General features: G+C 63.3%; 31 protein-coding genes (1 of these 31 cut by a window edge). 18 read left to right on the plus strand and 13 right to left on the minus strand.

All coding sequences use genetic code 11. From position 1 onward, the window contains the following. Nucleotides 1-1,232, plus strand: partial view of a sensor histidine kinase gene (locus tag NA619_RS08700; protein WP_255961451.1) — the 3' portion only. Its footprint begins 184 nt before the window's first position; only the last 1,232 of its 1,416 coding nucleotides appear in the window; its start codon lies beyond the left edge, outside the window; it ends in the stop codon at nucleotides 1,230-1,232. Here NA619_RS08700 and NA619_RS08705 read toward each other — a convergent pair. Both NA619_RS08705 and NA619_RS08710 read right to left on the minus strand, forming a co-directional pair. Then, complete coding sequence (locus NA619_RS08705) at nucleotides 1,221-3,140, minus strand: sensor domain-containing diguanylate cyclase (RefSeq protein WP_423836814.1); 1,920 nt, start codon at nucleotides 3,138-3,140, stop codon at nucleotides 1,221-1,223. The genes NA619_RS08700 and NA619_RS08705 overlap by 12 nt on opposite strands. A gap of 165 nt (nucleotides 3,141-3,305) precedes the next feature. After that, complete coding sequence (locus NA619_RS08710; protein ID WP_255961454.1) at nucleotides 3,306-4,892, minus strand: methyl-accepting chemotaxis protein; 1,587 nt, start codon at nucleotides 4,890-4,892, stop codon at nucleotides 3,306-3,308. A 436-nt stretch (nucleotides 4,893-5,328) separates the two neighbouring features. Between NA619_RS08710 and NA619_RS08715 the strand changes: the two genes are divergently transcribed. Further along, nucleotides 5,329-6,294 (plus strand): TAXI family TRAP transporter solute-binding subunit, encoded by a 966-nt coding sequence (locus NA619_RS08715; protein WP_255961455.1) that lies wholly within the window; start codon nucleotides 5,329-5,331, stop codon nucleotides 6,292-6,294. A 123-nt stretch (nucleotides 6,295-6,417) separates the two neighbouring features. Then, nucleotides 6,418-8,973, plus strand: coding sequence for a TRAP transporter permease (locus NA619_RS08720; protein ID WP_255961456.1), 2,556 nt, complete (start codon nucleotides 6,418-6,420; stop codon nucleotides 8,971-8,973). Nucleotides 8,974-9,075: 102 nt separating this feature from the next. Here NA619_RS08720 and NA619_RS08725 read toward each other — a convergent pair whose 3' ends face one another. Continuing rightward, a complete protein-coding gene (locus tag NA619_RS08725) occupies nucleotides 9,076-10,767 on the minus strand; it encodes a Na/Pi cotransporter family protein (RefSeq protein ID WP_255961457.1) in 1,692 nt (563 codons plus the stop codon). Nucleotides 10,768-10,901: 134 nt separating this feature from the next. Continuing rightward, complete coding sequence (locus NA619_RS08730; RefSeq protein ID WP_255961458.1) at nucleotides 10,902-11,792, minus strand: cache domain-containing protein; 891 nt, start codon at nucleotides 11,790-11,792, stop codon at nucleotides 10,902-10,904. Nucleotides 11,793-12,013: 221 nt separating this feature from the next. On the opposite strand from NA619_RS08730, the gene recC reads away from it, so the two are divergent. The 4 genes from recC to NA619_RS08750 all read left to right on the plus strand — a co-directional run bounded on the left by recC (nucleotide 12,014) and on the right by NA619_RS08750 (nucleotide 21,710). Further along, nucleotides 12,014-15,313: an exodeoxyribonuclease V subunit gamma gene (gene recC / locus NA619_RS08735; RefSeq protein WP_255961493.1), complete on the plus strand. Its 3,300-nt coding sequence runs from the start codon at nucleotides 12,014-12,016 to the stop codon at nucleotides 15,311-15,313. Continuing rightward, a complete protein-coding gene (gene recB / locus NA619_RS08740; RefSeq protein ID WP_255961459.1) occupies nucleotides 15,310-18,858 on the plus strand; it encodes an exodeoxyribonuclease V subunit beta in 3,549 nt (1,182 codons plus the stop codon). The genes recC and recB overlap by 4 nt, the downstream gene beginning before the upstream one ends. Nucleotides 18,859-19,285: 427 nt before the next feature. Continuing rightward, entirely contained in the window at nucleotides 19,286-21,136 is a 1,851-nt protein-coding gene (gene recD, locus NA619_RS08745) for an exodeoxyribonuclease V subunit alpha (protein WP_255961460.1), read from the plus strand. A 130-nt stretch (nucleotides 21,137-21,266) separates the two neighbouring features. Next, nucleotides 21,267-21,710 (plus strand): hypothetical protein, encoded by a 444-nt coding sequence (locus tag NA619_RS08750; protein ID WP_023443983.1) that lies wholly within the window; start codon nucleotides 21,267-21,269, stop codon nucleotides 21,708-21,710. Here the strand turns inward: NA619_RS08750 and NA619_RS08755 are convergent, their stop codons facing one another. Beyond that, entirely contained in the window at nucleotides 21,711-22,619 is a 909-nt protein-coding gene (locus tag NA619_RS08755) for an AEC family transporter (RefSeq protein ID WP_336605447.1), read from the minus strand. Between the two features lie 163 nt (nucleotides 22,620-22,782). Here NA619_RS08755 and NA619_RS08760 point away from each other — a divergent pair, with 163 nt between their 5' ends. Next, complete coding sequence (locus NA619_RS08760; RefSeq protein WP_255961461.1) at nucleotides 22,783-23,964, plus strand: GGDEF domain-containing protein; 1,182 nt, start codon at nucleotides 22,783-22,785, stop codon at nucleotides 23,962-23,964. A gap of 21 nt (nucleotides 23,965-23,985) precedes the next feature. Here NA619_RS08760 and NA619_RS08765 read toward each other — a convergent pair whose 3' ends face one another. Next, nucleotides 23,986-24,387, minus strand: coding sequence for an acyl-CoA thioesterase (locus tag NA619_RS08765; RefSeq protein WP_255961462.1), 402 nt, complete (start codon nucleotides 24,385-24,387; stop codon nucleotides 23,986-23,988). 219 nt (nucleotides 24,388-24,606) lie between these two features. Here NA619_RS08765 and NA619_RS08770 point away from each other — a divergent pair, with 219 nt between their 5' ends. From NA619_RS08770 to phoU, 5 genes are all read left to right on the plus strand, one after another. Further along, nucleotides 24,607-25,575 (plus strand): PstS family phosphate ABC transporter substrate-binding protein, encoded by a 969-nt coding sequence (locus NA619_RS08770; protein ID WP_255961463.1) that lies wholly within the window; start codon nucleotides 24,607-24,609, stop codon nucleotides 25,573-25,575. Between the two features lie 214 nt (nucleotides 25,576-25,789). Further along, entirely contained in the window at nucleotides 25,790-28,066 is a 2,277-nt protein-coding gene (locus NA619_RS08775) for an ABC transporter permease subunit (RefSeq protein ID WP_255961464.1), read from the plus strand. A 72-nt stretch (nucleotides 28,067-28,138) separates the two neighbouring features. Beyond that, a complete protein-coding gene (gene pstA / locus NA619_RS08780; RefSeq protein ID WP_336605448.1) occupies nucleotides 28,139-29,809 on the plus strand; it encodes a phosphate ABC transporter permease PstA in 1,671 nt (556 codons plus the stop codon). 81 nt (nucleotides 29,810-29,890) lie between these two features. Further along, a complete protein-coding gene (pstB, locus tag NA619_RS08785; RefSeq protein WP_255961466.1) occupies nucleotides 29,891-30,721 on the plus strand; it encodes a phosphate ABC transporter ATP-binding protein PstB in 831 nt (276 codons plus the stop codon). Nucleotides 30,722-30,905: 184 nt separating this feature from the next. Continuing rightward, nucleotides 30,906-31,628 carry a phosphate signaling complex protein PhoU gene (gene phoU / locus NA619_RS08790; protein WP_255961467.1) on the plus strand — a complete coding sequence of 241 codons (723 nt, stop codon included), beginning with the start codon at nucleotides 30,906-30,908 and terminating at the stop codon, nucleotides 31,626-31,628. A gap of 170 nt (nucleotides 31,629-31,798) precedes the next feature. On the opposite strand, the gene NA619_RS08795 is transcribed toward phoU, so the two are convergent. Next, nucleotides 31,799-32,713, minus strand: coding sequence for a LysR family transcriptional regulator (locus tag NA619_RS08795; protein ID WP_255961468.1), 915 nt, complete (start codon nucleotides 32,711-32,713; stop codon nucleotides 31,799-31,801). Between the two features lie 89 nt (nucleotides 32,714-32,802). Here NA619_RS08795 and NA619_RS08800 point away from each other — a divergent pair, with 89 nt between their 5' ends. Beyond that, a complete protein-coding gene (locus NA619_RS08800) occupies nucleotides 32,803-33,723 on the plus strand; it encodes a DMT family transporter (protein ID WP_255961495.1) in 921 nt (306 codons plus the stop codon). Here NA619_RS08800 and NA619_RS08805 read toward each other — a convergent pair. After that, the gene (locus NA619_RS08805; RefSeq protein ID WP_255961469.1) at nucleotides 33,720-35,093 is read right to left on the minus strand and encodes a GTPase/DUF3482 domain-containing protein; all 1,374 of its coding nucleotides are present in this window, start codon (nucleotides 35,091-35,093) and stop codon (nucleotides 33,720-33,722) included. The two genes, NA619_RS08800 and NA619_RS08805, sit on opposite strands and share 4 nt — an antisense overlap. A 93-nt stretch (nucleotides 35,094-35,186) precedes the next feature. Beyond that, nucleotides 35,187-36,575, minus strand: a complete 1,389-nt coding sequence (locus NA619_RS08810) for a DUF2868 domain-containing protein (RefSeq protein ID WP_255961470.1) — start codon at nucleotides 36,573-36,575, stop codon at nucleotides 35,187-35,189. 208 nt (nucleotides 36,576-36,783) lie between these two features. Between NA619_RS08810 and NA619_RS08815 the strand changes: the two genes are divergently transcribed. Continuing rightward, nucleotides 36,784-37,029 (plus strand): DUF4282 domain-containing protein, encoded by a 246-nt coding sequence (locus NA619_RS08815; RefSeq protein ID WP_255961471.1) that lies wholly within the window; start codon nucleotides 36,784-36,786, stop codon nucleotides 37,027-37,029. A gap of 58 nt (nucleotides 37,030-37,087) precedes the next feature. Here the strand turns inward: NA619_RS08815 and NA619_RS08820 are convergent, their stop codons facing one another. The 3 genes from NA619_RS08820 to NA619_RS08830 are packed head-to-tail and all read right to left on the minus strand — an operon-like array spanning nucleotide 37,088 to nucleotide 40,072. Beyond that, nucleotides 37,088-38,566 carry a tripartite tricarboxylate transporter permease gene (locus tag NA619_RS08820; protein ID WP_255961472.1) on the minus strand — a complete coding sequence of 493 codons (1,479 nt, stop codon included), beginning with the start codon at nucleotides 38,564-38,566 and terminating at the stop codon, nucleotides 37,088-37,090. Nucleotides 38,567-38,590: 24 nt separating this feature from the next. After that, a complete protein-coding gene (locus NA619_RS08825; RefSeq protein ID WP_255961473.1) occupies nucleotides 38,591-39,082 on the minus strand; it encodes a tripartite tricarboxylate transporter TctB family protein in 492 nt (163 codons plus the stop codon). A 9-nt stretch (nucleotides 39,083-39,091) separates the two neighbouring features. Then, nucleotides 39,092-40,072, minus strand: coding sequence for a Bug family tripartite tricarboxylate transporter substrate binding protein (locus NA619_RS08830; RefSeq protein WP_255961474.1), 981 nt, complete (start codon nucleotides 40,070-40,072; stop codon nucleotides 39,092-39,094). 247 nt (nucleotides 40,073-40,319) lie between these two features. Here NA619_RS08830 and NA619_RS08835 point away from each other — a divergent pair, with 247 nt between their 5' ends. After that, the gene (locus NA619_RS08835) at nucleotides 40,320-41,510 is read left to right on the plus strand and encodes a CaiB/BaiF CoA transferase family protein (RefSeq protein ID WP_255961475.1); all 1,191 of its coding nucleotides are present in this window, start codon (nucleotides 40,320-40,322) and stop codon (nucleotides 41,508-41,510) included. A gap of 64 nt (nucleotides 41,511-41,574) precedes the next feature. Here NA619_RS08835 and NA619_RS08840 read toward each other — a convergent pair whose 3' ends face one another. Beyond that, entirely contained in the window at nucleotides 41,575-42,690 is a 1,116-nt protein-coding gene (locus NA619_RS08840) for a glycerophosphodiester phosphodiesterase (RefSeq protein WP_255961476.1), read from the minus strand. Nucleotides 42,691-42,843: 153 nt separating this feature from the next. On the opposite strand from NA619_RS08840, the gene NA619_RS08845 reads away from it, so the two are divergent. Next, the gene (locus NA619_RS08845; RefSeq protein WP_255961477.1) at nucleotides 42,844-43,359 is read left to right on the plus strand and encodes a dihydrofolate reductase; all 516 of its coding nucleotides are present in this window, start codon (nucleotides 42,844-42,846) and stop codon (nucleotides 43,357-43,359) included. A gap of 146 nt (nucleotides 43,360-43,505) precedes the next feature. Beyond that, a complete protein-coding gene (locus NA619_RS08850; protein WP_255961496.1) occupies nucleotides 43,506-44,159 on the plus strand; it encodes a YitT family protein in 654 nt (217 codons plus the stop codon). Nucleotides 44,160-44,292 lie beyond the last annotated feature (133 nt).

Genomic DNA, 44,292 nt, shown 5'->3' on the forward strand with positions numbered 1-44,292 from the left:
TCGCCAATGACGGCCAGCTGCGTGCCAACGTGCCCTACGTCGCGCTGGACACCTTTGCCTACGACAGCGCTGGACGAATCTACTATCAGGTGCTCGATACCGAAGGCCTGCTTGTCAGCGGCTACGAGGCTCTGCCGGCACCAGGGCCGAAGGTCCTGCGCACCGATGACTATCCGGCGCTGGCGCGCTTCTACGACGGTGAGTTCAAGGGGGAGGGCGTGCGGCTGGTCAGCCTGCTGCAGCCGGTCAGCGAGCCGGAGCTCACTGGCATCGCCGAGATTCGCGTCGCCGAAACGCTGGGCGCGCGTGAACGCATGGCCCGCAGTCTGCTGGTGGATACGCTATGGCGGGTCGGTCTGCTGGCGGTCGCTGCGCTGGTTCTTGTGTGGCTGGCGGTCAGCGCGGCACTGCGGCCCTTGGGCAAGCTCAGCGAGGCGGTCGAGTTGCGCCAGACGGACGATCTTCGTCCGCTGCCAATGGTCACGGTACAGCGCGAACTCAAGCCCCTGGTGGCGGCGCTCAATCACTTCACCGAGCGGCTGCGCGCGCAGTTCGAACGTCAGGCGCAGTTCATTGCCGACGCCGCGCATGAGCTGCGTACGCCACTGGCGGCGCTCAAGGCGCGAATCGAGCTTGGCCTGCGCGAGCAGCAACCGCAGCGCTGGCAGGAAACCCTTGAGGAAGCCGAGGCGCACACCGATCGGGTGATCCATCTGGCCAACCAGCTGTTGTCACTGGCGCGTATCGAAAGTGGCGCGCAGTCGATCGCCGAAGGTGGTGCACAGCGCCTCGACCTCAGCCAGCTGGCCCGCGAGCTGGGCCTGGCCATGGCGGCGCTCGCCTACAAACGGGGTGTTGCGCTGGCGCTCGAAGCAGACGAGCCGGTGTGGATCGACGGCGAACCGACCCTGCTCAGCGAGCTGCTGAGCAATCTGCTGGACAACGCGCTGGCTCACACGCCCAGCGGCGGCAATGTGGTCCTGCGGGTCAGGCAGGAGGGCGTGCTGGAAGTCGAAGACGACGGGCCGGGCATTGCCCCGCAGGAGCGTGAAAAAGTCTTCGCGCGCTTCTACCGGGTGCAGCAGCAAGGGCAGGGTGCGGGGCTCGGCCTCGCCATCGTCGGTGAAATCAGCCGCGCCCATCGGGCTACCATCGAACTCGATCAGGGCGAGTCGGGTGGCTTGCTGGTCAAGGTGCGGTTCCCGGCCTTAGCCGCAAACTCAGCTGTCTGAACGCTCCATGGCCTGAAGTGGCTCGGCAACTACTACCTGGTTACGCCCGTTGTGCTTGGCTTGGTAGAGCGCCGCATCGGCAGCCGCAAGCAGTTGCGCCGGCGTACGTTGGGCCGGCGGCTGCAGGGTCGCCACGCCGATGCTGATGGTCAGCTGAAGCCGGGTTTCACCACAGCGCGGTTGCAGCGCCGCCACGGCGGCGCGGATGCGTTCGGCCTGTTCGGCGGCCTCGGTAGCATCTATGCCCGGCAGCGTGATGACGAACTCTTCACCACCGTAACGGGCCACCACATCGCCGGCGCGCTGGCCATGGTGCTTGAGGGTGTCGGCAACCAGACGCAGGCATTCATCGCCGAACGGATGGCCGTAGGTGTCGTTGACGCGCTTGAAGTGGTCGATGTCCAGCAGCAGCACCGAAAGCGGCATCTCGATACGCTGCGCGCGGCGGATCTCCTCGTCGATCATCACGTCGAAATGACCTCGGTTGGATAATTGCGTCAGGGCGTCGGTAATGCTGAGGCGGGTGAGCTGCTCATTGACCATCTCCAGACCTCGCTTGGCATCCTCCAGCGCCCGGGTGCGTTCGTACACGCGCGCTTCGAGCGCCTCATTGGCCCGCATCTGCACATCGAGGGCCTGCTGCTGCGCCTGCAGTCGCGACTCACGTTCGATGGCCAGCGCCTCGGAGGCGTGCAGCACGCTTTGCTGCGCGAGGATGCGGCGTTCGCGCTCCACGTTGATGCGCTGGGCCAGCGCCATAGAAAGCAGCACGAACTCGGCAAACATGCCAATCAGCTGGCCATACAAAGTCAAGGTATTCAGCGGCAGCACGCCTTCAAGTGCAAGCAGATGTGCGATGGTTGCGATCAGCAGCGTCGACCAGGCGATAGCGAACAAGCGCGCCGAGGGGTTACCCCGGAGCCACAGGCTGATGACCGCCGCCATGGTCAGAACGCAATGAACCAGCGCCATCGTTTCGCTGGCGAGATAACGCGTGAGTGTCGGGGCGAGCAGGATGAGCATGATCGCCGTCGCCCAGTACACCATCAACACCCAGGTCACCAGCCAGACCCAGCCACCATAACGACGGATGCTCAGGAAGCGTGTTGCGAACACCAGTGGAGTAAAGAAACACAGCGCAGCGGAAAGGCCATAGAAGCGCCGGGCGATGAGTGTTTCCGGCCACAAGAACAACTGGCCGAACCCGGTGATCGCCACAACATAAAACAGGGCGCTGAGTAGATAGAGAACGTAGAGCAGATAGCTCAGGTCGCGGGTAAACACGAACAGGCTGCTGTTATAGAGCAGGATCACCAGCATGCCTCCAAAGAACAGGCTGATCATCGCCACGTCCTTGATCTTGCCGGCAACGAAGCCTGGTTCGTCGGATATGACCAGCGGCACCGCCATCATGCCCCAGGTTTGCAGGTGCATGTACACCACTGCGTGTTCGCCGGCCTTCACCTCCAGTGGGAACACCAGATTCAGATCCGCTACGGGCTGTTCACGCATCGGCACGTGATCTCCGGCGCGCATCAATGGCCCCCATTCATCTTCGGCAGGGAAGAACAGCCGTAGCTGCACCTCGTCAAGGACAGGCCACTTCAGGCTCAGGAACCAGCGGTCGTCACCGGTGTTATCGCGATCGACAGCGAAGCGCAACCACACGCCTTCCTTCTGCTTTCCCAGATTCGGTTTTTGCAAGGGTTGCCATGACCAGTTGGCGTTGTGCGCCGTCTCGAAATCGGCGTCACGGTGGCCGGGCACCCATTCGATGGTGCCAGCCTTGAGGGCTGCGCGTCCCTCATGGACCATGCTGGGCGCAATTGCCGCGATCGCCTGATTCGAGATCAAGCCGGCAAGTGCGCTGAGCAGGCAAAAGAGCAGGAGCAGGCGTGATCGCATCAAGCGCAAAGTCTCATCTTGCGACCCCGCCGCTACGCTAGGCGGGCGTGAGGGTCTAGCAGTGGTAATGGCCTTCAAAAGATACGGCTAATGTCGCTTTGATACCACCGCCAGACCTGCCAAAGGCTTGTCCACCTATCGGAACGGACGCAAGAACTATAGCCCCGCCTATCCGCGTCGCCGTGTCCAGAATTGTTGAACCAGCATTTCCATGCTGTCAGCCAACTGAGCAACACCCGTAGCAGTTTCCCGGCCGCGCAGGCCTCGTTCCACATGTTGGTCAGAGCCACTGCGAATGCTCACAATATTCTGATTAATGTTTTCGCTCACGGCACTTTGCTCTTCGACGGCCGATGCGATCTGCAGGCTCATATCACTAATCTCGTTCACCCGATTGTTGATGCCCTGAAGTGAACGAGCTGCTTGCTCGGCCTGCTCGACGCTTTCCATCGCTTGTTCACGACTGCGCTGCATTACCTGCACTGCCTGCCGTGCGCCGCCTTGCAGGGCTGCGATCATCGCATTGATTTCCTGGGTCGACTGCTGGGTGCGCGATGCCAAGCTGCGAACCTCGTCCGCGACCACAGCGAAACCTCGGCCTTGTTCGCCAGCCCGGGCCGCCTCGATGGCGGCGTTGAGTGCCAACAGGTTGGTCTGCTCGGCGATGCCGCGAATGACGTCCAGAACCTTGGTGATGTCTTTGCTGTGTGCCTCCAGTTCGTGAATGACGTCCCCGGCCTGCTGAATGTCCTGAGCCAGTCGGCCGATGGCCACGCCGGTGCGGTTGACTACATCAGTACCCGTCGCCGCTTCGCTATTGGCTCGGCTGGCCGCTTCGGCGGTGCGCTGGGCGTTGCTGGCGACTTCCTGGATGCTCATTGCCATTTGATTGATAGCCGTCGCCACCTGATCGGTTTCGCTCTGCTGGCGGGATGCGCTTTGCGCGCTGCTATCCATGGCACCTACGAGCTCGCGGGCATGCAGGCTCAACTGACGAGAGGCATCCCCGATTCGTCCGACCATAGCCCCCGCTTCGGTTTCGAGCAGCTTCATAGCGAAGCTTATCTGCCCGAACTCATCGCGGCGGCCGGTGTAGACCAGTTGGCCAACCGCATCGTTGCCCACCTGGCGCGCCTGTTCAGCAAGACGCTGCAACGGTGCCAGTGCCATCCAAGCAAGACTGCCGGCGCCTAATGCAGCCGCCGCCGCAGTCGCTAACGTAACCACCAAGCCTGCTCCACCCAACAGCCCGCCCGCGACAACAAAGGGCACGGTGCCCAGCGCCGCGAGCAGGGCCACCCGGCTGCGCACGGTGAAGGGTGCCCGACGCAGTGCAGCGGGAGGGCGTTTTTCCTTCAGTTGCGCGTACAACTTCTCGGCCGCGGCTACCTGAGCGGCCTGAGGTTTGGTCCGTACCGATTGATATTCGACCACTTTTCCGTTGCGGCTGATGGGCGTGACGAAAGCGCTGACCCAGTAGTGGTCGCCATTCTTGCAACGGTTTTTCACCATGCCCATCCACGATTTGCCGGCGCGAACGCTGGACCACAAATCACCGAATGCTTCGGGCGGCATTTCAGGGTGGCGGACTATGTTGTGGTGCTGACCCAGCAGTTCGTTCTCTTCGAAACCGCTGATCTTTATAAAGTCGGGGTTTACGTAGGTGATGTCGCCGTTGAGGTCGGTGGTGGACAGTATGTTGGCTGTCTCACTGAATGAGACGTCGCGTCCGGTAATCGGGAGGTTCAGGCGCATGGTGGGTTTCTCGGGTCTACATGAATGTGTCGCCACGGACGTCTTGACCGATACCCAGGCGGGCGCATCGCGCATTCCCTGCCACTCACCTCGCGATGAATCCACGGACTTCCAAACGGTTCCTATCTTTCTTGGTCGTGTAAAGCCCGTACAAAAAACCGGGTGATGGCTCTGTGCCATGCGCGGATCTTATACGTTAAATCGTGCTTGTACAGTTATTTGTACAGTTTCTGTATAGGTATCCGGGATTTGTTCCCAGCGCGAGTAACACTCAGCCTTCAGATAGGTCTGATCCGGAGAATCACAATCAGATGATGAGCCTCGAGTTGCGGTCCAAGCTGTTACCGACGCAGCGGCCTGCTAGACTCCGGACTTCTCGTCAGGCTCACGAGGTCGGCGGGGCAAATTCCAAAACAACCAATAAAGGAGTGAATCCATGAAAGGCAAATCCTTGGCATGGATATTTTCCGCCGCATTGGCGGGGACTGGTCTGAGCGGTGTGGCTCAGGCGCAAGAGAAATTCGTGACCATCGGTACCGGTGGTCAGACTGGCGTTTACTACGTAGCCGGTCAGTCGATCTGCCGTTTCGTCAACCGTAACGCCGAGGATCTGAAGTGCAACGCTCCGGCAAGCGGCGGCGGCGTGGCGAACGTGAACGGTCTGCGCAGCGGTGAGTTCAACTTCGGCATCATGCAGTCCGATCACCAGTACAAGGCGATGGAAGGTGTGGCTCCTTTCGAGAGCGAAGGCAAAATGGACGACATCCGTGCCGTCTTCTCGCTGCAGAGCGAAGTCTTCACAGTCCTGGCGCGCCGTGACGCCAACATCAAGGGTCTGGATGACCTCAAGGGCAAGCGCGTCAACATCGGCAATCCAGGTTCCGGTCAGCGCGACACCCTCGAAGAAATTATGAAGGAAAAAGGCTGGGACAAGTCGGCCTTCAGCCTCGCTGCTGAACTCAAGCCGGCCGAACAGGCCAGCGCGCTGGGCGACAACAACATCGATGCCATGACCTACTTCGTCGGTCATCCCAATGGCGCGATTCAGGAAGCCACCACCACTGTAGATGCCGTTCTGGTGCCAATCACCGGGCCGGAAATCGACAAGCTGCTGGCCGACAAGACCTATTACACCAAGGCTGAAATCCCTGGCGGTCTGTACAAGGGCAACGACAATGCCACGCAGTCCATCGGTGGCAAGGCGGTTCTGTCGACTACTGCCAAGGTTGATGCCGAAGTGGTCTACCAGCTGGTGAAGTCAGTATTCGAGAACATCGAGCGCTTCCAGCGTCTGCACCCTGCGTTCAAGGACCTGAAGCCGGAAGACATGATCAAGGTAGGTCTGTCGGCCCCGTTGCATGAAGGTGCCGAGCGCTACTACAAGGAACGTGGCTGGATGTAACGGCCAGCTCGCCCGCTCCTCTCGAGTGGCGGGCCTGCCGTCCGCGGCTTTCGTCTGAAAACCCGTGCGCCTCGCGCCACGGGTTTTCGCGGTTCCGTTACCTGAAAAAACAGGCCACATTTCATGCAAGACAAAGAACTGTCCACTGAAGAGCTAATCGCCCAGGACGTTGGCGCACGTACGCCCGTCGGTACGATGTCCGCGGTGATTGCCGGACTCGCCCTGCTCTGGTCGCTGTTCCAGCTGTGGATCGCCTCGCCGCTGCCTTTCGTGTTGGGTTTCGGCGTACTGAATGACACTGAAACACGCTCTATTCACCTGGCTTTTGCGCTGTTGCTGGCGTTTCTGGCCTACCCCGCATTCAAGAAATCACCCAGAGACCGCGTTCCCCTGGTCGATATCGCTCTGGGCCTGGTAGCAGCTTCTACGGCGGCCTATCTCTTCATTGTGTATGAGCAGCTGGCGCAGCGCCCCGGCAACCTGACCACCATGGATCTGGTTACCGCCTGTATCGGTATTCCGCTACTGCTCGAGGCCACGCGTCGCGCGTTGGGCCCGCCACTGGCGATCATCGCGCTGGTGTTCCTGGCATATAGCGTCGCCGGCCCCTGGATGCCTGGGCTGCTGGCTCACCGCGGCGTCAGTTTCACGGCATTGGCCAACCACCAGTGGATCACCACCGAAGGCGTGTTCGGTATTGCCCTGGGTGTTTCCACCAGCTTCGTTTTCCTCTTCGTTCTGTTCGGCGCGCTGCTTGAACGCGCAGGCGCGGGGCACTATTTCATTCAGCTGGCTTTCAGCATGCTCGGGCATTTCCGCGGCGGTCCTGCCAAGGCAGCGGTGGTGGCGTCCGGGATGACCGGCCTGATTTCCGGTTCATCGATTGCCAACGTGGTAACCACCGGTACCTTCACCATCCCGATGATGAAACGCACCGGGTTCTCTGCCGAAAAGGCGGGCGCCGTTGAAGTGGCTTCGTCGGTCAACGGGCAAATCATGCCGCCAGTGATGGGCGCCGCGGCGTTCCTCATGGTCGAGTACGTAGGCATTCCCTACGTCGAGGTGATCAAACACGCTTTTCTGCCAGCACTGATCTCCTATATCGCCTTGCTTTATATCGTCCACCTCGAGTCACTCAAACTCGGTCTCAAGGGATTACCGCGCGCGAATGTGGCCAAGCCATGGATGCAGCGATTGATCGGTTTCGCATTCGGCGCCGCGCTGATTTCCGGCCTGTCGCTGGGTGTCTATTACGGCCTGGGCTGGCTGAAACCGGCGCTCGGTGATGCCGCGTTGTGGGTGATCGGAGCGTTGCTGGCGCTGGTGTATCTGGGCCTGCTGAAGATTGCCGCGAGCAATCCGGTGCTGCCGATGGAAGACCCCGATGCACCGCTTGAGAAGCTGCCAGAAACGCGCCCCGTGCTGCTTTCAGGGCTGCATTTCCTGCTGCCGGTCGTGGTGCTGGTCTGGTGCCTGATGATTGAGCGCCTGTCACCGGGCCTTTCGGCATTCTGGGGCTCGGTGATGCTGGTCATCATCCTGCTTACCCAGCGGCCATTGCTGTCGATGCTGCGCAAGGACGGTACCCATCAGCACGGCACGTTCAAGGACGGCGTTATCGATCTGCGCGAAGGCTTGATCGCCGGCGCGCGCAACATGATAGGCATCGGCATTGCCACCGCGGCTGCGGGCATCATCGTCGGTGCGGTTTCGCAGACGGGTGTTGGCCTTGTACTGGCGGATCTGGTCGAGCTGCTCTCGATGGGCAACCTGCTGCTGATGCTGCTGCTTACCGCGTTCCTCAGCCTGATCCTCGGGATGGGTCTGCCGACCACCGCGAACTACATCGTGGTGTCCAGCTTGCTGGCGCCGGTGATCGTCGCGCTGGGGCAGCAGAACGGCCTGATCGTGCCGTTGATTGCCGTGCACTTGTTCGTCTTTTACTTCGGCATCATGGCCGACGTCACGCCACCGGTGGGGCTCGCGTCCTTTGCCGCGGCGGCCGTGTCCAAGGGCGATCCGATCAAGACCGGTATCACGGCGTTCTACTACAGCCTGCGAACAGCCGCATTGCCGTTCCTCTTCATCTTCAACACCGATCTGTTGTTGATCGACGTGGATTTCTGGCACGGCGTGCTGATCTTCATCGTGGCGACCATTGCCATGCTGATTTTCGCCGCAGGCACCCAGGGCTACTTCCTGGTGCGCAGTCGCTGGTACGAAAGCCTGTTGATGCTGCTGGTGGCCTTCACCCTGTTCCGCCCAGGTTTCTGGATGGACATGGTCCACGACCCGTATCGCGACATCGAGCCGACCGAGCTGGTGCAGGCGCTGGGCGATGTGGAGGAAGACAGCCAACTGCGCTTGCGCGTGATGGGCGAAAACGAAGTTGGCGATACGCGTGAGTTTGTCGTCCTGCTGGCCATTCCGGATGGCGAAAGCGGTGAGGAAAAGCTGGAGAAGATCGGCCTGATGACCTATGAGGAAGGCGGCAAGATCCTGATCGACAGCGTGACCTTTGGCAGCCCTGCTGCCGAGGCGGGCCTTGAGTTCGACCAGGAAATCCTTCGCGTCCGCGCGCCGACGGATCGCTGGCCGAAGGAATTTATGTGGATTCCGGGCTTCCTGCTGTTTGGCTTGATCTACTGGATGCAGCGTCGCCGCCGCATCAAAAGCTGATCTGTCAGCCTGATTAAAGCCCCGTTGGTGCCTCGCACCACCGGGGCTTTTTTTTTGCGACCGGTCTGGGGAGATGACCGGCAGAGTTGAAGTGGAAGTCGGTCAGGCCGGCTTGCCGGGCGCCAGCTGCTGCTGTTTGATTCGTGATTCACGCTCTGCATGGCTCTCGCCGGTGCGGGTCTTTGCGCTGCCTGTGCCTTCCAGCGCCGGATAGGCCGCACTGCAGAACAGCGAATTCAGACGCTTCATGTCGGCGATCAGCTCCAGATGCGCAGCGCTGGTCTCGATGCTCTCTACCACTTGCTGATGGAGCCGATGCACATGGGCATGGGCCAGCTCACGTTCGCGCTTGCGGAACTGGCGCTTCTGCTGGAGCAGCTGGCGCGCGCTGTGCGAGTCACCTGACAGGAACACCGACAACCCCAGGCTGAGGTTGGCGCTAAGCAAGCCGTGCAGCTGGCTGAGTTCGTCCAGCCCACTGTCGGAGAAGGAACGACGCTTGGATATCTTCAGGTTCTGCACCTTGCCCAGCATGTGCTCGATGATGTCGCCGGCCTGCTCCAGATTGATCGCCAGTTCGATGATTTCCGCCCAGCGCCGGCTTTCCTGCTCGGCCAGGTCCTCGCGAGGCATTCGCGCCAGGTAGAGCTTCACGCCGCTGTAGAGCGCATCGACGTCGTCGTCCAGCCGGCGAATCTCCTCACCCGGTTCTGACCGATCCTCGCGCAGCGCTTCGAGTAGCCGCGCCAGCATGGTTTCCACCAGATCGCCGATGCGCAGGGTTTCGCGTGTGGCATTGGCGAGTGCCAGCGTCGGAGTATCCAGTGCGGTGGGGTCGAGATGTCGAGGTTGTGCAATGCCGTTATCGACTACCCGCTCTGGCAACAGGCGCTCGCAGAGCGTGGCCATCAGGCTGACCGTGGGCAGCAGGATCAGACAGCGCAACGAGTTGTATGCCAGATGAAAGGCAATTACCTGCGTTTGCGCGCTATAGCCGAACGTACCCATCCATTCCACCAGCATCGGCAGGAAGGGCAGGGCCACCAGCCCGGCGAGCTTGTAGAGCAGATTGCCCAGCGCTACCCGGCGTGCAGGGATGGGTTGCGGCGTTGCATTGAGCCACGCCAGCAGGCCGCTGCCGACGTTCGCGCCGATGACCAGACCGAGCGCAACCGGCAGGCTGATCAGGCCTGCGCTGGCCAGGGTCGCGGTGAGCAGCACGGCCGCAAGGCTTGAGTAAGACAGCACTGCGAACAGCGCACCGACCAGCACCGCCAGCAAGGTATCGCCGGTCAGAGAGGAAAACAGCACGCGCATGCCGCGGGCTTCGGTGATGGGTTCGGCAGCGGCGACGATCAACTGCAGCGCCAGGATGATCAGGCCGAGACCGATCAGCACACGTCCCAGCTGTCCGGCACGGGTCTGCTTGCGTGAGAGGAACAGGCAGACGCCGACCAGGGTGAACAGCGGCGACAGCCACGACAGGTCGAGCGTCAGTACCCTCGCCATCAGCGCTGTACCGACATCGGCGCCCAGCATGATCGCCAGTGCCGTGGGCAATGCCATAAGCCCCTGGGCGACGAAGGAAATGGCCAGCAGGGCAGTAGCGTTACTGCTCTGCACCAGCGCTGTCACGCCGATGCCCGCGCTGAACGCCACTGGCGCGTTGGCCATGCTGTGGCCCAGCAGCCGCCGCAAGTGCGAGCCGTACACCCGCATGATTCCGGTGCGCACGATGTGCGTGCCCCAGACCAGCAGCGCGATGGAAGACAGCAAATGCAATAACGTCAGCATCAGGCAGGCCTCCGGCTCGGGATCAACGGGCACAGCTATCCTCGCCAGGGGCGGCAGGTGAACTGTGGGTTATCCGGTTGACCATGGACGTGGCCCGGCCGTTCACGAGATTGTCATGAACGGCTGCGCTTGTATCAGTTCGGCGAGTAGTAGCCGACACCGAGCAGCACATCGTCGACCCGGCGGATCAACGAGTGTTTCTTCTCCACTGCGTTGGTGGCCGGATTGCGCCAGACGTAGTCGACCGTCCCGATGCCCTTGTCCTTGGCCAGCGCGATCATCTGCTTGAACAGCGGCGTGCCGGCGGCATCGGTGATCTCACGTACATCGACGCCGACCAGATTGGGCGAGGCGCCGCTGGCGCGATACTTGCCATCCTCCAGGCCGATGGCAAAAACGTATTCGTCGTTCATCACGAAGCCGCCCTGGGGATCGTTGAACGCCTTGAACGCCGCCTCGTCGCCTGATTTTTTAATCAGCGCCACGGCTTCATCGAGCATCTTCTGCGCATGCTCGGCGGACGAGCGCGGTATGTAATAGCCCACTGCCAGAATCTGCTCGCCAACCTTGCGGTACAGGCTGGTCTTGCTCTCGACCTTGTTGTCCACCGGATTCAGCCAGTGGTACTGCACCTGACCGCTGTCGGCAGCTTGAGCGCCTTCGACGATCTGCCGGATGAAGGGCTTGCCCGATGCGTCCTTCAGGTCCATCACGTTCAGCCCAACCAGCGCTCGCGAGGCGCCATTGCTTGCAAGCATGGCGCCGTCCAGATCCAGCACGAAGACGTAGTGCTGACCATCGACAAAGTCGCCGTTGCGGTCGTTGAAGGCGGACAGGGACTGGTCCGGCCCGTTGGCCTGCAGATGTGCGACCGCACGCTCAAGCAGGGTGCTCACCTGGCGAGCATGGGTGCGCTCCACCGAGCCTTTGGCCGTTGCGCCGTCGGTGGCTGCAAACGTAAGCGGGCTCGCGCAGAGCGCCGCGCCTAGCATGAGAATCAGCAGGTTCCGGTTATCAAGTTTCATCGAGTGCTCCTAGCCTGAGGCAGGCGACAGGTTGCAGAGGTGCATGGGACTGCCTGAGCGTGAATATCCTATGTCGAGCAAGGGGATTGATATTGAACACAAGGCCCGAAGACGTCGTGCGAAAGGAGTAGAAAGGGAAGGGGCCGCCATCTGCCTCGCCTTTTCCGCGGCACGGCAGGATCTTGCTACCCTTGCCCGCTGACCCAGCCGAAGCCGCCCTCATGCTCAGCCTTTACCACGCCCCCGATCTGGAAACCCTCGGCGAACTGGCCACGCGCCTGCTTGCCCAGCCGCTCGCCGATCCCTTCGCCCCGGCGCTGGTGGTGGTGCCGAGCCAGGGCATGGGCCGCTGGCTGACGCTGGAACTGGCGCGCAAGCAGGGCATCGCCATGCAGCTGGAGATTCAGCTGCCGGCCAAGTTCGTATGGGACCTGAGCCGCACGGTGCTTGGCAGCCTGCCCGAACAATCGGCGTTCTCTCCGACGACCCTGACCTGGCGCCTCTACGGCTGGCTCTGCGAGCCGGCCAATCTCGAGCTGGCGCCGCGTCTGGCGCAGTACCTCGACGGCGGCGATGAGCGCCGGCGGCTGTCGCTGGCAGCCAAGATCGCCGACGTCTTCGACCAGTACCTGCTTTATCGCGACGACTGGCTGGCCGCCTGGGAGCGTGGCGATACCTTCGAACTCGGCCCCGACGAGGCCTGGCAGGCGCTGCTCTGGCGCGAGCTGACCAAGGACGGCCATCCGCACCGCGCCCGGCTGCTCGACGATCTGCTGCAGCGGCTCTACAGCGACGAACCCTTGCCCGGCCTGCCCGAGCGCCTGCTGGTGTTCGGCATCAGCAGCCTGCCACCGCACCACCTGCGCGTGCTAGATGGTCTGGCGCGACATATCGACGTAGTGGTCTGCGCGCTCAACCCGAGCCGCGAAGCCTGGGGCGAGATTCGCGATATCCGTGAATTGGCGCGCCAGCCCGAGAGCGGGGCTGATGATTGGTATCTCGATGTCGGCCATCCGTTGTTAGCGAGCTTGGGCAAGCAGGGCCGGGACTTCTTCGATTCCCTGTTCAGCCTGACCGCCAGCGAGGGCAGTCAGGAGTTCGGCCTGTATTCCGAGGACGACGACCTGCGCGATGACAGCCTGCTGCACGCGCTGCAGAATGACATCCTGCGCCTGCGCACCCGGCAGCCCGATGAGCGCATCACCCTTGCCGAGGATGACCGCTCGCTGGAAGTGCATATCGCCCATTCGCCGTTGCGCGAGGTGGAGATCCTGCATGACCAGCTGCTGGCGCGCTTCGCCGCCAACCCGGCGCTGACGCCCGATCAGGTGGTGGTGCTGACCCCGGATATCGAGCGCTACGCGCCCTTTATCGAAGCCGTGTTCGCCCCACGCGAGGGCAGCCCGCGGATTCCCTACAGCCTCGCTGACCGCAGCCTGCGCGCCGAGATGCCGCTGATCGAGGCCTTCCTTGAATTGCTGATGCTGGCGCAGAGTCGTTTTGCCGCCGAGGAAATCCTCGCCTGGCTGGAGCAGCCGGCCGTTGCCCGGCGCGCCGGGATCGAAAACGAAGACCTACCGCTGCTGCGCGACTGGTTACGCGAAGCTGGCGTGCGCTGGGGACGTGATGGCAGCCAGCGTGTTCGCCTGGGCTTGCCGGACGAATCAGCCTTTACTTGGCGCCAGGGGCTGGACCGACTGCTGCTGGGCTTCGCCGCGCCCCCGCAACTGGCTGGCGACCACGCGCCACTGCTCGGCGAGCACTGGCCGCTGGATGCTCTGGAAGGCGCGCGCGGGCAGTTGCTGGGGCGGCTGGTGGACTTCGTCGAACGTCTCGGCACACTGGCCGACCAGCTGGCGCGGCCGCGTCCGCTGGCCGAATGGGCCGATGACCTGCAAGTGCTGATCGACACCCTGTTCGACGAGCGCGAAGCCGGGGACACGCTATTGTTGTTATCCCAGGCCTGCGCGGCGTTGCGCGACCAGGCACAGGCCGCGGACCTGACACGCCCCATCGAACTGGAACTGGTTCACCAGCAGCTCAGTGCCGCCTTGCAGCAGGGCGGCGGCGCCTCGGGCTTTCTTACCGGTGCGGTGACCTTCTGCACCATGGTGCCGATGCGTAGCCTGCCGTTCCGCGTGGTCTGCCTGCTCGGGCTGGACGACGGGGCGTTCCCCCGTCGTACGCCGCCCTCGGGTTTCGATCTGATCGGCCGGCATCCACGCCGCGGCGACCGTGCCCGGCGGCTGGATGATCGCTACCTGCTGCTGGAAACCCTGCTTTCGGCGCGCGAAGCGTTGTACCTGTCCTATGTCGGCCGCGACCCGCGCGACAACGCCGTGCTGCCGCCGTCGGTGCTGCTCAGCGAAGTGCTGGAGGCAGTGGACATGACCGCCGTGCTGCCCGTTGCACAGGCTTCCGAGCATACCGGCGAGTCCGCACCCAAGACCGCCAGCCAGAAAATTCTCGTCGCCCACCCGCTGCAGCCGTTCTCGCCGCGCAATTTTGGCGACGGGCTCTGCGCGGGTTTCTCCTCGCCCTGGTTTCGCGCCGCCGGGCGTCTGGCCGAGACGCCGCAGACTCAGCCGCAGCCGTTTGCCAGCTTGCTCGCGGAACCCGACGAGGCCTGGCTGACCATCGAACCCTCCCAGCTGCTGCAGTGCTTCCGCCACCCGGCGCGCTTCCTGCTCGAGCAACGCCTTGGTCTGCGTCTGGCCGATGACCAGGAATCGCTCGCCAGCGACGAGCCGTTCGATTTGGAGATGCCTGCCTGGAATGGCCTGCGACGCCTGTCGCTGCAGGCCATGGAGCACGGCTGGAGCGATGAAGACGAACGCCGCATGGCTTGTGCGGCCGGCTGGCTGCCGACGGGCGAGCTAGGCCAGGCACTGTGGGGCAAGCTGCGCGGGCCGGTGCGTGCCTTCGCGCCGCGGCTGTTCGAACTGCGCCCGGACGCCGTGCCCGAGCCGCTGCCGGTGGACATCACCCTGGCCGGCGTGCGCGTGCATGGCTGGCTCGACGGCGTGACCCCGGCCGGGCTGTTCGGCTGGAAGCTCGGCCGCCTCGGCGAATGGGACCTGCCACCATTCTGGCTGCGCCATCTGCTGCTCAACCTGTCCGCCACGCCCGTTATCGAGCGCCACAGCCTGATGCTATCGCCCGCCGGTGACTGGCAGCTGGGGCCGCTGGCCAATGCCGCGCAGCTGCTCGAACCCTGGCTCGACGCCTATCGCTGCGCCATCCGCGAACCGCTGCCGTTGCTGCCGCGTAGCAGCCATGCCTTCGCCAAGGGCTATCGCAAGCCGGCCCGCGGCAGTGAACCAATCGACTGCGCCCGCAAGCGCGCCCGCGAAGCCTGGCTGGGCGCCGAGTTCAGCCCCATCGCCGCCGAGGCCGAAGACCCGTGGAACGCCTTGGCCTTCCGCGACCGCGATCCGCTGGACCAGCGCTTCGAAACGCTGGCTCAGGAATTGATCGGCCCGGCGCTGGATGCCTTGGCGCAAGACGAGGAGGAAGCATGAAACTCGACCTGCTCGACTCGCCCTTCGACGGCCGCTCGCTGATCGAGGCCAGCGCCGGCACCGGCAAGACCTGGACACTTACCGCGCTCTATGCGCGTCTGCTGCTGGAGCGGCAGCTGTCGGTGGGGCAGATTCTGGTGGTCACTTACACCACCGCCGCCACTGCTGAACTGCGCGAGCGCATCCGCGCACGGCTGGCCGACCTGCTGGCGGTCTATGAAGGCACGCCGAGCAGCGACGATTTCCTCAACCGCCTGCACGCCCGCTATCCGGACGAAGCCTCGCGCCGTCGCCTGTTGCTGGCGGTGCACGGCTTCGACGAGGCGGCGATCTTCACCATTCACGGCTTCTGCCAGCGCGCCTTGCAGGACGCCGCGTTCGAGGCCGGGGGCGATTTCGACAGCGAGCTGACCGCCGATGACCGCGAGATCATCGATGCGCTGCTCGCCGACGCCTGGCGCAGCGAGCTGGCCGATGCCGATCCGGCCTGGGCGCGCTTCCTGGCCAAGAGCCGGATCACGCCGGTGTGGCTGCGCCAGCGGCTGCGCAGTCATCTGGGCAAGCCGTACTTGCGGGTGGAACCGCAGGGTGCGCCGGTCGCCGCCGACCTGCGTCCGGTCGAGGCCGTCTGGCAGCGCGCCGCTGACTTGTGGAAGCAGGCGGGTACCGCCTGGATCGCCGAGCTCCGGGCGCACGGTGGGCTCAGCCAAAGTACTCACAAAGGCATCAAGTTCGAGCCCTGGCGGAGCGAGCTCGACGCCTATTTTGCCGACCCGGCCGTGATGTTCGATCTACCCGAGGGCGCGGCCAAGTTCGGTGTCAGAGCGTTGAGCAAAGCCTGCAAGAAGGGCCATGACGCGCCCGTCTGCGAACTGGCCCATGCACTGGATGAACTGGCCGATCAGGTCTCCGAGGCGCTGCCAGCGGGCAAGCAACGGCTGATCGCCTTGCAAGTCGCACTGCTGGAGCGGCTCAACCGTGAGCTGCCCGAGCGCAAGGCGGCGCAGCGGCTGCTGGCCTTCGACGACCTGCTGAATCGACTGGACCAGGCGCTGCAAGGCCCGGTCGGCGAAGACCTGGCGGCCTCGCTGCGCGCCACCTATCCGCTGGCGCTGATCGACGAGTTCCAGGACACCGACCCGATCCAGTACGCCATCTTTAACCGCATCTATGCCAAGGCGGGCGAGGCGTCGCTGTGTTTTGTCGGCGATCCCAAACAGGCGATCTACGCCTTCCGCGGGGCGGACCTTGCAACCTATATGACGGCCAAGCAGCAGGCCGATCGCGAGCCCTTCAACCTGCCGACCAATTATCGCTCGACGCCCGAGCTGATCGCCGCGTTGAACCAGCTGTTCGATCATCCGCAGCCGTTCGCCCAACCTGATCTGCGCTATCCAGCGGTAGGCGCGGCCGACAAGCCGCGGGCCAGCCTGCATCTAGTGGAGGAGGGCGAGGCGGCGCCGCTGGCGTTGGTCTGGCTCGGCGACGATCCGCTCGGCAAGGGCGAGGCCGCGCAGCTGGCGGCGAGCGACACCGCACGGCGTATCGCCCTGCAACTCGCCGGCGCCGCGGAAGGGCGCGCCGGTTTCGCCAAGGACGGTGTGTTTACTCCGCTGAAAGGTGGCGATATAGCCGTGCTGGTGGCCAACCACCGCCAGGCCGGGATGATCGCCGATGAGCTGGCGGCGCGCGGTGTGCCCAGCGTGCGCCGCGGGCGTGACAGCGTCTGGCGCAGTGAGGAGGCGATTGAGCTGGCCGCGGTGCTCGCCGCCTACGCCGAGCCCGGCCGCGAAGGGCTGCTGCGCTATGCACTGGCCACGCGCCTACTGGGCCGCAGCGCCGCCGATCTCGCCCGCTGCCAGGACGATCAGCAGCAGTGGGACGCTGAGCGCGAAGCCGCCGAGCGCTATCACCAGCTCTGGCAGCAGCAGGGGTTCATGCGCGTGTTCCGTGCCTGGCTCGACGAGCAGGCGGTGGCCGAACGGCTGCTGGCGCGGGTCGATGGCGAACGTCGGCTGACCAACCTCCTGCACCTGGGTGAACTGTTGCAAGCCGAAAGCCTGCTGCGCCCGGGTCTTGAGCCGCTGCTCGCCTGGTTCAACCTGCAGCGCGGCAGCGAAGGCGCCGGCGAGGAAGCCCTGCTGCGCCTTGAAAGCGATGCCGAGCGGGTGCAGATCGTGACCATCCACACCAGCAAGGGTTTGGAATACCCACTGGTGTTCTGCCCCTTCCTCTGGGACGGCAAGCTGCTCGGCAAGAACCGCGACAGCGCCCGCTGCCACGATGCCAGCGGCCAACCGCTGCTGGATCTCGGCAGCGACGCGCTGGAAGACCACCTCGAACGCGCCCGCCAGGAAGTCTTCGCCGAGCAGCTACGCCTGGCCTACGTGGCCCTAACCCGTGCCCGCGATCGTCTCTGGCTGCATTGGGGGCCGGTCAACCTGTGCAAGCCGAAGAAGGACGGCAGCCTGGCTGAAGAGGGTTTGCACAGCAGCGCTCTGGCCTGGCTGCTGCACGGCCGCGATCTCTCCGGCGAGCAACCGCTGACCGAACTGGGCAATCATCTGGCCGACCTTAATGGCGGCAGCCTGCGCCTGGCCATCGAGCGGCTGGTACAGGGGGGCGGCGGTCATATGGCCTGCGTGCCGCTGGAGCTGCGTGAAGCCAGTGCCCAAGGGCCCGGCCGTGCGGCGGCGCCTCAGCAGTTGTCGCAGCTCAATCGCAGCCTGCACAGCGCCTGGCGGATTGGCAGCTTTTCCGGTCTTGCGGCCGGCATGCATATGGAAGCACCCGACCGCGACGCCCTGGCCATCCCTGATGCCGGCGAGCCGGGCAGTGGCTTCTTCGCCTTTCCCCGCGGAGCCCGTGCCGGTACCTGCCTGCACGCGATCCTCGAAGACTGGGCGCGCGGCAAAGGCGATCTGGAGGCGCTGGTCGAACCCGCTTTGCAGGCCTACGGTCTGCCGCTGGAGTGGGAGGAAATCGCCATCAGCCATCTGCAAAAGGTGCTCGACACCGATATGGATGGCGCCGGCCTGACCCTCGCCGCGCTGCAGTCGGCCAGACGCCTGCCCGAGTTGGGCTTCACCTTCCCGGTACAGGAGCTCGACGTGACACGGCTGCGCAGCCTGTTGGTCGATCCGGCCAACGGCCTCGCCGAACCGTTGCGCGAAGCGGCGGCGCGGCTGGAGTTCGACAGCCTCAAGGGCTTTCTCAAGGGCTTTATCGACCTGACCTTCGAGCACGACGGCCGCTGGTACATCGCCGACTACAAGTCCAACTGGCTCGGTCCGGATGCCAGTTACTACGGCGGCGAACGGCTGCTGCAGGCGTTGGCGGGAGAGCATTACTACCTGCAATACCTGATCTATCTGGTGGCGCTGCGCCGCTTCCTCCGTCAGCGCCTGACTGATTTCACAAATGATCAATTGGGCGGCGCTTTCTACCTGTTCCTGCGCGGCATGCCTGAAGCCGGCGTTTATTTCTCGCGACCGGATGATGCGCTGCTCGACGCACTGGATCGGTTGTTCGAGGAGGGAAGATGATGCGCCACATATCCGCAGGAGCCCCCTCTTGCGAAGCGCGATCGCCCGCTTTTGTAGGAGCCAGCTTGCTGGCGATCCGGGGGCATGAGCAGAGCATCGCCAGCAAGCTGGCTCCTACGACCGGAGTAGTTTTCGGTCAGGGTTTCCAGGCTCGATCAAAGGTACCTGTACCCGTCACTTTAAAGCTGGCTGCTCTTGTAGGAGCGAGCTGGCGTGCGCACCGCGGCAGCGGGAAACGCATCGTCAGCAAGCTGGCTCCTCCGGCCGTAAAAGTGTTCACGCCAGATCCTCAAAGCCAGTCGCCAGCGATTCTGCCCGTTCATTCGCGGCGACCTGCTGCACTTGTAGGAGCCAGCTTGCTGGCGATCCGCGGTGCCGGAACGAGTACTGCCAGCAAGCGGGTTTCTGCTGGTTCGAGGTCGCCACGATGACGAATCTATTCGAGCTTCCGTTAGGCCCACTGGAGCGCGCCTTTATCGCCAGTCTGCAGCGCCTCGAGCCGGATACCCCTGACGCGGTGCTGCTCGCCGCCGCGCTCTGCTGTGATGCCCTGGCGTCCGGAGACGTCTGCCTGCCGCTCCAACGCTTCGCCGGAAAGCGCCCATGGCCTGAGGTTGACCTCAGCCTGCCGACGCTCGCAACCTGGCGGGCGCAACTGGAGGCCTCGCCTCTGATCGGCACATCTGATGATTACGCGCCGCTGATCCTCGTTGGCGACCGGCTCTACCTGGCCCGTTACCAAGCCTACGAGGAGCAACTGGCGGAACAGCTGCTGACTCGCGCAGTGGACGCACCGGATGTCGATGAAGCTCAGCTGAGCGACAGCCTGGCGCGGTTGTTCGCCTTTAATCAGCAAAGCCCCGATTGGCAGCGCCTCGCGGCAGCCCAGGCGGTACGCCGACGCTTGGCAGTAATCTCCGGTGGTCCCGGTACCGGCAAAACCACCACCGTGGTCCGCCTGCTGGCGGCGTTGCTGGAACAACCCGGCGGCGAACGGCTAGCCATCGGCCTCGCCGCGCCCACCGGCAAGGCCGCGGCGCGCATGGCCGAAGCGATCCGCAACGCCAAGGCCGATCTGCCGGTCAGCGATGCCGTCAAGGACGCCCTGCCGGACGAGGCGCGCACACTGCACCGCCTGCTCGGCAGCCGCGGCGACAGCCCGAAGGTGCGCCATGACGCGGCCCATCCACTGGCGCTGGACGTGCTGGTGGTGGACGAGGCATCGATGGTCGACCTGGCGCTGATGGCCAAGCTGGTCGCTGCGCTGCCGCCGAAGGCGAGACTGATTCTGCTCGGCGACAAGGACCAGCTGGCCGCCGTGGAGGCCGGCGCGGTGTTCGCCGAACTCTGTGAAGGGCGCGGTTTCGATAGTCAGGCCGCGACCGATCTGCAACGCCTTACCGGGCAGGCCGTACCGGTCGAGACGCCGCGCTCGCGCCTCGGCGATGCGGTTGTGCTGCTCACCCACAGCCACCGCTTCGCCGGCGACAGCGGGATCGGCGAACTGGCGCGGCGCATCAACGCTGGCGACGCCAAGGGTACGGTGGCGCTGCTGCAGGAAGGGCGCGCCGATCTTGCCTGGAATGCCAAGCCAACGTCCGCCGCATTGATCGAGCGACTGGAGCAGGGCTATTCGACCTATCTGCAGGCCGCACGCCAGACCGATCCATCCGCCGCGTTCGAGGCCTTCAACGGTTTCCGCGCGCTGGCTGCCCAGCGCGAAGGCGCCTTTGGCGTCACCGGCATCAACGAGGCACTGGAAGCGCGCTTCAAGCGCCGCCTCGGTGTGCCCGCCCGCGAACGCTGGTACCCCGGCCGTGCAGTGATGGTCCGGCAGAACGACTACGCCCTGGGCCTGTTCAACGGCGATATCGGCTTGTGTCTGAAAACCGAGCAGGGCCTGCGGGTGTTCTTCGAGGGCGACGAGGGCTATCGCGGCTTTGCCCCGGCACGGTTGCCGAGTCATGACAGCGCCTTCGCCATGACCGTGCACAAAAGCCAGGGCTCAGAGTTCACCGAGGTGCTGCTGGCGTTGCCGGAACAGCCCAGCCCGCTGCTGACGCGCTCGCTGTTCTACACGGGCATCACCCGCGCCAAGCGCAAGGTGGAGATCTGGGCGCTGCCGGCGCGGCTGGCCGAAGCGGTCAATACACGCGCCGAGCGCGCCGCAGGATTGGCCGAACGGTTGGCCCTCCCCAGCGCTCAGACCAGAGCCACAGAGGAAGTGCCGGCGGCCAAGCCAGATGAGCCAAAAAGCGATCAGCTCAGCCTGTTCTAAACCGTGCGCGCCTGCTCGAAGCCGGCATGATCGCTGCTCATCGCCGCCTGTTTCGTGAAGCGGTTGTGCGTATGGCGCTCGGAATTCTGTTCCGATGCGCTTTCGCCAAAAGCCGACACCGGGACTTGCGATGAGAACCTTCTTTCTTCTGCTATGGGGCGCACTCAGCCTGTTCATCAGCACCGCGGCGCTGCGTGAACTCTGGCTCGCGCCGTCCGTGGCCAGCGGTTTCGCCCTGCTGCTGGTGGTCTATTACATCGTCTGCTTCTTCCAGCTGATTCGTGCTGCTTACCTGCCATGGGGGCTGCTGGGTGCGTACCGGCGCAGCGGCTACTGGCTGTGCCTGATCCTGCTGCCGCTGACGCTGATCCCGCTGTACGCCGCCTACCAGATCTGGGAGCAGGGCGGTTACGTTGCAGTCGAAGCCTCGTTGCACACCGAATGGCTGCACCTGCTGCTCGGTTGGCTGCAGGACGCCCTCGGTTATCTCGGCCCGCTGCTGGTACTCGGCGCGCTGGGTGTCGGCATGGCGCTGATGCTGCTGCGTCTGCTACGCGGGCAGGTCGCGCGCTGATCAGCCGTTGAGCAGCGTCAGCACCAGCGGCAGGCTGGCCGCCGCGAGCAGGGTCTGCAAGGTGATGATGCCGGCCATCAGATGGCTGTCGCCGCCGAGCTGGCGGGTGAGCACGTAGGCAGTGGGAGCGGTGGGCAGGGCGAAGAACAGCACCAGGATGGTGGTTTCCATATCGGGCAGGCCTAGCACCACCGCCACCCCGTAGGCCAGTAGCGGCACGGCCAGCAGGCGCACTGCGCTGTTCCAGCCCAGAGCCGGGATTTCCCCGCCCAGTTCCTGGGGTTTGAGGGCCGCGCCGACACAGAGCAGGCCCAGCGGCAGGCTGGCGGCGGCCAGCAGGCTCAGCAGACGGTCGGTGCCGCCGGGCAAGCCCAGGCCCGACAGATTGACCAGCGCACCGGCGACGCAGGCGAGAATCAGCGGGTTCTTGGCGATGGGCAGCAGCAGACCGCGTACGCTGACGCCACGTTCGGCGGTCAGCGCCCATACCGACATCACGTTCACCGTCGGCACCATCAGTGCCAGCATCAGCGCGGCCAGCGCCAGCCCCTCCTTGCCGAACAGGCTGCCCACCGCGGCCAGCCCGAGATAGGTGTTGAAGCGCAACACGCCCTGAGTGATGGCGCCGAAGCGGCCGGCAGGCCATCCGCGTAATCGTTTGACGACCAGCAAGGCGATCCAGGCGAGGCCAAGGCCGAGCATCACGGCGGCGGCCAGACGCGGCAATGCCGGGTTATCCAGCGGCGCGGTGGCCAGGCTGCTGAACAGCAGGGCGGGAAATAGGATGAAGTAGTTGATGCGCTCGGCGCCGGGCCAGAACTCCTCGCTGGGAAAGGCACGCAACCGAAGGAAATAACCGGCGACGATCAGGGCAAACAGGGGCCAGAGAGCGAGCAGAAGGGCGGTCACGCAGATACATCCAACAGTGCAGGTTTTCAGATAGTGGAGCGTCGCGTCGTTGGCTGCAACCCGAGTGGTCATTGCGGCCGGGCGTGATTGCACGTTCATCGGGAAAGCAAGCGAGATGATGTCTAAGTGATATCATCGCCACGCCCTATTCCGAGTCATCCCGATGCTTTCCCTAGAACTCCAGTCCGCCGAAGATTATCGGGAAACGCCCTACGGCCGGCAGCTGCTCCGGGGATTCCGCCATCTCTTGTTCGCGCCCGAGCTTGAGCGCGAATTTCGCCGTTACCTTGGCTACCAGGCCCGCCTGGCGCAGCTCTTGGGTGCATGCCTTCTACTGCTCGTGGTCAGCGGTTACCTGTATGTCGAGCGTCGGTTGTTCGGCCATTCCGATCCACAGTGGCTGCGAGAGCTAACGCTGCTGCGCGTGCTACAGATGCTCCCTGGCGTGGCGATTCTGATATTTACGCTCTTTCACCGGCGGATTCGCCTGATCGTCAACCGGCTGTTTCCAGTCCTCCTGGTATTGGTTGGCGCTGTGGCGGCGCGCATCGACATTCAGTACGAAATTCTGCAGCCAGAGTTGGCCTTTCGTTATGGCGCAGGCCTGCTGATCGTCTGTTCGTTCTTCTTTCTCGGGATTACGTTCTGGCGGGCCCTGATCAGTGCTGCCGCAATCGTGCTGCTCGATATCCTGATGGCCTCGCTCATCCTGTCCTCCAGCGAAATGCAGGTGCACTGGATTTCGGTCAGCTATTACGTGCTGCTGCTGATCATCGGCGCCATCAGTCGTTATGTGCATGAATTCTCGCAGCGAGAGCAGTTTCTGGTGCGCAAGCTGTTGGGGTGGGTTGCCCAGCATGATGCGATGACCGGCCTAGCCAATCGACGCAGCTTCGATACCGCTCTCAAGCAGGCGATGCTGCAGGTGCGTCGTGATCAGCAACCGCTTGCGTTGCTGCTGCTGGATCTGGACAACTTCAAGGCCTATAACGACAACCTCGGGCATCCGGCGGGTGACGGCTTGATCCGGCAGTTCAGCGAAGTACTCGATGGCTTTGCAAGACGGCCACTGGACCTGGCGGCTCGGGTCGGCGGCGAAGAGTTCGGGCTGCTGCTGCCGAGCTGCGATGCGAGCGCTGCGCAGGCGATTGCCGGGCAGATTCTGTCGACGCTGGCCGAGCGCGCTGTGCCGCACCCTGCGTCACCTCAGGGCCCCTATGTCACTACCAGTATCGGCGTAGCGATGTGGCAACCCGGCCAGACGGCCGAGCAACTCTATCAGGCAGCGGACGCGGCGCTGTATCAGGCCAAGCAGGCAGGCAAGAACCGTTTCCTGATGGGCTGATCCTTCGCAGTGGCCTGGCTGTCAGCGCCGCGGCGCAACCGGGCGGGTACGGCCACTGCTATCGATGGCAACGAAGACAAACACCGCTTCGGTCACCTTGCGCCATTCACTGGTCAACGGTTCATCGCTCCACACTTCTACCAGCATCCGGATCGAGCTGCGCCCGACATCGAGCGTCTGGGTGTAGAAGGAAAGCTGCGCCCCAACGGGGACCGGAACCATGAAGGCCATGCGGTCGATGGACACGGTGGCCACTCGGCCGGCAGCCACACGGCTGGCCATCGCGGTGCCAGCCAGATCCATCTGCGAAACCAGCCAGCCCCCGAAAATATCGCCGAAACCGTTGGTCTCGCGCGGCAGCGCAGTCAGCTGCAGAGCGAGGTCGCCCTGAGGGATTGGATCTTCCTGTTCAAATTCTTTCATCGATTGGACCCGCGGCGCGTTTGTTGTTTTGGCGCGAAAAGCCCGCAGTAGTGCGGCGCGCGCCGAGTATAGCGGCTGCATCCGCTGTCAGCGACAAAGCAGTCCTAAAGTTCAGCACCGTCACCTGATTGTCATATTCCGTTCATAGAGTGTTCACACGGCCTGCAGACAATGGCCCCCGTTCCAAACACTGACACACCCCCTTGCTAGGAGCATGGAATGAAACTGAATCGTTTGATGGCGGCCCTGACCTTCGTAGCCGCTGGCGTTGGCGCTGCTAACGCAGTTGCTGCGGTTGACCCGGCACTGCCGACCTATGAGAAGACTTCCGGTGTTTCCGGCAACCTGTCCAGTGTCGGTTCCGACTCCCTGGCCAACCTGATGACCCTGTGGGCCGAAGACTTCAAGCGCAGCTACCCCAACGTCAACATCCAGATCCAGGCTGCCGGTTCTTCGACCGCACCGCCGGCGTTGACCGAAGGCACTTCGAACATGGGTCCGATGAGCCGTCCGATGAAGGACAACGAAATCCAGGCCTTCGAAGAAAAGTATGGCTACAAGCCGACCGAAGTACCGGTTGCCATCGACGCCCTGGCCGTGTTCGTGCACAAGGACAACCCGATCAAGAGCCTGGACATCGAACAGGTCGACGCCATCTTCTCCAGCACCCGTCTGTGTGGCGGCGAGCAGGACATCAAGACCTGGGGCGACGTGGGTCTGACCGGCGAGTGGGCTGGCAAGCCGATTCAGCTGTTTGGTCGTAACTCGGTATCCGGCACCTACGGTTACTTCAAGGAAGAAGCCCTGTGTAAAGGTGACTTCAAGTCCAACGTGAACGAGCAGCCTGGTTCCGCTTCGGTGGTGCAGTCGATCTCCAGCACCCTGAACGCCATTGGTTACTCGGGTATCGGCTACAAGACCTCCAGCGTCCGTGCCGTTCCTCTGTCCAAAGGCGGCGAAGCTTTCGAAGCCAACGAAGAGAACGCTCTGGCTGGCAAGTTCCCGCTAGCTCGCTTCTTCTACGTCTACGTCAACAAGGCACCGAACAAGCCGCTTAGCCCGATCGATGCCGAATTCCTGAAGCTTGTGCTCTCCAAGCAGGGTCAGGAAGTCGTGGTCAAGGACGGCTACATCCCGCTGCCGAAGAAAGTCGTCGACAAGACGCTGAAGGACCTGGGTCTTAACTAAGACCTGATGCCCGCCTCGCGGCACTCGCCGCGAGTTGAGCAGACGCCCGCCACGCCCTGCGCGCTGGTGGGCGTCGTCGTGTCACCCCGCTGTAATTTTTCTGTCACACAGCTGCATTAAATTAGGCGCCCGACCGGCCATCAAGCCAGGAACGACTCGCGCCACGGCGGCGCAGCAGTTCAGATTTAACGGCCTGAGCGGCCAGGACCTTCGCATGAACGATATCGAGACCATGAGCGCGAATTCCGATGTGCAACGGCTGGACTTCAACACCCCCGCGCTGCAACGCAAGCGGCGCATCCGCGCGCTGAAAGACAACCTGGCGCGCTGGTATGTCTCCATTGGCGGTCTCGCCGTGCTTGGCGCGATCTGCCTGATCTTCTTCTACCTCGCCCAGGTCGTGACGCCCATGTTCCAGGGTGCCGAGCTGGAATCGCGTGATGCCCAGCAACCGGCCTGGCTGGCAGATGCCGGCGAACCCTTGCTGTTGGCCGTGGAAGAGCAGAACGAGGTGGCGTTGCGCCTCGGTGACGACGGCATCGTTCGTTTTTTCAGCCTGAAGACCGGCGAATCCCTTCGCTCGATCGACCTGCCATTACCGGCTGACAGCCGCATCGTATCGGTGGGGCAGGACACGCCGGGCAACCGCCGTATCGTGATCGGCCTGGATAACGGTCAGGTGATGGTGCTGGAGCACAACTACAAGGTCAGTTATCCGGAAGGCAAGAAGACCATCACGCCGCAGCTGGATTATCCCTTCGGCGAAGAGCCGCTGAGCCTGGACCCGCAGGGCCGGCCCATCGAACACGCAGCCATCAGTCTCAACGGCTCGACCCTGATGGTTGCCGGTGCAACCGACGGTGCACTGCACGCGCTGAAGATCGCCTCGAGCGAAAATCTGATGACGGGCGAAGTCACGCTGGAAGAGGAGCGTATCGAGCTTCCTCAACTCTCGCAGCCGATCAAGGCGCTGCGCATCGATCCGCGTCACATGTGGATGTTCGCCGTAAGCGGGCGGGCCAGCGTCGATGTGTTCGATCTGCGCCGCAAGCAACTCAACGGTCGCTACAAACTGCTCGCGGGCAAAGGTGAGATTACGACCGTCGCCTCATTGCTTGGTGGCATCTCGCTGATGGTCGGCGACTCGACCGGCGGCATTGGTCAGTGGTTCATGGTTCGCGGTAGCGACGGCCAAGCTGAGCTCGAGAATGTGCGCAACTTCCAGCTGGACGGTCAGGCGATCACCCAGATCATTCCCGAAGAGCGTCGCAAAGGCTTTCTCGCCCTCGACAACGCCGGCACCCTCGGTATCTTTCACAGCACGGCGCATCGCACTTTGCTGACCGAACAGGTCGCCGACGGCGCAGCTGTAGCCGCCATGTCGCCTCGCGCTACCCGTTTGCTGGTGGAGTCGGGTGATCAGCTCCAGCGCTTCGTAATCGACAATCCGCACCCGGAGATTTCCTGGAGCGCGTTGTGGGGCAAGGTCTGGTACGAAAGCTATCCGGAGCCCGATTATGTCTGGCAGTCGACCTCTGCAACGGGTGACTTCGAGCCCAAGTTGAGCCTGTCGCCGCTGGCGTTCGGCACCCTCAAGGCTGCGTTCTACGCGATGCTACTGGCGGCCCCGCTGGCCATCTGTGCCGCGTTCTACACCGCGTACTTCATGGCGCCGGCGCTGCGCCGCAAGGTCAAGCCGGTCATCGAGTTGATGGAGGCCCTGCCGACGGTAATTCTGGGCTTCTTTGCCGGATTGTTCCTTGCCCCTTATCTGGAAAACCACCTGCCTGGCATTTTCAGCCTGCTGCTTCTGATGCCCGTTGGCATCCTGCTGGCCAGCTGGATCTGGAGCCGGTTGCCGGAGAACGTCCGCCTGAGCGTTCCGGATGGCTGGGAAGCGGTGATGCTGATCCCGGTGATCCTGTTAGTGGGTTGGGGCTCGCTGGCGGTCAGCGGTTATCTGGAGAACTGGTTCTTCGGCGGTGACATGCGCCTGTGGCTGTCCAACGAAATGGGTATTCCGTTCGATCAGCGCAACGCGCTGGTGATCGGACTGGCCATGGGCTTTGCAGTGATCCCGACCATTTATTCGATCGCTGAAGATGCCGTGTTCAGCGTGCCGCGCAGCCTGACATTGGGCTCGCTGGCATTGGGCGCAACCCCCTGGCAGACACTCACCCGCGTGGTGCTGCTGACGGCCAGCCCGGGCATTTTCTCCGCGCTGATGATCGGCATGGGTCGCGCCGTGGGCGAAACCATGATCGTGCTGATGGCGACCGGTAACACGCCCATCATGGAAGCCAACATCTTCGAAGGCATGCGTACCCTGGCGGCCAACGTAGCGGTGGAAATGCCCGAGTCGGAAGTGGGCAGTACGCACTACCGCGTGCTGTTCCTCGCAGCGATGGTGCTGCTGATGTTCACCTTCGTGATGAACACCATGGCCGAATTGATCCGCCAACGGCTGCGCCGCAAGTACGCCAGCCTGTAACACGAGCCACGCCTCCGGGCACCGATGCAGCCGATTGTGGCTACGAAAAGATTTCGACAAAGGTATCGATCCGTGAAAAAGGATTCGCTGAAAACCTGGATCAAGAGTGGCACTCCCTGGGTCTGGATGAATGCCGGCGCCGTGTCCATCGCCGTGATCATGACCCTCGGCCTGCTGGCGGTGATCGCCGTACGCGGCCTCGAGCATTTCTGGCCGGCTGACGTGATCGTCAGCGATTACCAGATTCCCGGCGCGCAGCCGCGGGTAATGGCTGGCGAAATCGTGCAAGCCGAAGAGGTGCCTCGTGCGCGCCTGGCGGCCAGTGGGCTGCCGGTCGACGTGGAAGGCGGCGAGTTCATGACGCGCGAGCTGCTCAAGGTTGGCAACCGCGAGGTCTATGGCGCGGACTTCTCCTGGGTTATCGGCGAATGGCTGAGCAACCCACGCAGGCCGGTTGACCTGGTTGCGCTGGAGCGTCGCGAGTGGGGCAACTTCTATGGCGAGCTGCTGAACGTCAAGGAAAACGGGCAGCTGGTCGCCGAAGGCGATACTGCCTGGAATGAGCTGGAACAACGAATTAGCCGTATCGATGAGCTGCACACACAGCTTTCACGGCTGGAAAAGATCGACATCGGCCGCATCAACCATGGTCTCGAACGGTTGCGTTTGAAAACCCGAAAACTGGAGCTGAACGACCAGTTAGATGCTGCTGCTCAGGCTGATCTGGACGCCGAGCGTGCCCAATGGGACACCGAGTACAAAGCGCTGGAAGGTGAGTTGACGTCGCTGTATCAAAGCATCAATCGCGACAGCATTACCATGCGCACCATGGACGGCCAGGAAAAGGAAATCACCCTCGGTAAGATCGTGCGGGCCTACCGTCCTAACGCCATGTCGACAATGGAGAAGATGGGCTTCTACTTCGCCAAGGTTTGGGAATTCGTCAGTGACGAGCCCCGCGAAGCGAACACCGAAGGCGGTATTTTTCCGGCGATCTTCGGCACCGTGCTGATGACCATCATCATGGCGGTGATCGTCACCCCGTTCGGCGTGGTTGCGGCGGTCTACCTGCGCGAATACGCCAAGCAGGGTGTGCTGACACGGATCATCCGCATCGCGGTGAACAACCTCGCCGGCGTGCCGTCGATCGTTTATGGCGTGTTCGGTCTGGGCTTCTTCGTTTACGTACTGGGTGGTTCGCTGGACCGGATCTTCTACCCCGAAGCGGCGCCGGCACCTGTCTTCGGCACGCCGGGCCTGATGTGGGCCTCGCTGACCCTGGCGATCCTCACCCTGCCGGTGGTGATCGTCGCTACTGAAGAAGGCCTGGCGCGCATTCCTCGGATTCTCCGTGAAGGCTCGCTGGCGCTGGGCGCTACCAAGTCCGAGACCCTCTGGAAGGTGGTTTTGCCCATGGCCAGCCCGGCGATGATGACCGGCCTGATCCTCGCGGTGGCGCGTGCCGCTGGTGAAGTGGCGCCGCTGATGCTGGTGGGCGTCGTCAAGCTGGCGCCAAGCCTGCCACTCAACGGCAACTATCCTTATCTGCACCTTGACCAGAAGATCATGCACCTGGGCTTCCATATCTACGACGTCGGTTTCCAGAGCCCCAACGTCGAGGCCGCGCGGCCGCTGGTGTATGCGACGGCGCTGCTGCTGGTGATGGTAATCGCCACGCTCAACCTTACCGCGGTCGTTATTCGTAACCATCTGCGCGAAAAATACAAAGCGCTCGACCACTAACAGCCGACAGACCCGCTGGAGGCCCGGCGCTGCAGACATCCGCAGCCCGCGCTTCTAGCCTCCAGCGATACGGAGACATCCATGTCACAAGCAAAGACGCACACCATCGACATTTCGGCGCTGGGTCGCGATAAGCGCGCGCTGAGCCTGGCCAACGAACCCGTCGCCATCGAAGTGCCGGACCTGAGCCTGTACTACGGCGAGAAACAGGCGCTGTTCAACGTCAGCATGAACATCCCGCGCCAGCGCGTGACCGCCTTCATCGGCCCGTCCGGCTGCGGCAAGTCGACGCTGCTGCGCTGCTTCAATCGCATGAACGATCTGGTCGATGGCTGCCGCATCGACGGCGCCATCAACCTCGATGGCCACAACATCTACCGCAAGGGTGAGGACGTCGCCGACCTGCGCCGCCGCGTCGGCATGGTGTTCCAGAAGCCCAACCCGTTCCCCAAGAGCATCTACGAGAACGTCGTCTACGGCCTGCGCATCCAGGGCATCAAGCAGAAGCGCGTGCTTGACGAGACCGTCGAGTGGGCCCTCAAGGGCGCGGCACTGTGGGAAGAAGTGAAGGACCGCCTGCACGAGTCGGCCCTCGGCCTCTCTGGTGGTCAGCAGCAGCGTCTGGTCATCGCCCGGACCATCGCCGTGCAGCCCGAAGTCTTGCTGCTCGACGAGCCCAGCTCGGCCCTCGACCCGATCTCCTCGCTGAAAGTCGAAGAGCTGATCTACGAGCTGAAGGCCAAGTACACCATCGTCATCGTCACGCACAACATGCAGCAGGCCGCGCGGGTCTCGGATTACACCGCGTTCATGTACATGGGCAAGCTGATCGAGTACGGCGATACCGATACCCTGTTCACCAATCCTGACAAGAAGCAGACCGAGGACTACATCACCGGCCGCTACGGCTAGTCTGGCCATGTCAGAGCGCGCCAGGCGGCGTCGGCGGAACTTGCCGTAAAAGTTGTACTGTCTGCGTTCCGCCTCCTTGCCTGACACACTCTGCCAAAGCCCAGACGGGTTTGAGTGGAATCCAATTTACAAGGGTGCGCTGCGCACCAGAGCCGCCTAGCGGCAGCCTCCTCGGAGCGAAAAGATGATCAGTAAAGACAGCCACACGCAACACATCTCCCAGCAGTTCAACGCCGAGCTGGAGGAGGTACGCAGTCACCTCCTGGCTATGGGCGGGCTGGTGGAGAAGCAGGTTAACGATGCGGTCACCGCGCTGATCGAGGCCGATTCCGGGCTGGCGCAACAGGTGCGTGACGTGGACGATCAGATCAATCACATGGAGCGCGACATCGACGAGGAGTGCATCCGCATTCTGGCCCGTCGTCAGCCTGCGGCCTCCGACCTGCGCTTGATCATCAGCATTTCCAAGTCGGTCATCGACCTGGAGCGCATCGGTGACGAAGCGACCAAGATCGCCCGTCGCGCCATCGAACTATGCGAAGACGGCGAGTCGCCGCGTGGTTACGTCGAAGTGCGCCATATCGGCGATCAGGTTCGCCGCATGGTGCAGGAGTCGCTGGACGCCTTTGCCCGCTTCGACGCCGACCTGGCGCTGTCAGTGGCGCAGTACGACAAGACCGTCGACCGCGAATACAAGACCGCCCTGCGTGAACTGGTCACCTACATGATGGAAGATCCGCGCTCGATCTCCCGCGTGTTGAGCGTGATCTGGGTGCTGCGTTCGCTGGAGCGAATCGGCGACCACGCGCGCAACATCGCCGAAATGGTGATCTACCTGGTACGCGGCACCGATGTGCGCCATCTGGGCCTCAAGCGGATGGCCGAAGAAGTCGCCAAGCGCGACTGATCCTTTTTGCGGGTGCTGTGACAGCCCTTGGTGGGCTGAAACCTACCCTACGGGAGCTCGTCTCCAGATTGTAGGGTGGGCTTCAGCCCACCAATAACCGACGCTCGGCGCTCTGCTACCGCTCCCCTAGAGGCTGCACGCCGCATCAGTCGTCCCAAAACGGACGGCGCTTAGCTCGTCGCCAACGCCTCGCTGAGGTAGTCGATCAGCACCCGCTGCTTCGGCGGCAGGTGCAAATTCTGTCGCCAGAGCAGCCAGGCCGCCCCCTGATACGAGCCGGTGTAACGCCACTGCGGCAGTACTTCGCGCAAGCGTCCCTCCGCCAGCGCTTGCGCCGCGGTGAATTGCGGCAGCACCGTGATACCGATATCTCCCAGCGCCGCGTCCAGCCGCGCTTCGCTGTGGTTGCTGATATAGCGACCGCGCACCGTTACTACTTCGAGCTGATCACCGTTGCTGAAATGCCAGCGGTTGTCGCCAGCGTTTTCACCCAGAAACATGCAGCTGTGTCTGAGCAATTCCTGCGGATGCTGCGGCGTGCCGTGCTGTTGCAGGTAGTGCGGGCTCGCGCAGAGCAGCTGGCGTACCGGCCCAAGTGGTTTGCCGGCGAGGCCTTCTGGCGGTTGATCGGTGACTTTCACCAGCAGGTCGAAGCCGTCCTCGATCAGGTCGGGGCTCTGGTCGCTGATGTGCAGCTGCACGTCGACATCGGCGTAACGGCGCAGGAAATCCGGCATCAGCGGGCTGATGACGAACTTTCCGTAGGCTTTTGGCACGCTCAGGCGCACCAGGCCGCGAGGGCGGCTCATCAGACGTTCGCCGATGGCCAGCGCCTGCTCGGCCGCGTCGAGCATCGTCCGGCAATGGGCGTAGAACTCACTGCCGGCTTCGTTCAATCGCAGCTGCCGTGTGGTGCGCTCCAGCAGTCGCAACGACAACTCCTGCTCCAGCCGCGCGACCTGGCGGCTCACTGCCGAAGCGGTGGTGCCGAGCTGCCGGGCGGCGGCGGAAAAACTGCCGGCTTCCACCACGCGCACGAACACTGCCATTCCCGGTAACAGCGTTGTCCTGTCATTCCTTCTCATGGCGAACAAGTCCTTTGCTGAATCAATGGATTATCGACCTCAGCGTATCAATGGACAATCGCCTCGATCTGAGAAGAGGGGTGATGGGCATGCACGACTGGCGCGGTGTCACACAACGCAATCTCTGGCTGGCCGATGCCATGCTGCTGATGGTGGCGATCATCTGGGGCAGCAGCTACGCGGTGGCCAAGCAGGCGCTGTGGTTCTATCCGGTGCTGGGATTTCTAGCGATCCGCTTCGGGCTGACTTTTGTCCTGCTGTTGCCGCAGCTGCGCGGGGACGGGCTGCGGGCGATTCGACCAGGCTTGCCGCTGGGCGTGGTGATGCTTGGGATCTTTCTCTGCGAAACCTGGGGGGTGATGCTCACCACCGCCAGCAACGCGGCCTTTCTCATCAGCCTGTGCGTGGTGTTCACGCCGTTCGTGGAATGGGCGATGTTACGCAAGCGTCCCAGCAATCTGTTGTTCACTGCCTGCGCGCTGTCGCTGCTTGGCGTCTGGCTGCTCACCGGCGGAATGGCGATATCGCTCAACCTTGGCGACGGGCTGATGCTTGCGGCGGCGTTGCTGCGCGCCGTGCTGGTCTGTCTGACGCGGCGGCTGACGGCGAATCTCGAGATACCGCCGCTGGCACTGACGGCCGTACAAAGCGGTGTTGTCGCCACAGGTTGCCTGGTGCTGGGCTTCTCGCTGCCAGGTGGCTTGCCGGCGTTGCCGCAGAGTCCGGCGTTCTGGGCTGCGGCATTGTACTTGGTGGGCTTCGCCACCCTGTTCGCGCTCTACGTGCAGAACCTGGCGCTGGGTCGCACCAGTGCGACGCGGGTGTCGCTGCTGATGGGCTCCGAGCCGCTGTTCGGCGCCGTCATCGCCGGGCTCTGGCTCGGTGAGCGGCTGGGCCTGCAGGGCTGGCTCGGTGGTTTGCTGATAGTTGCAGCGACCTTCTGTGCCTTGCGCTCATCGCCTCGACCCAAGCCGCCCGTGCCAGCTGCGGCCACTGTGGCGAGCGCCTAGCTTCGCTGAAGGCTCTGGACCAGCTCCGCCAGTTGCTGTTGCCGTTCGGCCTGCTCCAGACGCGCGCCAGGATTAAGCGAGGACCATTGCGGATGAGCCCGGCAACGGTGCAGTGCCTCAGGCAGCTTGCCTTCGCGCCAGGTCTTGTCTTCCGGCGCACCGAGGCGTATCGCTTCTATCGCCGCGTGACCACGGGCGGCTAGGGCGATCAATAACTGGCGCTGGCGCACGGCGAGCAAGCGCAGCACGGCGTCATCGACAGTCAGTTCCCGCTGGCCCTTGAGCTTGCCGAGCAAACGGTTGCCGTAGTGGCGAGCGGTCTGCGCGCCGCCTCCGGCAATGGCACCGAGCAATGCCGCGGCGCCCAGGGTGATGCCGCCGACCATCAGATCAACACCAGCACCTGCTGCTGCCCCGGCGGCCATCCCGCCGCCGATTTTCACGCCCAGCTCTTTGAGCGTTTCAGGATTGAACAGATCGTCGCCCCAGCGGCCGTTGAGCAACGGCAGATCGGCAGCAGCGGCGTCCTGCGGGCGGAAGCCGTAGACGCGAAGCATGGCTTCGACACAGCCCTGTTCACGGGCACGGACGGCATCGTGCAGTTCACGAATGGAGCCGCGCTCCAGCTCCGGCTGAGCGGCGACGCTGCGTCGGCACGCCGCGACATCCACCAGCAGTTCGGCGATCAAACGATTGCCTTCGCTCAGCCGGGCCAAGGCTTGGGCTTCGTGATCTTCGATCAAACGCTGCAGTTTGGGTCTGGACTGCTCTAGCAGCAGCGCCAGGCTTTCATAAAGTCGGCGCTCGCCGTCAATCGGCGGCGCCACTGTGTCGTAGCGCACCAGCGCATGCAGGCCGAGGCGTGCGAGGGCTTCACGCCACTGTTCCTCACGGTGTCCGGGTTGAGCAACGAAGTTGAGCACGGGCAACAGCGGTTTGCCGCAGCCAGCGAGCACGGCCAGCTCGTCCTTGTACTTGGCCAGCACCGGTTCGCGGGCATCGATCACATAGAGTCCGGCGTCGCTGGCCAGCAGCTGACGCAGCACCTTGGCCTCCTGCTCGAAGCGCTGGCGCGCCTCGCTGCCGTCAAGAAAACGAGCGGTGCGTGCCGGGCCGTCGAGGCGTTCGCCGGGGCGCTCGATCCGTTCGAGATGGTCGAGCAGGGCGATGGCATCTTCCAGACCGGGGGTGTCGTAAAGCTCCAGCAGCGGCTCGCCGTCGACCGACAGTCGTGCCCCTTCGACATGCCGCGTGGTGCTCGGCCGGTGCGAGACCTCGCCAAAGCTGACGTCGCGGGTAAGGGTGCGCAGCAGCGAAGTCTTGCCGACGTTGGTGTGGCCGACCAGCGCGAGTTTGAGGGGGGCGCTCATGGGCGTTCTCCGCCGATTGGTTCGATGGGTATCGCTTCGCTCAACACCATCCTACGGGTGCCCCGGGTGCTTCCGTTTATGCCGTTCGCCTCTTCAATCATGGCCGCTCTCCAGCCAGGTCATCGGTGCGCTGCTGGAGTGACGTAAGTCCAAGCCATCAAGCGCCTGATGCCAGTCCTGTAGGCGATGGCTGTCCAACGCTTCGCCGGCCGGTGGCTGCAGCAGCCAGACGCGGGTCGCAGTGGCGCAACGACTCAGCTCGCCGATCAACGCCAGCGTGCCGCGGTCCGGGGAGCGGCGCGGGTCGCAGGCGATGGCCAGACGCTCAGGGGGGAAGCGGGTCAGCTGTTCGAGCAATCGACGGCGCTGCTCGCGATCATCCAGCACGCCAGCATCGGCCACCGACCGGGGCAGCTTCGGCGGCCAGGGATGGTTCTGCTCCAGCTCGATGGCCACGATCACCGCGCCTTCACTGCCGTCCAGTTGCGTGCCGGCGCTGGGTGCGTGCAGCTGCGCCGGGGCCTGATCGCTGATACCGAGGCGTTCGCTAGGGGGTTGCAGGCGTTCACGCAGCAGGCGGTAGGCCGGTAATTGCAGATCGAGGCGCAGCTGGGCACGGCCCCGTCGCCAGCGCCACAGGCAAAACAGCGCCAGCAGCAGACGAGGCAGCAGCCCGTATATCAGCACCACGCCGACCAGCCAGCCGGCCCAGCTCTGCCGGGCGCCGTCCGCACCGTTGCCTAGCGTACCGCTGGCGCGAATCTGGTCGATATCCGGCACGCTGAAGCCGAGCAGCGTGGGCAGCGTGCCGAGCGCCTGAGTCAGGTTGATGAAGGTGCTTTCGCCAAGAATGGTGGTTTCCCAGACGAAGCCGTAGCGCCGCGTGGCGAGCAGTGCCAACAGGGTCAGCAGCGCACTGGCCATCGCTACTAGCCACAAGCCGTGTATACCGAGGCCCAGCAACCAGCGGCCGAGGCGGCGTTGTTCCAGTACCGCCAGCAGCGCCGGCGCAAGCTGCACGGCGCGCGCGTCCCGAGCGAGCTTTTCACTGAGCCAGAGCCACAGCCGGCCCAGCGCACCCCCGGCGTCGCCTGCGAAGAAAAAGCCCAGCAGCCAGCCCAGCAGCGTCAGCAGATTCAGCCCGAGCAAGCTGCCCAGCGCCCAGAACACGTTGACCGGCCTCACGCCATCGCCCAGAGCCGCCAATGCCAGACCTGCACCGGTCAGCAGTGCCAGCAGAATCAGTGCGAAACCCGCCAGCCGTGCGCCCTGACGCCAGTGCCGCAATGCTTCGATCAGGCCGTCACGGCGCGCCAGCCACAACGCCCGATGTTCGATCAGCTGAGCCAGTGCGCCACCCTGCGCACGGGCCTGGCGATTGGCTTCAGCGTCATCCAGCGGCCCGGCGTGTTCTTCGCGCAGGCGCACGGCTTCGGTCAGCCAGAGACGGTCGAGGGTGTTCGGTGAGGAAAGTGCAGACACACGGTTTCTCGTAGAAGGGCTCGGTCCCGAGGATAACCGTTGCCGGCCTGAAGGGTGAACGGCGTACGTAGCCCGCGCGGTTATTCTGCTAGCATCCGCGCCCGATCACGTGATCGCTCCGCGGTTCGCCGCATTTTCTGCCAGGGACAGGCCGATTCGCCAAGCAGCGCTTTTGTGCTGCCCTGCGCACCTTCAAAAGGACTTTGCCATGAAAGACGTCTTCTTCTTCGACTCCATGCTCACGCCGAAGATCATTATCTTCATCTACTGGCTTGGCTTGATCAGCGTGGTCGTCGGCGCGCTCGGGACCATGTTCAGCGGCTATGGCGGTGGTTTCTGGTCAGGTCTGGGCATCCTGCTGTTCGGCCTGATCGGGACACGTATCTGGTGCGAGCTGCTGATCGTGCTGTTCAAGATCAACGAGAATCTGCAGAAAATCGCCAATCGCCAGTGAACGGCCGGGCGGCGCTGCCGCCCGTTCTCCTGCGCTGGTCGTTCTGATCAGCGCCCCCTTAGTCGACCCTGATTCGCTCCTGCCAGTAACGCCGAATGGCAAAGAACAGTGACAGCGCAGTAAGGACGATGAATATCCAGGTGATAGGCCCGCGGAAAAAGATCATCGGATCGCCGCGCCCAATCAGCAGCGTGCGCCGCAGGTTGTCCTCGAACATCGGGCCGAGGATGAAACCCAGCAAGAAGGGTGCCGTGGCGAAGCCGGTGCGGTTGAACAGATAACCGACTACGCCAAAGAACAGCATCAGGCCGATGTCGAATACGCTGTTATTCACCGCAAAGGCGCCGTACACGCAGAACATCAGCACGATGGGCAGCAGGGTCGCTTTGGGAATGTCCGCCACCAGCGAGAAATACTTGATCACGCCCTGCCCGACGACCAGCAGCACCGCCGAACTCAGCATGATTCCGCAGAACAGCGCGTAGATCAGCGTCAGGTTTTCCTGGAACAGCACCGGGCCCGGTGTCAGACCATGGATCATGAAGGCTCCGAGGATGATCGCGGTGATCACGTCTCCGGGTATTCCGAGCGATAGCAGCGGGATCAGCGTCGCGCCAGCCACGCCGTTGTTGCCGGATTCGGCGGCCGCCACGCCTTCGAGTTCCCCCTTGCCGAAGTTGGCCCTGTTCGGCGACCGTCGTTTGGCCTCGCCGTAGGAGATGAACGTTGCCGCGGTCGCGCCCGTGCCCGGGATGGCGCCAATGATCACGCCGATGATCGAGCCGCGAACGATAGTCTTCAGGCTGGCCTTGAGCTCTTTGAAGGTCAGGTTGGCCCCGCTGGTAGCCGCGCGGATGTGCGGCTCCGCCTTCTTGAGGTAGAAGTCCAGCACCTCCGGTATGGCGAAAAGCCCGATCAGCAGCGGCACGAATGAAATCCGGTCCATCAGGTTGTAGTTGTCGAACGTCAGCCGCTGGCTGCCGTACACCACATCCATGCCGATGGTGGAAACGATCACGCCGAGGCTGGCCGCGATCAGGCCCTTGATGGCCGAGTCGCCCGCGATCGAGACGATCACGGTAAGCGAGAAGCAGATCAGCCAGAAGAACTCCGGCGGACCGAAATTCAAGGCGATTTTTGCCAGGTAGGACGCGAACAGAATCAGCGCCAGGTTCGACAGCACGTCGGCGATGCAGGACGAGTAGAGCGCCATCTGCAAGGCCTTCTTGCCTTTGCCCTGCTGGGTCAGCGGATAGCCATCCAGCAGCGTGCACGCTGAGGCAGGCGAGCCCGGGGTATGGATCAGGATGGCGGTGATCGAACCGCCGTACATGCCGCCTTTGTAGATGCCGACCAGCAGCAGGATTGCCGTGATCGGCGCGAGGCTGAATGTGAAGGGCAGCGCCAGCGCGACCGCCATGGTGGCTGTGAGGCCAGGAATGGCGCCGACCACGACGCCGATCAATACCCCGACGCCGATCGCGATAAAGTTGTCGACGCTCAGGAACAGGTTCAGTACTTCGGAAACACCTTCCATTCGGTCACTCGCGAGCGTGGCGGATCAGTCCCAAAGCGTGCCTGAAGGCAGCGGGACGTTCAGCACATGGATGAACAGCAGGCTCACCAGCCACGGCAGCCCGATGGCCAGCACATAGAGCCAGGGTTTGCGCACAGGGTGGGCGATGAACAGCAGCAGGGTGCCGAGGATACCGGCGAGAATCGCGCCCAGCGGCTCGAACATCAGCCAGTAGGCGGCGAGGCCAGCCAGCATCAGCAGCCAGCGCCACGCGGGTGCACCCGCTCCAGACGCCTCCGGGCGCCCCGGTGGGCGAAAGCAGCCTTCGAGAATCAGCGCCAGCGACAGCACCGCGATCAGCCAGCCGGCTACGGTCGGTAGCCAGCGCGGTGACTGCATCGGATTCTCGACCATCGGCGCCTCATCGATGTGGTTCGGCACCAGATAGAACAGGAACACCAGCGCAGCGACGAGCCAGAATGCGCCGAGCAGGGTGTTTATGTTGGCCCAGCGCTGGCGCGGCTCTGCACGGGTCATGGCAGCCCCTTACTGGAGTTCGGCCTGGCCCGCGACGTCCTGCCAGCGCTCGACGTCCTCTGCGACATATTGTCGGAACGCATCACCCTGCTGGCTGGCCGGTTCGCCGCCGATCTGTGCGACGAAATCCTTGAAGCCCTGATCAGCCATAACCTTGTCCAGCGCGGTCTGCAGCGTCTGCACGGCTTCATCCGGCATGCTGTCATCGGCGATCAGACCAAACCAGGCGGTGGTGACGAAGTCGCCAAGTCCGTAGTCGGCACCCAGCTTCGAGATGGGCTCCACGCCTGGCAGATAGGGCGACGCGTTGGCGGAGGTCACCGCCAGTGCCCGCAGCTTGCCGGATTGAATGTGGGACAGCACGGTCGGCATGTTCTCGAAGGACACATCGACATCGCCGCTCAGCAGCGCAGGCAGTGCCTCGCCGCTGCCACGAAAGGGCACGTGGGTCATCTTAGTGCCGGTCATAGTCTTGAACAGCTCGCCAGACATGTGGATGGAGCTGCCGACTCCTGCAGAACTGAAGGTCATCTCCCTGTCTTTCGCTGCCTTGATGAAATCCGCGACGCTGTTGTAGGGGCTGTTTGCCGGAACCACCATGACATTGGGAATCTCAATCACGTTGCGGATGAAGCGGAAGTCCTTCACGGGGTCGTAGGGCAACTTCTTGTAAATCACCGGGCCGATGGTGTGGCCCGGCGAGGCCATGAGAATACTGTGATCGGCACCACGCCCGCCGCGGGCCAGCTGCCCGGTGGCCATGGTCGAGCCAGCGCCCGGACGGTTCTCCACCACCACGGTGCCGATTTCCTTCTGCAACAGGTCGGCGACCTTGCGCGACAGCACATCGGTGGTTCCACCGGGCGCATAGGGCACCACCAGGCGAACCGTGTCGGTGGGCCAGTCAGCGGCGTTCACGGAGATGGAGACAAGTGGCAGGGCAGTGCTCAGCATTAACAGGCGCGCAGCACGCTTGAGGAGAGGTGTCATAGGAGCTTCCCGTTGTAGTTGTTGTAGGGGCCGATCTACGAACGAAAGCCCATCAGGGCGCTTCGGTCAATTCCGCTATAGAGACAGACGTGACCACCTTAACGATGGTTTCTCGGGCTGGGCCGGCGGTTGGTACGAAACCGTTCGATAATCGAACGGTAGTGTCGTTCTTCACGGTTGTGATTTCGTTCTGCTTGGGTCAAGTTCGGTGCCATCGCCCAATCACCATTACAAGAAGGAGATCGTGATGAGCGCTTTGAACGGCATCAAGGTGCTGGACCTGACTCGCATCATGGCCGGGCCCTGGTCGACCATGGCCCTGGCTGATCTCGGTGCCGAAATCTGGAAGATCGAGAGCTTCGAGGGTGACGATACGCGCAGCTGGATGCCACCAGCCAAGGCCGGGATCTCCACCTATTACCTCAGCACCAACCGCAACAAGCAGAGCCTGGCGGTGGACCTGCGCAAGCCGGAAGGGCGCCAACTGATCCTTGATCTTGCTGCCCAGGCTGACGTGGTGGTTGAGAATTTCCTGCCCGCCAGCCTCAAGCGTCTAGGGCTGGACTACGAAACGCTGGCGGCGGTCAATCCGCGACTGGTGCACTGCTCGATTACCGGCTACGGACGCGGCAATCCGATGGAGAATCGGCCGGGCTACGATTTCATCATTCAGGCCGAGAGCGGCTTCATGTCGATCACCGGCGAGAAGGACGGCGAGCCCATGCGCCTGGGCGTGGCCTTCATCGATCTGGTCACCGGGATGAATGCGGTGCAGGGCATCCTCGCCGCATTGTTCGAGCGGGAAAAATCCGGGCTGGGCCAGTCGGTCGACATCGCCCTCTCAGACAGCGCCCTGCATTTTCTCGCCAACATCGCCTCGGGCTATCTCAACACCGGCAAGGTGCCGCAACGCTACGGCAATGCCCACGCCAGCATCGTCCCCTATCAGCTGTTCGATACAGCGGACGGCAGTATCGCGCTCGCGGTGGGAAACGACGAGCAATACCGGCGGCTTTGCCTGGAGGTTCTGAAACAACCGGCGCTGCATGCTGATCCTCGGTTCTGCCAGAACAAAGGGCGGACCGAGCATCGAGAAACGCTGCTGCCGCTTCTCCAGCAGGCCTTTGCCGAATGGGAAAGCGCGGCGCTAATCGCCGCGCTGCGTGAACAGGGAATCCCCGTGGGCGAGGTAAAAGATGTGGAGCAGGCATTCGATGCCGAGCCCGCACGTTATCGTGAGGTGGTGATCAGCGCGCAGCACCCGATCGCGGGTGAAGTGAGGATGGTGCGCAGCCCCTTGCGTTTGTCGCGGACGCCGACCGTTAGGCCAAAAGCGCCGCCGCTGCATGGCCAACATACCGACGAGGTGCTTCGCCGGGTGCTGGGCAAGAGCGAGGCGCAACTGGCAGCCCTGCGGGAGCAACAGGTCATTGCCTGACGTTGCCCGGGCCTGATCGGCCGAGGCCCCGCGCGTGGCGGGTCCCTGGCTGGATGGGTAAGGCTTATTTCGCGGCGCGAACCTTCACCGCGATGTCCGGCTGGTCGATGAACAGCCCATCAATGCCGGCGTCCAGGAACGCCTGGATGTCGGCTTCGATGTCGCCGCGAGCAGACGGGGAGTCGCCTTTGCGCAGGTTGGTCGGCAGGAAGACATTCTCTGCACGGAAGGTGTAGGGATGCACTTTCAGCCCAGCCGCATGGGCGTTCGGTACGAAGTCGGTGGGCTTGCCGAGGTTGCCACCGGCGTCACGCGGAATGATGTAGGACTTCTCTGGACCCACGCCGGCAGCATAGGCGGAAATGGCCTTCAAGCCGGATGCGGTCGCCATCTGGGCGTAGGTCAGGTCGGTCCCGCGAACCTGCTGATCGTACGGCTGGCCGCCGCCGAACAGCTGGACCAGGCGCAGCTGCGTGAGGCGGCTGAGGGTTTTCAGGTTTTCGACTTCGAAGGACTGGATGTACACCGGTGCATTGGGGCCGGCATAGCCGTTGCGATGGAGCACGCGCACCAGCGGCTTTTCCATCGCCAGGCCGAGCTGCTGGAAGTGCGTTGGATGCTTGGTTTCGGGGTAGAGGCCAATGCGGCGGCGCTCGCTCAGCTGCATGGTCTTCACCAGATCGATGATCTCCTGCAGGGTCGGGATCTCCAGGCTGCCGTCCATGCGTGCATTACCGGGGCGGATCGTCGGGATGCGCTCTATGGCGCGGAGCGTCTTCAGCTCGGCCAGGGTGAAGTCTTCGCTGAACCAGCCGGTGAGCTTCACGCCGTCGACCATCTGCGTGCGCTTGCGGTCAGCGAACTCGGGGTGCTGCGACACGTCGGTGGTCAGCCCCAGCTCGTTGTCGTGACGGGCAACCAGCTCGCCGTCGCGGGTCATGACCAGATCCGGCTCCACGTAATCGGCGCCCTGCAGAATCGCCAGCGCGTAGGCGGCGAGTGTGTGCTCGGGCACGTAGCCGCTGGCGCCGCGGTGGGCGATGACCAGCGGATGAGGCTCGTCACGGCCGTCCTTGGCTGCGACCGATGCATCAGGTGTGGCGGCGAAAGCAGCGATCGGCAGCAACAGGCTGCAGGCTGTAAACAGATGGCGCAGGGTAGGGCGGCTGTGGCGGGCCATTGCGGGCGTCTCCGTGGAGGGGGAGCGGTAAGCCTGAAGCCTATCAATGACGACGGCTTGACGCTTTGGTAAATGAGATATGACCATTTGGTGATGCTGACGTGTATCTGGCGGCGCTGACTGCCCGGTAGGCGCTCTGATATTCTCGCCGCCATGAATCAGACCTCTCTCCCCCTCGCGATGATCGCGGCCCTGGCGGACAACCGCGTCATCGGCCTCGATAACAAGATGCCCTGGCATCTCCCGGCCGACCTCAAGCACTTCAAGGCCATGACCCTCGGCAAGCCCATCATCATGGGTCGCAAGACATGGGATTCGCTTGGCCGCCCACTGCCGGGTCGCCTGAATCTTGTGGTCAGCCGCCAGCGCGATCTGCAGCTCGACGGTGCCGAAACCTTCACTGCGCTCGACGCTGCGCTGGTTCGCGCCGAGCAGTGGGCGCGCGAGCGGGGCGTCGAGGAGCTGATGCTGATTGGCGGCGCGCAACTCTACGCCCAGGCATTGCCGCAAGCGCAGCGTCTGTACCTCACTCGGATCGATGCGGCCCCTGAGGGCGACGCCTTTTTCCCGGCTTTCGACGATGCCGACTGGCAGCGTGTCGATTGCCAGGCACATCCGGCCGAGGCTGAAGCGCCGGGTTACCGTTTCGAGACCTGGCAGCGCCGCTGAGCCACGACCGCCGCGACTTCCTTGACCGGCGCCAAGTTCTCACCTGGCGTCAGCTTCTATGCTTTCCCTCCGCTTCCCACGAGACACCTCCCATGTCGAACGACAAGCCGAGCGCAGTGCAGCGTGGCGCAGTACAAGCAGACGCTATGCATCCTGACGCTGAGCATTCGGACGCCGAGCAGGCGGAAACCATTGCCGCGATTTTCGTCCGTCATCCGCTCTGGGAGGATGCGCTGGCGCTGTTACTGGGCACCGCCATGGTGGCGCTGGGCATCGCCTTCTACAGTCATGCCGGGCTGCTGACCGGTGGGACCGTGGGCCTGGCGTTCCTGCTCAAGTACGTCGCCGGCTGGCCGTTCGGGCTGGTGTTCTTCACGCTCAATATTCCTTTCTACCTGCTGGCGATCTGGCGCATGGGCTGGAGCTTCACGCTGCGCACTATCATCGCGGTGGGCCTGGTTTCGCTGCTGGCCGAGCTGACGCCGAACTGGATTCGCTTTGCCGAGCTGAACATCTACTACGCCGCGCTGTTCGGCGGTTTCGCCATGGGCATCGGGCTGTTGATGCTGTTCCGCCACCGCGCCAGCCTCGGGGGTGTGAATATCCTTGCGCTGTTCCTGCAGGAGCGCTTCGGCCTGCGTGCCGGGACCTTCCAGATGGGCATCGATGCGCTGATCGTGCTGGCGGCGGTATTCATCGTGCCGCCCGAAAAGGTTGCGCTCTCGGTGCTTGGCGCCGTGGCGCTGAACCTCGTCCTTGCGATCAATCACCGCAGCGATCGATATATGGGCGTGAGCTAGTCCTGTCCCCGTGGGATGGTGTTGAGCGAAGCGAAATCCATCAAGAGTGTGCGCTCATGAGTGATGGGTATCGCAGGCTCAACCCATCCTACGTGCTGTTCCTCGTATTTGATCAACCATTGCAGTTATCGCC

The sequence above is a fragment of the Stutzerimonas stutzeri genome, assembly GCF_024448895.1.
Lineage (GTDB): Bacteria > Pseudomonadota > Gammaproteobacteria > Pseudomonadales > Pseudomonadaceae > Stutzerimonas > Stutzerimonas stutzeri_Q.

What these genes read in the sequence shown, in the direction of transcription:
- NA619_RS08795 (WP_255961468.1), bottom strand. Translation starts at nt 32,713, where the DNA reads ATGAGAAGGAATGACAGGACAACGCTGTTACCGGGAATGGCAGTGTTC.
- NA619_RS08830 (WP_255961474.1), bottom strand. Translation starts at nt 40,072, where the DNA reads ATGACACCTCTCCTCAAGCGTGCTGCGCGCCTGTTAATGCTGAGCACT.
- NA619_RS08720 (WP_255961456.1), top strand. Translation starts at nt 6,418, where the DNA reads ATGCAAGACAAAGAACTGTCCACTGAAGAGCTAATCGCCCAGGACGTT.
- NA619_RS08820 (WP_255961472.1), bottom strand. Translation starts at nt 38,566, where the DNA reads ATGGAAGGTGTTTCCGAAGTACTGAACCTGTTCCTGAGCGTCGACAAC.
- NA619_RS08850 (WP_255961496.1), top strand. Translation starts at nt 43,506, where the DNA reads ATGCATCCTGACGCTGAGCATTCGGACGCCGAGCAGGCGGAAACCATT.
- recC (WP_255961493.1), top strand. Translation starts at nt 12,014, where the DNA reads ATGCTCAGCCTTTACCACGCCCCCGATCTGGAAACCCTCGGCGAACTG.
- NA619_RS08775 (WP_255961464.1), top strand. Translation starts at nt 25,790, where the DNA reads ATGAACGATATCGAGACCATGAGCGCGAATTCCGATGTGCAACGGCTG.
- NA619_RS08805 (WP_255961469.1), bottom strand. Translation starts at nt 35,093, where the DNA reads ATGAGCGCCCCCCTCAAACTCGCGCTGGTCGGCCACACCAACGTCGGC.
- pstB (WP_255961466.1), top strand. Translation starts at nt 29,891, where the DNA reads ATGTCACAAGCAAAGACGCACACCATCGACATTTCGGCGCTGGGTCGC.
- phoU (WP_255961467.1), top strand. Translation starts at nt 30,906, where the DNA reads ATGATCAGTAAAGACAGCCACACGCAACACATCTCCCAGCAGTTCAAC.
- NA619_RS08725 (WP_255961457.1), bottom strand. Translation starts at nt 10,767, where the DNA reads ATGCTGACGTTATTGCATTTGCTGTCTTCCATCGCGCTGCTGGTCTGG.
- recD (WP_255961460.1), top strand. Translation starts at nt 19,286, where the DNA reads ATGACGAATCTATTCGAGCTTCCGTTAGGCCCACTGGAGCGCGCCTTT.
- NA619_RS08715 (WP_255961455.1), top strand. Translation starts at nt 5,329, where the DNA reads ATGAAAGGCAAATCCTTGGCATGGATATTTTCCGCCGCATTGGCGGGG.
- NA619_RS08770 (WP_255961463.1), top strand. Translation starts at nt 24,607, where the DNA reads ATGAAACTGAATCGTTTGATGGCGGCCCTGACCTTCGTAGCCGCTGGC.
- NA619_RS08845 (WP_255961477.1), top strand. Translation starts at nt 42,844, where the DNA reads ATGAATCAGACCTCTCTCCCCCTCGCGATGATCGCGGCCCTGGCGGAC.
- NA619_RS08750 (WP_023443983.1), top strand. Translation starts at nt 21,267, where the DNA reads ATGAGAACCTTCTTTCTTCTGCTATGGGGCGCACTCAGCCTGTTCATC.
- NA619_RS08765 (WP_255961462.1), bottom strand. Translation starts at nt 24,387, where the DNA reads ATGAAAGAATTTGAACAGGAAGATCCAATCCCTCAGGGCGACCTCGCT.
- NA619_RS08760 (WP_255961461.1), top strand. Translation starts at nt 22,783, where the DNA reads ATGCTTTCCCTAGAACTCCAGTCCGCCGAAGATTATCGGGAAACGCCC.
- NA619_RS08835 (WP_255961475.1), top strand. Translation starts at nt 40,320, where the DNA reads ATGAGCGCTTTGAACGGCATCAAGGTGCTGGACCTGACTCGCATCATG.
- NA619_RS08710 (WP_255961454.1), bottom strand. Translation starts at nt 4,892, where the DNA reads ATGCGCCTGAACCTCCCGATTACCGGACGCGACGTCTCATTCAGTGAG.
- recB (WP_255961459.1), top strand. Translation starts at nt 15,310, where the DNA reads ATGAAACTCGACCTGCTCGACTCGCCCTTCGACGGCCGCTCGCTGATC.
- NA619_RS08825 (WP_255961473.1), bottom strand. Translation starts at nt 39,082, where the DNA reads ATGACCCGTGCAGAGCCGCGCCAGCGCTGGGCCAACATAAACACCCTG.
- NA619_RS08815 (WP_255961471.1), top strand. Translation starts at nt 36,784, where the DNA reads ATGAAAGACGTCTTCTTCTTCGACTCCATGCTCACGCCGAAGATCATT.
- NA619_RS08730 (WP_255961458.1), bottom strand. Translation starts at nt 11,792, where the DNA reads ATGAAACTTGATAACCGGAACCTGCTGATTCTCATGCTAGGCGCGGCG.
- NA619_RS08800 (WP_255961495.1), top strand. Translation starts at nt 32,803, where the DNA reads ATGCACGACTGGCGCGGTGTCACACAACGCAATCTCTGGCTGGCCGAT.
- NA619_RS08840 (WP_255961476.1), bottom strand. Translation starts at nt 42,690, where the DNA reads ATGGCCCGCCACAGCCGCCCTACCCTGCGCCATCTGTTTACAGCCTGC.